The sequence below is a fragment of the Nonomuraea sp. NPDC050680 genome (assembly GCF_040654555.1).
Taxonomy (GTDB): Bacteria; Actinomycetota; Actinomycetes; order Streptosporangiales; family Streptosporangiaceae; genus Nonomuraea.
The window spans coordinates 1,199,705-1,256,702 of record NZ_JBFAIF010000001.1 but is presented as its reverse complement, the minus strand read 5'-3'; the positions used below and the strand labels follow the sequence as shown (position 1 = coordinate 1,256,702).

Sequence of the window (56,998 nt, the reverse complement as noted above, 5' to 3'; positions counted from 1 at the left end):
TCCGTCGTGGCTGGTGTCCCTGTGGGGGGCCGTCCCGGGGACCATTGCGGTCACCAGGCTAGACGGTCGCCTTCGCCTGCTCCAGCGTGGCGGGCACGTAGTCGTGACGCATGCCCAGGTCGCCCAGCCACTTCCGGAGCCCCGGAACGGCGGACGGGTTGGCCGCGACCTGGGCCGCGTACTCCGACAGCGCCACCTCCTCGCCGTCGTCGAACAGCAGCCGCGCCGGGCCCGCCCACGACAGCGTCCACCGCGCCTGGCCGTGCTGGATCAGCACCGCCTCCAGCGCCTGCCCGAGCACCCCGGCCAGCAGCGTCTCCGACGGGTTCCAGCCCAGCTCGCGCAGCTTCTCCTCCAGCTCCGGCCGCCGCCCCCTGGCGATCACCTCGAAGGCCGCGTCGAGGTAGGGCCGGGTGGCGCCCAGCACCCGCTGCCCGGCCAGCGCCAGGTCGTTGAGCGCCTCGGCGTTGCGGGCCGCGTACATGCCCTGGGACACCAGCTCCTCCCACGACACCGCCCGCAGCCCTGTGAGCGCCTCAGGCGTCCACATCGACTGCTCGACCGCCTGCACCGCCACGTTCGCATCACGCAGCAGCGTGAGGGCCGAGCGCGGGTCGGGTACGTGCTCCGGCTCGGGCAGCAGCTCGATGGCGGCCAGTCGCTCGGCCAGGCTCGGGTGGGAGTCGTAGAGGGAGGTCTCCCGCGGCTCCTCGCCGAGCTTGGCCACCTCGGCCTGCCTGGCCGGGTCGCTCATCAGCGCGTGGAATCCGCCGAACACCGCCGCGGGCCGGTTGCCGCCCGCACCGGTCATCGACAGGTAGTACTCGGCGTAGATGTCCCAGGCCGTCGCCGTGCCGTGGATCTTGCGCAGCGCCTCCGACATCGCCTGGCGACCGCCGATGGCCACCGCGAACCGGTCGGCCTCCAGCTCCTGCCCGCGCGACACGCTCTGGGAGACGAGCATGTAGAGCTTGGCGTAGTACGTGAACAGCCGCTGGATGAACGGGTGGTTGCCGAGCCCCTGGACGGTCGCGATCAGCGCCACCCGGCCCCGGTAGACCGGCGCGCCCAGGCGGGTGTGGGCGCCGCTGTAGTGGCCCAGCTCGTGGCCGAGCACCGCGCGCATCTCGTCGACCGTGAGGGTCTGCAGCAGCGGCAGGCCGATGTACATGCGCCGCCTGGTGGCCTTCATGCCGAGGAAGCGGGTGTCCTCCGACACGGCCGCGTTGACCTCGGGCACCAGGCGGATCTCGTCGGGCGGTGCCGTACGGACGCGCTGGGACAGGTCGTCGACCACCTGCCAGAGCGCGGGCTCGTGCTCGCGGGCGACCAGCACGCCCGGCTGCTCGCCGTCCTTGCGGCGGCTGACCATGATCAGGGCGCGCAGGAGCGCGGCCCCCGCCAGGGTCAGGATGACCGCGAACTTGAGGCCGTTGACGTGGAAGTCGACCAGCAGCAGCACATCGAAGAAGACGGCCGCGACCAGAATGAGGCCGACCAGCACGTAGAAGCCGGCAAGCAGGGCGAAGGCCAGCACGGCCCGGAACGCTGTGGTCATGGAGGAGGGGCTCCCGGGGAATGGGGTTCTCGCGAGGGTTGACACTAGCGGAGACCGGAAACTGGATAAAATCACAGCTCTTATGGCCCGTTATGACGAGCACGACCAGGCGCGGTGGGTGCCGGAACCTCCCGGCAACCCGGAGCGCAGCGCGTTCGAACGCGACCGCGCCAGGGTCCTGCACAGCTCCGCGCTGCGCAGGCTGGCCGCGAAGACGCAGGTCGTGGGGCCCGGCGAGACCCTGGGCGGCGGCCAGCACATCCCGCGCACCCGGCTCACCCACTCGCTCGAATGCGCCCAGGTCGGCCGGGAGATGGGCGCGACGCTCGGCGTCGACCCCGACCTGGTGGAGACCGCCTGCCTGGCACACGACCTGGGCCATCCGCCCTTCGGTCACAACGGCGAGGTGGCGCTCAACCAGCTGTCCACCTCGTGCGGCGGCTTCGAGGGCAACGCGCAGAGCCTGCGCCTGCTCACCAGACTGGAGGCCAAGGTCCTCACCGAGGACGGCCGCAGCGCCGGGCTCAACCTCACCAGGGCCGCGCTCGACGCCTCCATCAAATATCCGTGGACCTGCGACACATCACCGAAGTTCGGGGTATACGACGACGACCTGCCGGTCTTCGAGTGGATCAGGGACGGCGCGCCCGACGGCCAGGTGAGCTTCGAGGCGCAGATCATGGACTGGGCCGACGACGTCGCCTACTCCGTCCACGACCTGGAGGACGCGCTGCACTCCGGCCACGTCACGCCCGAGGCGCTCCTGTCGGCCGCCGAGCGCCGCGCGGTGTGTGAGACCGCCCGCACCTGGTACGCGCCCAGCGCCGACCTCGGCGAGCTCGAGGCCGTCTTCGCCGCACTGATCGCCACCCCGCTCTGGCCGCGCCGCTTCGAGGCCACCTTCGCCGACCTGGCCGGGCTCAAGGCGCTGACGAGCGGTCTCATCGGCCGCTTCTGCCGCTCCGCCCAGACCGCCACCAAGGACGCGTACGCCTCGCGGCACCGCGCGGAGCTCGTCGTCCCCCCGGCCACGCTGCTGGAGTGCGCGCTCCTCAAGGGCGTCACCGCCCACTACGTGATGACCACCGAGGACCACCACGCCAACCAGGCCAGGCAGCGCGACCTCATCACCGAGCTGGCCTCTTTGATCACGCTCGGCGCGCCCGCGACCCTGGAGCCCGCCTTCCGGCCCACCTACCTCGGCGCGCCCGACGACGCAGCCCGCGTCCGGGTGGTCATCGACCAGATCGCCTCTCTCACCGACACATCCGCCATCGCTTGGCACAAGCGTCTTTCCCGATGACCCTCGGCGGGCGGATACTGCGCCCATGGCTACATATGTGATCGTCGGCGCGGGACTGGCGGGGGCCAAGGCGGCGCAGACGTTGCGGGAAGAGGGCTCCGGCGACGAGATCGTGCTGATCGGCGCGGAGTCCGAACGCCCCTACGAGAGACCGCCCTTGTCGAAGGAATACCTGCAGGGCAAGAGCGACCGGGAGAAGATCTTCGTCCACGGCGCCGGCTGGTACGCCGACAACGGCGTGGACCTCAGGACCGGCCTGCGGGTCACGCGCCTCGAGCTCGACCAGCACGCGGTCAGGCTCTCCGACGGCTCGCGCCAGCCGTACCACAAGCTGCTGATCGCGACGGGAGCCAGGCCGCGGCGCCTGCCAGGACCCGCTCTCTACCTGCGTACGGTCGAGGACAGCGAGGCGCTCAAGGCGCGCTTCTCCGACGCCGAGCGGGTGATCGTGGTCGGCGCGGGCTGGATCGGGCTGGAGACCGCCGCGGCCGCCCGCAAGGCCGGCTGTGAGGTCACGATCGTCGAACCCGACCCCACGCCGCTGTACCGGCCGCTCGGGCCCGAACTCGGCGAGGTCTTCGCCGGGCTGCACCGGCGCAACGGCGTCGACCTGCGCACCGGCACCGGCGCCGCGGAGATCACCGAGACCGGCGTACGGCTCAGCTCCGGCGAGCGCCTGACCGCCGACCTCGTCATCGTCGGCATCGGCGCGGAGCCCGAGGTCGGGCTGGCCCGGGACGCCGGACTGGAGGTCGGCAGCGGCATCCTCACGGACGCCGCCCTGCGCACCTCGCACCCCGACGTGTTCGCCGCGGGCGACGTCGCCGAGGCCTTCCACCCCCTGTACGGCCGGCGCCTCCGGGTCGAGCACTGGGCCAACGCGCTCAACGGCGGCCCCGCCGCGGCCAGGTCCATGCTGGGCCAGGAGGTCTCCTACGACCGCGTACCGTACTTCTATACCGATCAGTACGACCTGGGCATGGAGTTCTCCGGCGACATCCAGGGCTACGACGAGGTCGTCTACCGGGGCTCGGTCCCCGACCAGGAGTTCGTCGCCTACTGGCTGCGGGAGGGCAAGGTCGTGGCCGGCATGAACGTCAACGTCTGGGACGTCGTCAGCAAGATCCAGCAGCTCATCCGCTCCGGTGTGACCGTGGACCCGAAGGAGCTCACAGCGGATCGATGATGAGACTCACGTCGGGTCGACGATGATCGGAGTAGGTGTCGGCTTGACGCGGGTCTTCTTCTTCTTGGGCTCCGTCACCGTCTTCGACGCGCACTGAACGGCGCAGCGCGGCGTCTCGCCCAGCCGGCTGCGCATCTTCAGCGTCTCCTCCTTCGGAGACAGCGTCTTGTTGCCGGACTGCCAGGCGTCGAGGTAGTCCCAGGGGTTCACCATGCCTCGGCGCACCCACCAGTAGGCGGGGCCGGTCTTCCAGGAGATCGCGAAGTACAGGTTGGTGCCGGTGTCGCGGGCGTTGCCGGAGTTGCCGACCCGGCCGAGCATCTGCCCGGCCTTCACCCGTACGCCCGGCTTGAGGCCGTCGGCGACGGCGTCGAGATGGCCACCCAGGTAGCGGACGCCGTCGTCGCCGATGATCGTGACGAAGCGGCCCTCGCGGTAGGCGCCCACGTCGGTGGTGGGCGTCCACTTGTTCAGGGTGTTGACCTCGTCGACCACGCCGTCCACCGGCGCCACGAAGGCACAGCCCTTGCCCGCCCAGATCGTCGTCTTCGGCAGCACGAGCAGCTGGCGCTGGTAGGTCGTCCGGCAGCCCTGGACGGGGAAGGCGTAGGTGTACTTCGACAGCTTCGGCGGCGGGATCTTGACCGGGTCCTCACCCTTGGGCGGCGTCTCGGCCGACTGGGGATCGGCGGTCGGTGTCTGCGAGGGGAGCGTCTGTGAGGGGAGCGTCTGTGAGGGGGGTGTCTGTGATGGGATGGTGGCGGTGACGGACGGGCTGGCGCTCGCCGTGGGCGTGGCCGGTGACTGCGCGCTGACGCCCGCCACTCCGGTGGCCTGCGAGCAGGCGCTCGCCAGCAGCGCGACGCCCGCTAAAGCCGCCCAACGTCCGAGATGCCCCGCTCGCATGATCTCCACCCGTGTCGACGTGTCCACCGCAAACATTTACCTTTGTAGCCGACCGGGGAAGTGCTCCCGACAGATTTCCCCCTTTCGCGACGCGACGGTGACATCCTCTTACCGCCAGGTCACCGTCACCTCACGGAGGGCAGTCATGAGCCCCGGGTGGGGCCGGTTGTCGTAGCTCAGGAATAGACTCACCGGCGTGGCTGGCAGGATCCGTGACGTCGATATCGCGCTCGTTCGTGAGCGATCGCCCATCGCCGATGTGATCGGCGAGCACATCCAGTTGCGCAACGCGGGCGGCGGCAACCTCAAGGGGTTGTGCCCGTTCCATGACGAGAAGAGCCCGTCCTTCAACGTCACGCCCGAGCGCGGCATGTATTTCTGCTTCGGCTGCACCGAGGGCGGCGACGTCATCACGTTCGTCGAGAAGATCGAGCACCTGACGTTCGGCGAGGCGGTCGAGCGGCTGGCCCAGCGCGCCGGGATCCAGCTCCAGTACGACCAGGGCGGCTACGTGCCGCGGCGCGACCACGGCGAGCGGGCCCGGCTGATCGAGGCGCACAAGGCCGCGGCCGAGTTCTACGCCGACAAGCTGCTCGGCCCGGACGCCGCGCCCGGCCGGCGGTTCCTGTCGGAGCGGGGGTTCGAGCGGGCCGACGCCGAGCTGTTCGGCGTGGGTTACGCGCCCAACGAGTGGGAGGCGCTGACGCGGCATCTCCTGGGGCGCGGCTTCACCGCCGACGAGATCGTCAAGGGCGGGCTGGCCAAGGAGGGTCGGCGCGGGCCGATGGACCGCTTCCGCGGGCGGCTGATCTGGCCGATCCGCGACGCGACGGGCGACGTGATCGGGTTCGGGGCCCGCAAGCTGCTCGACTCCGACGAGGGGCCGAAATACCTCAACACCCCCGACTCCCCGCTCTACAAGAAGAGCCAGGTGCTCTACGGCATCGACCTGGCCAAGCGGGAGATCTCCAAGCGGTCCCAGGCGGTCATCGTCGAGGGCTACACCGACGTCATGTCCTGCCACCTGGCGGGGGTGCCGACGGCGGTCGCCACCTGCGGCACGTCGTTCGGCGAGGAGCACATCAAGATCCTGCGGCGCTTCCTGCTCGACCAGGCGGAGTTTCGCGGCGAGGTGATCTTCACCTTCGACGGCGACGCGGCCGGGCAGAAAGCGGCGCTCCGGGCGTTCGCCGACGAGCAGAAGTTCGTCACCCAGACCTACGTGGCGATCCAGCCCGACGGGCTCGACCCGTGCGACCTGCGCGTCAAGCAGGGCGACGCGGCCGTGCGCGATCTGATCGCCAGCCGTGAGCCGCTGTTCCAGTTCGCCATCCGCAGCACGATCTCCCGCTACGACCTGCGCAGCAACGAAGGCAAGATCGCCGCGCTCGACGCGGCGGCGCCGATCGTGGCCGGGATCAAGGACGTCGGCCTGCGCAAGCGCTACGCGATCGACCTCGACCGGTGGCTCGGCTTCATGGACGAGCGGTTCGTCATGCAGCGCATCGCCGAGGTCGGCGGCGCGCAGCAGGGTCGCCCCCGGCGGGCGCCGAAGACCGCGCCCGTCGATCCCAACGTGCGGGTCGAGGGCGAGCTGCTCAAACTGGCCATCCAGCGGCCCGCGCTGCTCGGTCCCCGCTTCGACGCGCTCGACCCGCGGGCGTTCACCGCGCCCGACCACGTGCTGGTGCACCAGGTGATCACCGCGGCGGGCGGCGCCGCGTCGGCGGGCCACGGCGGCCGCGAGTGGGTGGACCGGCTGCTGGAGCAGTGCCACGACGACGTGACGCGGGCGCTGGTGACCCGGTTCGCGGTCGAGGCGATCCGGGCCGACTCCCACACCGAGGAGCGCTACGGTGCGGCCATGCTGGCGGCGATCGAGGCCATCGCGGTCGACCGGGCGATCGCTCAGGTCAAGTCGCGCATCCAGCGGCTCAACCCGGTGGACGAGCAGCAGGACTACAACCGGCTGTTCGGCGAGCTGGTGGCGCTGGAGCAGCAGCGCAGAGTGCTCCGGGACCGGGCCGCGGGCAGCTGAGGGGTTTCGGCGGGCCTGTGCGCAACCGCTTTGACACAGCCCACCGGCGGATGACGAGCCGCGAATGGCCCCTGTAACGGCTCGTTCGAGAGTTGCCGAGCAGAAGATGTCGGGAACTTGTTGAATCCAGATGGCTGTGGCGAAACCCTTCACCGGCCGCGCCGGACAGCGGTGTCAGAAGGCATCCGGGCAGGCTACGCCTGGTGTCCGGCGACAACCCCGGCCCGGACACTCCTTACTCGACCGCGTAATTGACTTTACTTTCCTGATCAAACTCCCGCTAAACCTTTAAGCGATCTCGTTTTGGTAAGGGCCGCGGCCTTACCTTCGGTTACAAAAATGGGTCTGCCATTTTACGGAACCAATACTGCAGACTGTGTCCCGTGGGTGCATCGGTACTGCCAAGTGGACCGCCATCCGTAGATCAAGTGGCGGACCTCGTCGCAAAGGGAAGAGAGCGCGGAAGCGTAACCGTCGATGACGTCGCAGCCGCGCTTGACCGCTCAGAGTTGCCGTCCGACGCGTTGGAACGCGTCGTGCGGATGCTCGCGGAGAACGGCGTGGAGGTTCTCGAACCCCAGGGAGAGGAAGAGACGCCCCGCGCCGACGAGGAAGACGTAGGCAAGCGGGCGCCGACCAGCGATCTTGTCCGTATCTACCTGCGGGAGATCGGCCGGGTGCCGCTGCTGACAGCCGAAGAGGAGGTGGAGCTCGCCAAGTCGATCGAAGCCGGTCTGTTCGCCGAGGACAAGCTGGCCAGCGGTGTCTCGCGTCTGGCCTTTCCCGAGTTCAGGGAGCTCGTCTGGCAGGGCACTCGGGCGAAACAGCGCCTCATCGAGGCGAATCTCAGGCTCGTCGTCTCGATCGCCAAACGTTATGTGGGCCGTGGAATGCTCTTCCTCGATCTCATCCAGGAAGGCAACCTCGGGCTCATCCGCGCGGTCGAGAAGTTCGACTACACCAAGGGATACAAGTTCTCCACTTATGCCACGTGGTGGATCCGGCAGGCGATCACCCGTGCGATAGCCGACCAGGCGCGCACCATTCGCATTCCGGTACACATGGTGGAGACGATCAACAAGCTCGTCAGAGTACAGCGGCAGCTCCACCAGGACCTCGGCCGTGAGCCCGCGCCCGAGGAGATCGCCAAGGAGATGGACCTCCCGGTCGATCGTGTGGTGGAGATCCAGCGCATCGCCCAGGAGCCGGTGTCCCTGCAGTCGCCGATCGGTGAGGAAGACTCCGACCTCGGCGATTTCATCGAGGACGCCGACGCGGTCGTGCCCATGGAGGCGGCGGCCTTCATCATGCTGCAGGACCAGCTCGACGACATCCTGGCGACGCTGTCGGATCGTGAGCAGCGCATCATCCAGCTCCGCTTCGGCCTGGCCGACGGGCATCCGCGCACGCTGGAGGAGGTGGGCAGGGAATTCGGCGTCACCAGGGAGCGCATCCGGCAGATCGAGTCGAAGACGCTGGCCAAGCTCCGCCACCCCACCAGGGCGCAGATGCTGCGTGACTATCTGGATTGAGCTGTTCAACCGATCGAGCTGGTGACCTGCCGATTCGGTAGGTCACCAGCTCGCTTTTCAGCCCCGCTCGACATCGTCGGAAGCGTCCACTCGCCCTTCTGGGATCCCTGTATCAAGCGGGAAACCCCCAGCAATATGCCGCTGGCCTGCGACAACTGGTGGCGCGCCTGCTGGCCGACGAAGCTCAGGGTGATGTCTCAGGCTCAGGGCCCTGGTCGCGCGGACAAGAGCGGGGGGACGGTGGGAAGCGTAGTACCCAGCGGCGTTGCCACGGGGTCTCGATGGCCCGGTGGTGGTGGTGCTCGCGCGTCCAGGCGACGGCTTCGGCCGGGTCGAGGCCGGCCAGGACGGCGAGGCAGGCGACGACCGTGCCGGTGCGCCCGACGCCGCCCCCGCAGGCGACCTCCACCGCGGCACCCGCCCGCGCCCGCTCATGCAGCGCGCGGATGTGCCGCACGGCCAGATCGTGGTCGCGAGGCAGCAGGAAGTCGGGCCACTGGATCCACGCGTGGGGCCACCGCAACTCGCTCTCGTGGCGACGGCGGAGCCGGTCGGACCCGAGGTACAGGCCGAAGTCGGGCACCGGCCCCTCTGGCAGTGGATGGCGCAGGCCGCGGCCGCGGATCCAAGTGCCGTCCGGGAGTTGTAGGGCGGCTGCGAGCGGTGGCTCACCGACCGGGCCGGCTGCTGCGCTGTCCCTAGGGTGTTGCATGGACTTCTCCTTATGTCGTCAGAGTGTCTCTCTCCCGGCAGCGCTGCCCAGCCGGTGCCGTGCGCGGTGATTGGCGACATTGAGCCGGTTGCCGCACAAGTCAGGCATGCAGTAAATGCGGCGCCCCCCACGGCTGGTGTCGACGAACACACCGCGGCAGCCCGGAGCGACGCAGGCGCGGAACCGGCCGTGGCCCAGGGCACGGACGGCTCCGAGCAGCCCGACACCGATGAGCGTGGCCAACTCCTCGGCCGGCGAGGCACCTGATGCGGTCGGGACATGCCACTGCCACCGCCCGCTGGGATCGCGGTCCAGCACCGGGCTGAGACCGGCCCGCCTGGCCAGCACGGCAGCGCCGGCGACGGCCTGGTCCTCCGTCTCGGTCTCCACGACGCCACGCGCTTCCCGGCGCAGCAGGTGAACCTCACGGACGTCGTCAGCGGTCGGCGGCCGCCCATCCGCCAGGGCGTCGAGTCGAAGCCCGTGCCCCGCGAGGAACCGCGTCAACGCTTCAGGGGTCGGCAAGGCCTCCCCGGCCGTGGTCTGCACGGTGGGTGAGGTATTGGCCAGATCGCCGGCCACAGCCGCCCCCAGGGCATAGTCGGTGATGGAGATCCGCATGCCTCACCCACTTCCTAGTAACCGATAAAACTGTACTATAACCCTTACGCCATGGAGAGGGTGGCCGGTCTTGATGAGGTCCTCAGCCGCGGCCCCGCAGAACTCAGCCCGCGGTCCCGCAGAACACCTTGACGGCGATGCCCATGACCTCCTGCGTGGACGGGTTTCGGGTAGAGGGGTTGAGTGACATGGTCAGCGACTTGCCCGAATCGGAGCGGAACGCGAATGTCAGGTATCCGATCAGCTCGCCGCTATGACCCCACACCGTGCCGCATGGCAGCGTGTACGCCTGCAGGCCGAGCCCATAGGCGAATCCGACCTTCGTGTCGACGGTCGTACGCATGGCCCGCAGCGACTCGGCGCTGGTCAGTTTGCCGCCCAGCAGGGCGGACATGAACCGCTCCAGGTCCGCCATGGTCGAAATCATCTCGCCCGCCGCCCAGTCGAGTGAGGGGTTCATCCGCGTCGCATCCACGAGTTCGGGCAGCGGTTCGTACCCCTTGGCGTGCGGCGATGGCACTCCCGCCCGGTCGCCCGGCACCACCGTGTGGCGCAGTCCCAGCGGCCGCAGGATGCGGCGCCTGACCTCCTCGCCGTAGGTCCTTCCGGTCAGCTTCTCCACCAGGAGCCCGAGTACCACGTAGTTGGTGTTGGAGTAGTGCCACTTCCCGTCATCGGGCAGTTTCTTGGCGAAAGCTACCTTCAGCAGCTCTCGCGGCTGGTAGGAGCGGAACCGCGCGTCGCCGCGCCATCGGTTGGTCGAGTATCCCGGCTCGCTCATGTAGTCGGACACATGGCTGGTGTGGTTGAGGAGCTGACGGACTGTGATGCGTTCTCCGCCCGGCACCAGGCCCGGCAAGTACTGATCAATGGGATCGTCGAGCCGCAGCTCGCCCTCGTCCACGAGCTGGAGCACCACGGTCGCGACGAACGTCTTGGTGACGCTGCCGATCCGGAAGTACCCGCTGGGCGAGGGCTGCCCGCCGCGCTTGATGTCGCGCATCCCTACGGCGCCGGACCAGGTCCGATCTCCGTCGGAGACCCGTGCCAAAGCGGCAGTGGCCCCCTTGCTGTCCACGATCTTCTCCAGCTCGGAACGTATCCCGGCGCCCTGACCACCCGTCGCGACGGTCACCGCCACCAGCACGTTCATCATCGTCTGCATCATGGGGCCCAACGCTATGGAAGGCCGACCCGCGGCAGAATGAGGTGCACCGCCTCCTTCTCCTGCGGAAAACCACAGCAAGAGGTTGCCGGCGCACGCGGTGAGCGCATCCGTGACAGGGTCGGCGGCCTCGGCGGCCTCGACCGGAGCGGTGTAGCACGGCGGGCCCCGGGATGCACCCGGGGCCCGCCGTGTTCATGAACGGCGGTCGGTCATGAGCAGCCCTCGAACTGCGGGACCGCGATGGTGCTGAGGTTCAGGCCGGCCTTGCCGAACCATTTGTGGAGCAGTTTCGAGGCCGTTCCGTCCTGGTACATCGTGGTGATCGCCCGGTTGACCGCCTCGCACCCCGCGACGTCGCCCTTGTGCATGCCGACCCCGGTCCGCTGCTCGTTGAACTGGGCGTTGACCAGGCGCAGCCCGCTGCCGTCCTCGACGGCCAGGCCGGCCAGGATGACGTCGTTGGTGGTGATCGCGTCCAACCGGCGGTCCTTGAGCGCCGCCAGGCAGGCCGCGTAGTCGTCCACCGGCACCACCTCCGCGGCCACCTTGCGCTCCTCCAGAACCCGCTGCGTCGCGTTCGAGCCCTTCACCTGGCAGATCTTGCGGCCCTTGAGGTCGCGGACGTTCTTGATCGACGGCTCGTCCGGCCGTACCAGGATGTCCTGGTAGGAGATGTGGTACGGCCCGGCGAACAGGACCTTCGCCTTGCGGTCCTGGCTGATCGTGTACGTCGCCAGCACGAGGTCGGCCTTGCCGTTGAGCAGGACCGTCTCCCGGTCGGACGCCAGCACCGGGATGAAGGTGTAGTCCTTGCCGAGCTTCTGGGCGATGTAGCGGGCCACGTCCACGTCGAAGCCCTCGAAGGTGCCGTTGGACTTGCGCACGCCGACCGACGGCAGGTCGGGACGGACCCCGATGACGATCGCGTCCTTGTCCACGATCGACTCCGGGCCGCCCATGCCACACGCCCCGGCCAGCAGCGCGGTCAGGACCAGCACCGCCGGTAGCAGCCGCTTCATCGGTACTCCTTGAGCCGTGGCCACACCCCGGCGATGACCAGCAGGCCGAGGCCGCCGATCGCGAACGGGAGCAGCCGCCACAGGTTGTCGAGCGCGCTCTCGCCGGCGTCCGTGGCCCGCTTGAACACGGCCTCATGCTGCTCGGCGAGCTTGAGCAGCGCTTGGTCGTAGGCGTCGAAGGACTCGCGCACCGTCCCCAGCCTGGCCGCCACGGCCTGGCTGGCCTGGCCGCCGGCCGCCAGCGAGCGGAGCTTGGCGTCGGCGTCCTGGAAGCGCGTGTACGCCTCCAGCGCCCGCTCGCCGTCGCTCCCGCCGAGCTCGGTGCCCAGCAGGCCGAGGAAGTGCTTGTCGCCCTGCGCCACCTTGGCCTGGTAGGTGCCGAGGTTCCCGGCCTCCAGGTAGATCACCGACTGGGACTTGTCGAGGAAGGTGTGCTCGTAGGTGTCGGCCCGCCCCTTGTCGAGCAGGAACCGGCTCTGGTCGCCGTGCAGGCTGTTGCTGATCGCGCGGGCCCTGGCCAGGGTGAGCACCGAGTCGAAGCCGTCGGCCTTGGCGGTGCGCAACTCCCGCATGTCCCGGCCGAGTACGTTCACCCCGGCGAGCAGCGCGACGACGGTCACGACCGTCGCGGCCAGCAGCGCCGGCCCGAACACCCGGCGGAAGCGCCGCGCCAGGAAGACCTGCAGCCAGATCAGGCAGCCCAGGGCCAGCAGCCCGGCCACGATCACCGCGAACCGTACGATAGGCACCATGACGCTCTTCTCGTCATAGGTGCTCCGCACGATCGTGCCGCTCTCCAGCGTCAGGTTGTACGCCTGGGGGAGCAGGACCAGCCGCATCAGGTCGGTGGCCTGCCGGTACACCTCGACCACCTTCTGCGGCGGCGGACCGGCCGCGTGGCCGGCCTGGGCGTCCAGCAGCAGCGCCTGCCCGGCCAGCCGCTCGTAACGGCCGAGGCCGTCGAGCACGGACTGGACGGTCTGCCGCTCGGCGGGGTTGTCGCCGGACAGCTCGAACGCCTTCAGCAGCGCCTGGTTGGCCTCGGAGCGCCGCCGCTCGTACTGGGCGATGGCGGCCTGGCGCTGCGGGGCGTACTCCTTGCCCATCAGGAGCGCGTCGGCGACCTGCGCGTCCATATCGCTCAGCCCGAGATACAGGCCGGCGGTGGCGACGACCTGGGGGCCCGCGTCGCGGCCGATCACCGTCAGCCCGTCGCGCGCGCTCACGCTCCCGGCCGCCAGCGCGGCGAAGAGCAGCGCCAGGGAGGCCACGGTGATGCCGGAGATGACCCGGATCCTCCCCGGCACGCTCCGGCGCGCCGGAGCCCCCGGCCCGGCCGGCCCGACCTGGCCGGGCGGCCTGGCCTGGACAATCGTCATGGTGCCCCCTCGCAGATCATGACAGCGCTCATGACGGCCCCCTCACCGGTCATGGCGTGCCTTCGCGGATCGTGATGACGGTCCACGCGCCGAGGTGGATGCGGTCGCCCGCGCCCACCCGGACCGGCACGTTGACCGCGACCGGCCTGCCGTTGACCTGGGTGCCGTTGGCGGAGCCCGGGTCGACGAGCGTCCACGAGCCGTCGTGCGCGGCGAGCAGCACGGCGTGCAGATGGGACACGCCGGGGTCCTCGGGCGGCCCGGTCAGGTCGATCTCCGGCCGCAGGTCGCGGCCCCGGCTGCGGCGGCCGATGCGTACCTGCTCGCCGGACAGCGCGAAGGACCGTTCGGGGCAGTACGGCGGGAAGGCGACGGCGTCGGCATCCGGGCCGCCCTCCGCGATCACCTTCTCGTAGTAGGCGCGGTCGGCGGCGGTGACCGCCTCCCAGCGCGCTCCGGACACCGGCGGCGCCATGGTGGGCGCGGCGCCGGAGTAGTCGTGGCCGCACACCTCGCAGAACTGCCCGGCACGCGGCGTCTGGCAGACGGGACAGCTCTCCACCGCGGCTCCGGCCCCGACGCCGGCGGGCGCGGCCGGTGCGGCGGACGACGTGACCGGTGGCGGGGAGGCGGCCAGCTGAAGGCCGCAGACGTCGCAGTATTCGTCGTCACCCGACGTGTGGCCCTGGGGGCAGGTCGCCATCAGCTGCCCTCCCCGTTCTTGCGCAGCTTGCTGGTACGCACCGAGCCGGTGTCGAGCTCGATCGCGTCGGCCTTGTCGACGTTCCTGCGCAGCCGGGCGGTGCCGGAGGCCGGATCCACCTCGACGACCTTGTCGAGCAGCCGGGCCGTGTCCTCGCGTCCCGAGTCGACGGCGATCTGTTTGGCCTTGGCCAGGCGGGCCGTCGCGGTGTCGACGTCACCGGCCGCGCGGGCGCTCAGCCCGTCCTGGATCAGCTCGTGCAGCTCGGCCTGGCCGGTGTAGTGGGCGACCTTCCCGTTGATCCGGGTGGACTGGGCCAGGTCGTCGGTCCACTGGGCGAGCACGTTGCCGCTGGCGAAGACCTCCTGGGTGTCGGGACGGAGCAGTTTCACCCATCCCGCGCGGATCTCGCTGCCCATCTGGCCGGGGGGCACCTCGACGCACAGGTGGTACTCGCGGTTCTCGGCGCCCCACGAGCCGGTCGGGTAGTCGCCGGTCAGCGGGTTGACGTCAGTGCGCTTGCCGGTCAGGTCGAGCAGCGTGGGGGAGACCTGCTTGACCCACTTGAGCGTCGCCGTCTGCGGCACCCACACCCGCATCACCAGCTCGGCCACGGTCTTGCTCATCGAGGTCTGGGTGAGATTGCGGAAGAAGTCGGCCAGGTCACCCTGGTTCCGGACGAAGTCAAACGTACCCAGCAGTGCCTCGGCGACCTTGCGCAGCTCGGCGGGCACCCAGTCGTCGCCGACGCCGAGGCTGTCACAGACGAACGCGCCCTCGCAGCGGGCCAGCGCGCCGGCGAACACGTCGGCGCGCTCGTTGTTCTGGCCGTCGGTCATCAAGATGGCGTGCCTGATCGCGTTCGGGTGGGCCGACAGCATCTGGGCCGCCAGTTGCAGCCACTGGCCGATCGAGGTGCCGCCGCCGGCGGAGAGCCGGCCGATGGCCCGCTGCGCCTCGGCCCGGGTGGCCGCACTGGCCCTGACCAGCTGGGGGCCGTTCGGGTAGACGACACGGGCCCGGTCGGTCCCGGCGATGACCGCGAAGTGCACACCGTCGCGCAGGGTCTGTACGGCCGTCGCGGCGGCGGCCCGGGCCTCCCTGATCTTGCCGCCGCTCATCGACCCGGACGTGTCGATGATGATCACTTCGGCGGCCTCGGCCGGGGTGGCGGACTCGGTGGTCACCGTGCCGGTCGAGTTGATGGTGAGGATGGCGTGCACCTCACGCCCGTCGATCGGGAGGTACTTGTTCTGGTCGATGTGCAGGGTGAAAGTGGGCTGGTCACCCATGTGCGTCTCCTAGAGGGATCAGGACGATGGTCACGTTGTCTTGCCCGCCGGAGTCGAGCGCGTGTCGCAGCATCGCGCGGGCCATGTCCAGAGGGCTGCCGGTGGAAGGGAAGGTGTAGCCGTCGAGGTAGCGCCACAGGCCGTCGCTGCACACGAGCAGCAGGCCCGGGGTCTCCGGCTCCAGTACGCGGACGTGCGGGCGCACGTCGCCGTAGTCGGCGCCGAGCCAGGCGGTGATCTCACCCGTCGGCGCGGCGTCGTCCTCGGTCAGCTGGGTGCCGACGACCTGACCGGTCACGGCGAGCCGGAGACCGGCGGCCGGAAGGACCCCGACCGGCCGGGTGTCGACGCGCGCCTCGGCCTCGCCCGGTCGGGCATCAGCGGGAAGACCGGCCTCGCCCGGTCGGGCATCGGCGGGAAGGCCGGTATCGACCGGTCGGGCATCCCTGGGAAGGCCGGTATCGACCGGTCGGGTGTCGGTGGGAAGGCCGGTATCGACCGGTCGGGTGTCGGTGGAAGGGTCGGTCGCGACTGGTTGGGTGTCGGCGGACGGGTTGGTCCTGGTGGGCCGGGTGCCGGTGGACAGCCAGTACGCGCGGGAGTCTCCCGCCCAGGCGAGCGTGATCCGGCCGCCTTCGACCACCGCCGAGACATAGGTGCAGGCGGGGGCGTCGTCCACCGAAGTGGCCAGCTTGCCCACGGCCCGGCTGGCCAGGCCGAACGCCTCCTCGGTGGAGACACCCCTGGCCAGGGCGGCCGAGGCCGTCTCCACCGCGGCCGCCGACGCCTCGTCCGCGCGCGGCGAGCTGCCCACGCCGTCGCAGACGACGACCACCGTCCGCGTGCCCGTGGACAGCAGCGCCATGGCGTCCTCGTTGCGGCTGCGGCGCAGGCCCCTGTCGGTCACGCCCGCCGTGCCGCCGTCGAGTTCGAGCTCCGCGTGGTCGCGGCTGGTGGGCTGGCGCAGGCCGCACCGCTCGCAGTAGCCGTCCGCGTCCACGGCGGGGGCGCCGCAGGACGTACAGGTGGGCGCTCCGAGTGGATGTCCGCACGCCTCGCAGAAGGAGTCGCCGGCGAGCACGGGGGCCTCGCAGACCGGGCACCGGACCTCGGCCCTCGGGGCGGCGGTGTCGTCCATCACACCCACGTCCGGGGCCGGACGGCGTTGGCCTGGTCGACGAGGGCCTGGCGCTCCTGGCGGGAGCTCGCGGCCACGGCCAGGCGGCGGAAGATGCCTTCCAGCCGCTTGCGTACGCCGGGCTCGGTGAACTCGGCTCCCGCCAGCTTCAGGCCGCCCGGTGGTTTGCCGGCGTCGAGCCAGGTCAGCGCGCTCTCCAGGAGCTCGGCGATGAGCAGCTCGCGGCGGCGCGGGTCGAGGTCGGTGAGGTCGTCGAGGCGGTCGGCCGCGGCCGAGAGCTCGTTCGGCTTCCCCGGATCGGCCGCCCCGGCCGCTCTGGCCACCGCGGCCACGACCGCGAGCTGCGCGGCCACCCGGTGGCTCGACGTGGTCGGCACCTCGTCGAGCACCGCGATCCGGCCCGCCCTGGCCAGCCCGAACGCGGCGCTCACGTAGGAGTGGTCGGTCCGCCACACGCTCTCGTACCAGCGGACGGGGTCGCCGTTCATGCACTCCAGCGCGAACGCCAGCCCCAGCTTGGGCGCGCACTCGCCGGGAAGCATCGAGAAGCACTCGTCGAAGATCTGCGCCGCCCGGTCGGCCTGCCCCGAGGCCAGCAGGTGGACCGCCCGGTACCAGGTCACCCGCCAGTCGCCGGGCAGCGTCCGCCCCGCCTCGTCCAGAGCGGGCGGCGCCTGGTCCGAGCCCTGCTCGGCGAGCAGCCGGGCCTTGGTCAGCAGCGTCTCGGGCGTCCGCGCCATGCCCTCGACCTGGCTGACCAGCACGTCCGGATCGCGGCCCACCAGACCGGCCAGCGCGCCCGCCGCCGGGTCGGCGGGGTCGGCCAGCGGCACCGGCAGCGCGGCCGCCGCCTCCAGCGGGTCGAGCCCGGCGAACACCCGCCCGCGGTCGGCGGCCAGCGCCGCCCCCGCCGCGAGCCGCTCGGGCCCGAACATCGCGGACTGCGCCGGGTACGGCCCCCCCTCAGCCAGCGCGCTGATCTCGCGCAGCACGCCGACGAGCTGTTCCTCCATCTCCTCCGCGCTCTGGAACCTGGCGGCGGGATCAGGCGCGGTCGCCCGGCGCAGCAGCCGCGCGAACGACTCGTTGCCGCAGTCCGCCGGCAGCGGGTTCTCCACGCCGCCCTTGGCCGGGCTGAACGATGGGATGGTCAGCACCGCCAGCGTCCTGGCCACCGTGTAGAGGTCGGAGGCGACGGAGGAGGGCTGGGTCTCCAGCTCGGGCGCGTGGTAGCCGACCGTGGCCCAGGACGTGCCCGGCGGCGAGCCGACGCGCTGGACCGCGCCCAGGTCGATGAGCTTGAGCCGCTTGCCGACCCTGATCACGTTGGCCGGCTTGAGGTCGCAGTAGACCAGGCCGTGCTCGTGCAGGTAGCTGAACGCGCGCAGGATCTCCCGCCCGTACATGAGCGTCTCGCGCAGCGGCAGCGGCCCCTGGCGGCGCAGCTCGTGCAGGGATTGGCCGCCGACGTACTCCATGACGATGTAGCCGAGGCCGGCGGAGCGCTGGAAGTTGATGATCTTGACGATGTTCGGGTGGTCGACCGTGGTGAGGAACTTCCGCTCGGCCTCCGCCGCCGCCAGCGCCTCGGCGTCGGCGGTGTTCAGCAGGCCCTTGAGCACCACCCAACGGCCGTCGAGGTTCTCGTCGGCGGCCAGGTAGATCCAGCCGAGGCCGCCGTGCGCCAGGCAGCCCAGCACCCGGTACTGGTTGGCCACCAGGTCGTCCTTGGCCAGCTTCGGAGTGAAGGAGAACGAGGTACGGCAGTGCGGGCAGAACCCGTCGGGCAGCCCGGCGCGCCCCTGCCTGGAGCGGCCGACCGGCTCGCCGCACGCCGGATTGGCGCAGAACCGCTTCTCCTCGGGCACCATGGGATTGGCCATGATCGCGCTGGCCGGGTCCCGGTAGGGCACCGACGGCAGGTCGGCGATCTCGCCCAGCACGCCCGCCCGCGACCGGCCACTGCTCAGCGGGCTGGTCATCGACCTGCTCACCGGCTGGGTCTCAGGGGAAGCCGAGGGACTCGACCCCGCCGGAGCCGAGGCGGGCGGTGCGGACGTCGCCGGGGCCGAGACGGGCGCGGCGGCCGTGGCCGCGTGCCCGCACAGGTCGCAGTAGCCATCTTCGATCGTGCCCGTACAGCCTGGCTGGGCGCATCGGGTCATCGGCCACCTCCGTGGATCGCACGCTGATACAGGTCGACGGCTTGTGCCGCCTTCGTCAGATCGCAGGGAGCGCTCCACAGCAGCAGCCGCGCCCGCTCGTACAGCTCAGTGATGGCCGGGTCCTCCGCCAGACCCTTGCGCACCGTCATCGCCTGGCACGCGCCGAGCAGCCCGCGTAGCTCGTCACGCCTGCCGATCAGCCCCAGCAGCGCCTTCGCCGTGGCCTGTGCCTGCTGGGCGGCCTGCTGGGCGCCCTGCTCCAGGGCCGTCAGCCGCCCGGCCCGGTCGAGCCAGGTGCCGGGTGCGGCGTCGAGCGCGTCCAGCTCATCGGCCAGCGCGTCCACCTTGCTCCGCGGCTGTGCCTGCGGCGGCAGGGCTATCTTCACCACGACCCTGCCGTGGGCCACCCTGGCCTCGCTCTCGGCCGCGCGTACCCGATCCAGCGCGGCCACCAGCTCCTCGCGTCGCCTGCCGTACTCCTGGCTGACCCGCAGCGCGCGTTCCAGGTCCGCGCGGGTGCTCGCCAGGAGGCGGGTGACGCGCTCCAGCTCATGGTCCGGCGGCGCCGAGCCGAGCGGGTCTTCGAGTACGGCGGCCCGCATCCGCTTGAGATCGGTCTCCGTCCGGGTCAGGTCAAGGGTCTCGCCGAGCTGCCTCCGCAGGTCGCCGACCGCGCGCAGTTCGGCGTCGGCGGCGTCGAGGCGGGGTAACGCCGCGGACCAGATCGTGTCGATCTCGGTCAGTACGTCCGTGGCCTGCTGGAAGGCCGCGTCCATCCGGGCGACGGTCTCGTCCAGGGTGAGCCGCTCGTCCGCCTGGGGGAGGAGAGACCGTTCCTCGACGGGCTTGGCGGCGGCCTTCAGCACCACCGAGCGGCCCGACAGCAGCTCCGTCAGAGTGGCGAGCTGCTCCGCGCCGAGGCGGCCGCGGGCACCCTTGACCTGCTCGGCCGCGTGTAACACCCCCCGGTAGGTGTCGTACAGCGCCCACAGCGCGGCGAGCGCTCCCTGCGCGGCGGCCCAGCGCGTCTGGGTCGGACCGCTCAAGGAGGCGCCCTTGAGTAACTGGTAGGTGGTGTGGGCTTCGAGATCGAGCAGGTCGCCGGAGATGCGGTCGCGCTCGTCGGCTCGGGCACGCAGCGCGTACTCCGCGCCCTCCCTGCTCATGGGTGGTCCGAGACTCATCACGCTCCCCGTGATACGGGCCCCCGCGCCCCGTTGTCTACCGGCTTAACGGCAAAACCGACCGGTTGGTTCCGGTGGTAGACCGGTTGGTTCCGAGAGTAGGGGAGACCCTGACTTGTCCCTGATTCAACCCTGTCTTACCTGCAATCCGCTTAAACGATCTCGTAACGTCAGAGGCATGGGACGCATACTTCTCGCAATCCTGGCGATCATCGCCGTGTTCATCCTCATCGGCCCCCTCGTGGGCTTCTTCTTCACGCTGCTCAAGTGGGGACTCATCATCGGAGCCGTGGCCTTCGGCGTCATGCTCGTCTCCAAGTGGGCCCGGACGTAGCTTCCTTCGCCATAGCTTCCTTCTGAATAGCGGCGCATAGTGGGTTGATGGAGGCGCGGCCCGCGGTCGACGACGCCGCGCTCGGGCGCGAGGCACTGTCCGTGCTCGAGGCGAACTGGACGGGAACCGCCACCGTTCCCGCTCCAGGTCTCTACCCGCACCAGTGGAGCTGGGACTCGGCGTTCGTGATGATCGGCCTGGCCAGGCACCTGCCTGACCGGGCTCGTGCCGAGCTGCTCAGCCTGCTGGCCGGGCAGTGGGCGACCGGCATGGTGCCGCACATCGTCTTCCACACTCCCGAGGCGTACTTTCCGGGCCCTTCGGTCTGGCGCTCGCAGGACCACGACGCCGCGCCGCGCGTGCTCACCTCGGGCCTCACCTCGCCGCCGCTGCACGCACTGGCCCTGTGGTGGCTCTACCGGCACACCGGCGACGCCGACTTCGTCAGGCGGGTGTTTCCGGCGCTGGCCGCCCAGCACGCCTACCTGGCCGCCGCGCGCGACCTCGGCGGCTCGGGGCTCGCCGCGATCGTGCACCCCTGGGAGTCGGGCATGGACGACAGCCCGGCCTGGGACCAGCCACTCGCCGCGCTGCCCGAGATCAGGTACGGCTACCGCACCGTCGAACTCGACGAGCGCCACCCCGACAGCGACCACGACCGCTACGTCTGGCTGGCGCTTCGTTACCGCAACGCCGGCTACCGCGCCGAATACCTGCGCGACGAGCACCCGTTCGCCATCGAGGACCCGATGTTCAACGGGATCTGGCTCGCCTCCTGCCAGGCCATGGCCGAGCTGGCGCCGCTGGCCCGCGCCGACCCGGTGCCCCACGCCGAACAGGCCCAGCGCATCAGGCAGGCGCTCCTCGAGCGCCTGTGGGACGGCTGCTTCTACGCCCGCGACCTACGGGCCGACCGGTTGATCCGGGTCTGTACGGTCGGCGGCTTCGGCCCGCTGCTGGACCCCGAGCTGCCCAGCGACCGCGTCTACGCGGCCATCGAGATGCTCGAATCGGCCAGGTTCATGGGCGCCACGGGCTATCCGGTGCCCAGCTGCGAGATCCGCGCCGCCCAGTTCGACCGCACCCGCTACTGGCGCGGCCCGTCCTGGGTGAACACCAACTGGCTGCTGCGCCGGGCGGCCGAGGTGCACGCGCTCGGCTCGCTCGGCCAGCAACTCGCCAACGGCACGCTCCGCCTGGTCAGGCAGGCGGGGTTCCGCGAGTGCTTCGACCCGTTCGACGGCAGCGGCCGGGGGTGCCGGGACTTCTCCTGGAGTGCCGCGCTCACCCTCGACCTGCTCGCCGATAGCGTGAAGGAATGAGTTTCCTTCGCCGCCTGCCCGCCGACGTCCGCAAGGCCCTGGTCACCGAGCCGGGGGAGCGGGTGCTGACCTTCGCCGCCACCGGCGACGGGCACGTGGTGGCCACCAATCTGGCGCTGCACCTGCCCGGCGGGATCCGCGTGCCGTACGAGACGATCGACCGGGCCGCCTGGGACGAGGAGGGGCTGAGCGTCCTCACCACGTCGAGCGAGAGGCACCGCGTGGAGCTGCCGGAGCCGCGGCTGCTGCCCGAGACGGTCCGGGAGCGGGTCAACGCCACCATCGTGGTGAACAAGCACGTGGACCTGCCCGGCCGTGGCGGGGTGCGGCTGGTGGCCAGGCGCCCGCCTGGCGGTGAGGTGCTGGGGTGGACCCTCGTCTTCGACGACGGCCTCGATCCGGACGACCCGGGCGTACGCGCGCAGGCCGAACAGGCCCTTGAGGGCGTACGGCGCAGCATGGGGGTCTGAGGAGCCGGTTCACGCGTTCAGGCGCCCGGCAGACGGACGGTGGCACGCGAGCGCCCCGGGATGGGCGGTGGTTCGTCCTGCGCTCATGCCCGGGGCCCGGCCTTGTCCGCGTCAGTAAGGAATGCCGGTCTGGTCGGTCTTCTTCTGACTGGCCTGTTGCTCGCCCTCTTCGCCGGGCCAGCCGGTGCCGGTGTCGTGGTGGTCGTGGCCGTTGAGGAACGGGATCCGATGCTGGAGCGTGTCCCCCACCTTCGACCTGGCCACCCCGGCCGCCTTCGACAGCTGGGCGCCCATCACGCCCGCGGTCTCCTGGAACCTCGGGCTGTCGGCAACGCGCTGGGCTGCCCGTTTGATCTGCTCATAGCGTTCGCGGCCGGCCCGGCTGCCCAGGACATAGCCGACGGCAAGACCAATGACGAATGTCATCCGATAACGCATATTGCACCTCCGCTGTCTCCGGCCTACCCGAATGACGATGCGACACGCACTCCTCGAGTGCGCTAATCTATTCCTGCGCCCAGGGGAGCGGCCCGCAAGGCCCGCCGATCAGCGCGAACGTTCGATCCCGCGTAGCTCAACGGCAGAGCAGCCGGCTGTTAACCGGCAGGTTATAGGTTCGAGTCCTATCGCGGGAGCAACACCGAACCCCCTTCCCGGACTTGCGGGAAGGGGGTTTCGCGTTGCGGCTAGACCGTGGAGTCCCTCTTGCCGGTCAGCACTCCGTAGAGCGCCCAGCCGAGGCCGAGGAGGACGCCGCCGATCCCCGCGACCAGGCCGATGGCGCCGCTGCCGAGGAGGGCCAGAATGGCGATCAGCGCGGCGAAGACGAGCGACAGGGCGAGCATGACCGTGCGGTAGATGTGCTTGTTCATGACCATGACGATCACGGGTCCGGCGTCGCCGGGGTATCCACCGATCGGTGGACATCTAGCTAAAAGAGGGTAAAACTGCAGATCATGGGGAGTCCCGTGGCGGCGCGGGCCGAGAATGCCTGGCTACGTTCCTATCCGTTCTGGGACGCGTACTTCGTGGTGGTGCTCATCACCACCGTCATCGCGATGGTGGCGGACGGCGGCCCGCCCATCGCCGTCGGACTGGTGCTCCTGCTGGCCCTCTGCTACGTCCTGTTCGGCCGCACGGCCGTCCGCGCGGACGCCATCCCGGTGCGGGAGAGCTGGTGGTACGCGGCGAGCATGCTCGTCCTGGTCACCGGAGCCGGACTGCTGGAGTCGGCGGCGGCGATAGCGCTGTCCGCGCTGGTGCCGATGGCGTTCATGTCGCTGCGGGTCACGCATGCCGTGGTGCTGACGGCGGCGTTCTTCGCCGCGCCGGTACTCAACGGACTGACGGCGGCCGGGGCGGACCCGCTGCTGATCCTCCTCGCCCTGGCCGTCGGACTGTCGGCGAGCGCGCTGCTCGGCACGTTCATCAGCCGGCTGTACCAGCAGAACCGCGAACGCGCCGAGCTGATCGAAGAGCTCGACCGCACTCGGGAGGAGCTGGCGGAGGTCAGCAGGGAGGCCGGGGTCCTGGCGGAGCGCGAGCGGCTGGCGGGCGACATCCACGACACCCTGGCCCAGGGGTTCACGAGCATCATCATGCTCCTCCAGGCCGCCGAGGCCGCTCAGGGGGTCGAGCGGCATGTGGCGCTGGCCGTACGGACGGCGAAGGAGAACCTGGCCGAGACGAGGGCGCTCATCGCGGCGCTCGCCCCGCCCGCGCTCGACGGCACGTCACTGGGGCAGGCGCTGTGCCGGTTGGCCGAGGGGTTCGAGGTGCCGGTGGAGGTGGCCGTCAAGGGCGCGCCCTTCGCGTTGCCCGCCACGGCCGAGGCGGTGCTGGTGCGGGTCGCGCAGGAAGGGCTCGCCAACGTGCGCAAGCACGCTGGCGCCCGGTCCGTGCGGCTGGCGCTGGACTACGGGGACGCGGCAGTGCGGTTGTCGGTGAGCGACGACGGCGATGGCTTCGAGCCGTCCACCACCCGCGATGGGTACGGCCTGCGGACCATGCGGGTCCGGGTGTCGCGGCTCGGCGGGACCGTCACCGTCGCGGCCGCTCCCGGGGCGGGCACGACGGTCACGGTGGAGCTGCCATGCTCGCCGTGATGATCGTCGACGACCACCCGATGGTCCGCGAGGGCCTGCGCGGGATGCTCGTCGCCGAACCGGACATCGAGGTGGTCGGCGAGGCCGGATCGGGTGAAGAGGTGGTCGCGGTCGCGCCACGGCTGCGGCCCGACGTGATCCTCATGGACCTGCGCATGCCGGGCTGCGACGGCGTGACCGCGATCCGGCGGCTGGGCGCGGGCTACCGGATCATCGTGCTGACCACGTACGAGAACGACGCCGACATCGAGCGCGCCATGTCGGCCGGAGCCGCCGGGTACCTGCTGAAGGACGTGTCACGAGCCGACCTGGTGGTCGCGGTACGGGCGGTGGCGGGCGGCGAGACCGTCCTGTCGCCGTCGGTGTCCGCTCGCCTGGCGACCTGGCGCAAGACCGGCCCCGAAGGGTGGCGCCTGTCGGCGCGGGAGCGGCAGGTGCTGGAGCTGGTCGCGGAGGGGCTGACCAATGGGGAGATCGGCCGGCGGCTGTTCATCGGGGAGGCCACGGTCAAGACGCATCTGCTGCGGGCGTACGGCAAGCTGGGCGTCTCCGACCGGACCTCGGCGGTGGTGGTGGCGATGCGGCTCGACCTGGTGCGGCGGCCCGGCGGCTAGCGTCTTTCACGCTTTGTAGCCGTAAGGTCACCGGATTTTCCATTTGCCGGGACAAACGGCTGCCAGACGGTGAAGGATGGCAGGAGCTGCGGGCACGTTGTGAAGGCGGTGTGGAGAGGGCGCCGCCTGTCAGGAGGTGCCGCCGACCCGGAATCGGCGGGGCGCTCCGTTGATGGAAAAGTGCTGGTTACTGCGTGCGTACCTGGATCAGGTCCCTACGTCCCTTCGATGCCATCGCCGTACAGACGCTCATCGAGCGAACGATCGACATCCGCGAGGCGGAGCGCTTCATCAGGCTCTTCCACGCCGAGAATCCCGGCGCGGGTGACGTGCACGCGCGTCTGCGTGAAGTCGCCAAGGAGATCGCCCGTCATGGGACTTACACCCATACCTTCGAGGAGCTGCAGTTCGGTGCCAGGGTGGCCTGGCGCAACAGCGGCCGCTGCATCGGACGGCTCTACTGGCGCTCGTTGCGGGTGCGCGACCGCAGGGAGGTGACCAGCGCCGAGGGGGTGGCCCTCGAGTGCGTGGCTCATCTGCGCGAAGCGACGGGTGAGGGCAAGATCCGGCCGACGATCACCGTGTTCCCGCCGGACACGCCTGAGCGGCGCGGACCCCGGGTGCTGAACGAGCAGCTCATCCGGTACGCCGGATATCGCATGCGCGACGGGTCGATCGTGGGGGACCCCCGCTACGTCGACTTCACCGAGCGGGTCAGGCGGCTCGGCTGGCGGGGCGGGCAGGGCGGCAGGTTCGACGTGCTGCCTCTGGTCATCCAGCCGGGGCGCGGGCAGCGGCTGCTGTGCAATCTGCCGGGCGACGCGGTGCTGGAGGTGCCCTTCACACATCCGGATTATCCGTGGTTCGCCGACCTGGGGCTGCGCTGGCATGCCGTGCCGGCCATTTCCGGCATGTGCCTGGAGATCGGGGGGCTGTGCTATCCGTGCGCGCCCTTCAACGGCTGGTACATGGGGGCGGAGATCGGCGCCCGCAACCTCGCCGACACCGACCGCTACGACCAGCTGCCCGTGGTCGCCGCACGGCTCGGGCTGAACACCGCCACCGACCGGTCACTGTGGCGGGACCACGCGCTGGTCCAGCTGAACGTGGCCGTGTTGCACTCGTTCGAGCAGGCGGGGGTCACGATGACCGACCACCACACGGAGGCGAACCGGTTCCTCACCCACCTGGGCCGGGAGGAGAAGGCGGGGCGGGTGTGCCCGGCCGACTGGTCGTGGATCGTGCCGCCCATCTCCGGTGGCGCCACCCGCGTCTTCCACCGCTACTACGACAACCCCACCCTGACCCCTGCCTTCGTCCACCACACCGGCTGACCGGACAGCCATTTCATGCTCCATCGCCACGCCGGCGGGCGGACGGCCGTTTGCGTTCCATCACCACGCCGGCTGGCCGGGGGGCTGCCTTGCGTTCCGCTTCCCCCACTTCAGCAACCCCGCGCTGACGTCTGCCTTTATCCGCCACGCCCGCCGGCCGGGGGTTGTCTTGCGTTTCATGACTAGAATCTGATTCTGTTGGCCTATGGCGGAACTCGTTCTCTCCTCGGCCGATCAAGGCGTGCTCACCCTGACCTTCAACCGTCCAGACCGGCTCAACGCCTGGACGGACGCGATGGGCCGGTGTTACTTCGACCTTCTCCAGGAGGCCGAGAAGGACCCGAACGTGCGGGCCATCGTGGTGACCGGCGCGGGCAAGGGATTCTGCTCGGGCGCCGACTTCCAGACGCTCAGCGCCATCCAGACCGGAGACTACGACGAGACGCCGGACCCGCGCCCCAACACCTTCCCGACGACCATCGCCAAGCCGATCATCGCCGCCGTCAACGGCGCCTGCGCGGGTCTGGGCGTGGTCCACGCGCTGGCCTGCGACCTGATCTTCACGGCCGAGGACGCCAAGTGGACCACGGCCTTCCCGCGCCGCGGCCTGATCGCCGAATACGGTCTGTCGTGGATCCTGCCCCGCCTCATGGGCCAGCAGAGAGCCATGGACATCCTCCTGTCGGGGCGGGTCTTCACCGGCGCGGAGGCCTACGAGCTCGGCCTGGCCAACCGCTCGGTCCCGGGAGACGCGCTGCTCGCCACCGCCCAGGAGTACGCCCTGGAGCTCGCGACCCACAGCTCCCCGGCCTCCATGGCCGTCATCAAGCGTCAGGTCTGGAACGACTGGAACGTCACCCTGGACGAAGCGGCCAAGACGGCGACCCAGGAGATGCTCGCCTCCTTCGACCGCCCGGACTTCACCGAGGGCGTCGCGAGCTTCCTGGAGCGCCGCCTGCCGAACTTCCCGCCCCTGTAGGTCAGGAGATCCGTCGTGCGCCTGGGGAGGGGGTGGCGGGCAGGAAACGGGGGGCCTGCCAGCCGCGCTCGGCGTAAGCCGCGCTCACCGACTCCTTCACGGCCTCCAGGCGCTCGTCGGGCACCAGCGCGATCGCCGAGCCGCCGAAGCCGCCCCCCGTCATGCGGGCGCCCCGGGCGCCGCCACGCACGGATGCCTCCACGGCCAGGTCCAGCTCCGGCGACGACACCTCGTACTGGTCGCGCAGCGACAGGTGGGAGGCGTTCAGCAGCGCCCCGATCTCCGTGATCGCCCCGGCCCGGAGCAGGCCGATGAGCGCCTCGACACGGTGGTTCTCCGTGACGACGTGCATCGTGCGCTTGCGTTCGGCGCCCTGCAACTGGTCGAGCGCCCCGGCCAGGTCCGTGACGTCGCGCAGCGCCGCGACCCCCAGCTTGCGGGCCGCCGACTCGCACTCCGCGCGGCGCTTGGCGTACTCGCCGCCCGCGTGCTCGTGGTGCACCTGCGTGTCGATGATGAGGATGGTCAGCCCGTGCGCGGCCAGGTCGAGCGGGATGTTGCGGGAGCCGAGCGAGCGGCAGTCGAGGAACAGCGCGTGCCCCTCGGCGCTCAGCGCGGACGCCGCCTGGTCCATGATGCCGCACGGCATGCCGACGAAGTCGTTCTCCGCCCGCTGGCTGAGCTGGGCGAGCTCCATGGGAGTCATGCCCAGGTCGTACAGGTCGTTGAGAGCTGAGGCGACGGCCACCTCCAGCGCGGCGCTCGAACTGAGCCCGGCGCCCCGTGGCACGTCGCCGTCGATGGCGATGTCGGCGCCGCGTATCCGCTCGCCCAGCATCGCCAGGACGCCGACCACGTAGCGGCTCCAGCCCTGCGACTCCTCGTGATGGGAGATCACCAGCGGGTCGCCGGGCGACTGCAGGGACAGCAGCCGGATCGTGGCGTCGTCGCGCGGGCTGACGGCCGCCGTGACGCCCCACGGCACCGCGAAGGGCAGGACGAAGCCGTCGTTGTAGTCGGTGTGCTCGCCGATCAGGTTGACACGGCCGGGCGCGTGCCAGACCGTACGCGGGTCGCCGCCGAAGGCGGCCCGGAAAGCATCGACAACGCGCATAATCCAACACTCCTCAACAAAGGTCCGACCGTAGACTAGCGCCATGGAGGAGTTGGTGGATCCGGCGCTCGACCCGATCCGGGTCTTCCTCGTCCGCGACGACAACAAGGCGCGCAAGCTCAAGTACAACCTGGGCCATCCCCGTGTGCTCACGTTCGGCGGCGCCTACTCCGGTCACATCAGGGCTGTCGCGGCGGCCGGGCGCCGGGACGGGTTCGCGACGATCGGGGTGATCCGCGGTGAGGAGACGTTGCCGCTCAACCCGTCGCTGGCGTACGCGGAGTCCTGCGGCATGCGGCTCACCTATCTCGACCGGGGGACATATCGCCGCAAGCACACACCAGAGGTGCAGGCCGCGCTGCGCGAGCAGTGGGGCGAGGTGGCGATCCTGCCGGAGGGGGGCAGCAACGCGGCGGCCGTACGCGGGTGCGCCGAGCTGCCCGGTGAGATCGGCGGCGACTACGACGTGATCTGCTGCGCGGTCGGCACCGGCGGCACCCTGGCCGGGATCGCCGCCGGGTTGCCGGAGGGCCGGCGGGCGATCGGGTTCGCGGTGCTCAAGGGGGCCGGGTTCCTCGACGACGAGGTGGCGCGCCTGCAGCGCGAGGCTTATGGGCGCGTGTGGCCGAACTGGTCGGTCAACCTGGACTACCACTTCGGGGGCTACGCCCGCTCGACCCCGGTCCTTGACGACTTCATCGCGAAATATCGGGTCGAGGGGGTGTATGTCGGGAAGATGCTCTACGGCGTCTTCGACCTGGTCCGGCAGGGCGCCTTCCAGCCGGGCACCCGCATCGTCGCGGTCGTCACCGGTGAGCCATGGAGCGCGGCGACCGGCGAGCCGTGGAGCCCAGTGACCGATCGGCCGTGGAGCCCGGTGACCGATCGGCCGTGCAGCCCGGTGACCGATCGGCCGTGGAGCGCGGCGGCCGATCGGCCGTGGAGCGCGGCGGCCGATCGGCCGTGGAGCCCGGCGGCCGATCAGCCCTCGACCCCGGTCCAGGAGTGTGGCGCGCCCACCGGCTTGGACTCCGGCGACCCGCGCTGCCGCAGGTAGATCGACAGCGCGACCATCGACAGGACGGCGAGCAGCTCCGACTGCCAGTTCTGAAGGCTCCGGTTCCAGAACTCCGGCGAGGTGAAATAGGCGCCCCACGAGACCGGATCCCGCAGGTCGAGCAGCCGCTGCGAGTTGTACGCCGCCACCCCGGCCACCGACTGCGCCAGCCATGACAGCACGAAGACGATCCCCATCACCAGCCCGAGCGAGTTGCTGTACAGCTGGAGCCGAAACCCCCCGGCCTTCGCCCAGGCCGGGGAGTCGGGCCGCGCGTAGCGGCCGACGAGCTGCTTCTCGTCCGACTCGGTGCCCACCTCCTTGGGCTCCTTGGACTCCGGCGAACCCTTCTGCACCAGCCAGATCGTCATCGTGATGAACAGGAAGAACTGCAGGTATTCGGACTGCCAGTTCTCGGCCACGTCCACGGCGAAGTCCGAGGATGTCACGTACGTGAAGATAGAGACCGGCTCCCCGCCGTTGACCAGCTGCTGGTCGTTGAACTGGCCCGTCCCCGCGATGGCCTGCCCGGCCAGCGTCAGCAGGAACATCACCAGGAACGCCAGCGACAGCCCGTTCTCCTTGATCTTCTGCTTCATAGGCGGATCAGTCCCGTCGTGAAGAACCAGATCAGCCCCGCCGCGATGACGACGAGGGTGATTGTGAACATCGTCCGCATCAGTTCTCCACCTCGCAGTCATAGGGTCGGTCGCCCTGCGGACGGCAGCTCGCGGCCGTGACCCGCCACCCGTTCTGGTAGTGGTGGAGGAAGAGCGTGTCGCCCGCCAGCCGTACCTGGGCGTCGTCGCCCCAGACCTGCGCCGAGGTGACCGGCCCGGCGGTGCCCAGCTTGAGCTCGCGCAGCGCGTCGGCGCACGTCTGGCCGGGGTCGGGCAGCTTCTCCGCGGTCTGCTGGGAGAGCAGCGCGCAGGCGGCGTCCTCCTGGTGCGCGGCGAGGGCGGCGTGGAAGCGCTCGGCCGTGCGGACCGGGGCGGTCGCGTCCACGGCGCATCCGGCGATCAGTGCCATCGACAGCACGGCGAGCAGCATCCTCATGCGCCCCCCGCTACCCAGTTATGGGGCGGGCATGCTGTCAGCCGAGCTGATCGAGGATGGGGCTGACCAGCTGGTTCAGCTCGCGTACCAGCACCACCAGGACCCGCGCCGCGCTCTGCTCGACCTCGTCATGCGGGCCTTCGGGCTCCGGCGGCAGGTCGTCGAGCGGCACCGGGACCTCCACCAGCAGCGTCGCCCGCAGGAACGGGATCCTGGCCAGGTCCTGCTGCGTCGGCTCGACGTACTGGCCGAACGTCTCCTGCCAGCCCAGCCAGCCGCGGTCGCGCCACCAGGCCCGTGAGCGGGTGAGCTCCTCGGGCAGCGGCGAGACCAGCTTGATCCGCGCGTTGAGCGTGCCGTCCCACGTGTTGCGGTGGCAGGTCGCCTCAAGGATGCGGCGGTCCCAGCGCACGTAGCCGGGGTTCAGTGACGGCGGCGTGGCCAGCCGCCAGGCCGCGCAGGCGAACCTGACCGGCGCGATGTCGCCCCACTCGAACTCTTCGAGGTTCTTGCGCACGTGTACGGCATAGCGCCCGTCACGATCCCTGTCGAACTCCTGGTCGATCCAGAACGCTTTAGCCATGGCCCCTACGCTACGGCGCTCCGAACCGGGATGGCCGGAAGGTCCCGAGATCGGGGAACGTGCTGTGACCAGAGCGACACATGTGTAGCTTTTTCACAGTATTAAATGACTGGGGAGTGCAATATGGAGTCAGAGCAGCTGGCCGCGGCGATGAAGTGCTGGGAAGCGGGGGATCCCGATGCGGCGGCCGTGCTGTTCAGGGAGATCGCCGCCACCGGCGATCCCGAGGCGTCGCACCTGCTGGCCTGCCTGCTGGAGGAGCAGGGCGATCTCGACGGCGCGGAGGCCGCGCACCGGTCGGTGATCCTTTCCGGCGACCCGGTCTTCGGGCAGCGCTCCGCCATCGCCATGGGCATGATGCTGGTCGCCGCCCGCGAATGGCCCGCCGCGCACCGGGTGCTGATGATCGCCTGCGACGGCGCCGACTTCGAGGTGGCCGCGCTCGCCGAGACGGCGCTGGTGCTCGTCCTGACCGAGCTGGGCGATGTCGAGGGCGCCAAGGAGGCGCTGGAGCGGGCGCGGCGGTGCGACAGTCCCGCCGTCGCTGAGATGGCCGCCCAGCTGGAGCTGCCCGACTTCGCCCCCCAGGATCCGGGTACGGCGCGTGACCTGTTCGAGCTGGCGGACAGCGAGGACGACTACCGTGAGCTGCTGACCTGCGGCGATCCCGATGTGGTGTCGCTGTCGGCGTTCCGGCTGTACCGGATCCACGCCGACGAGGGGGATCTCGCGGCCGCCCGCGAGGTGTGCGAGCACGCGATCGCCGTGGGACACCCCGACCACCTGGCCACCGCCCACCGGCTGCTCGGCGCGGTCCTCGTCGATCTCGGCGAGTACGCCGAGGCGGCCGCCTCCTACGCCGAGGCCGCCGAGGACCCCAGGCCCGAGGAGCGGCTGCCCGCGCTCATCGAGCAGGCCAAGGTGACCGCGCAGCTCGGCGACGTGACGGCGACGAAGGCGATCTTCCACCGGGTGGTCGCCAGCGGGCAGCGGGACTACGCCGTCGAGGCCCAGGCGTGCCTGGCGCAGATGCACACCGAGGCCGGGGAGGTGGCCGAGGCGCTCGCGGCGCTGCGGGCCGTACTGGCGGCGGGGGAGTCTGACTGGTCGTCGATCTCCGTCACGCTGCTCGGCCTGCTGCTCGACCAGCACCCGGACGAGCGGGAGAGCATCATGGCGCTCGTGGCCGAGGCGGCCGAGCACGAAGACCCCGACGCGGCGTTCAAGGCCGCGCTGCTGCTCGACCACGCGGCGCGGCAGCAGCCGCTCGCCGACCCGGTGGAGGAACAGGCGCTCCTGGACGTCGACGAGGCGCTGCGCCACCTTCAGGCGGGCGATCTGGACGGGGCGCGACGGCTGCTGCGCGGCGCCATCGACTCCGGCGCGGCCACGCAGTCGGTCCGGGCCATGATGACGCTGGCCGAGCTGGAGCTGGGCGAGGGTGACCGGGAGCAGGCCGACGAGCTGCTGTCCTACGTCGCCGAGGGCGACGACCTGCTGCAGGGCTTCAGCGCCGAGTTCTTCCTGCACCTGCTGCGCGAATCGGGCGACGAACCGCACCCGGTGCTGCGGGCGGTCATCGACCACCAGCGCCTGGGCAGGGAGGAGGGGCTGGTCCGCTACCGCGAGGCCATGGAGCACCCCGCGACGGCCGCCATCGGCACCGCGGTGTTCGCGCAGGTGCTGGCCTCCATCGGGTACGACCTGTCGGACGCGGCCCGGTTGTTCCACACGGCGGCCGACTCGGGCGACCCGCTCGCGCTCTCCTATACGGCCACCATCTTCAAGGACGTCCTGGTGAACCAGGGCCAGAGCGAGGAGGCGGTCGCGCTGCTGCGCCGGGCGCGGGCCGACGGGCATCCGGTGCTGGCGGCGTGGGTGGCGTACGGACTGGGTGAGCTGCTCGGTGAACGCGCGAGCGACTCCGGCGAGGACGGCGGAGAGGGCGAGGACGCGGGTACGCGTGAGCGTGATCTGGCGGAGGCGCGGGCCGCGCTGACCGCCGCGATGGAGACCGGGCACCGGGGGCTCCGTCTGGAGGCGGTGGGCGCGCTGCTCGGGCTGTTCGAGCGCCAGGGTGACCTGCTGGCCGCGTGTCGCCTGCACGAGCGGCTTGTCGCCGAGGGCGACCCGGTCCAGGCGCCGCGCCACGCTTGGTTGCTCGGGCTCACCCGGGTGCGGCTCGACGACCTCGACGGCGCTCGGGCCGCGTTCGGCCGCGTTCCGGAGGCCCACTCGGAAGAGGGGGAGACGGGACGCTACGCGCGGTTCCTGCTCGACCGTGACTTCCGTGCGGCGGGTGCGGCCTTTGAGGCGATCGCTGATGACGGCAGGTCGTGGATGGCCTCCGTGCTCGCCCTGCAGACCGCGCATGCCTGGCGGCGTCAGGGCGAGACGGCCGCGGCCGACGGGTCGCTGTCTCTGCTGCTCGGCGTCGGTCACCCGGACTTCCGGCAGGAGGCGGCCAGCTACCTCGGCGCCCTGCGCCACGACGCCGGCGACCCGCACGGTGCGATCGCCGCCTGGCAACAGGCCGTGACCGGTCCGGACGAGCACCTCGCCGCCATCGCGCGCCGCGACCTCGGCCGGGCCTGGCACGCGCTCGGCGACCTCGACGCGGCGGCGCGGACGTACCGAGAAGTACTCGCCGGGGACGGCGCGGCGCACGTGGCCGAGGCCGCGTTGCGGCTGGGGGAGATCCTGATCGCGACCGGCCTGCCCGATGAGGCCCGTGAGGTGCTGCGGGAGGTGTTCGGCGAGGTGGCGGCGGCTCCGCGGCTGGCCCGGCTGCTGCGTGACGGCGGCGACCTGGACGGAGCGCTCGTGGAGGCGGCCACCGCGGTGCGGACCGCGCAGGCCGAAGGGGCGGCGGAGGCGGGATGCCTGCTGGGCGGGCTCCTCGCGCGGACCGGCGACCTCGCGGGCGCGCGGGCGGCGTTCGAGCGGGCCGTGGCGGTCGATTCTGAGGCGGCGGGGGCCACGCTGCTGGAGGCTGGGCACCACTGGGAGGAGGCGGGTGACCCGGAGGGCGCCCGCTCGGCCTACGAGCGCGCGGCGGCCCAGGACACCGACCGGCGGGCCGCGGCCACGGCCCGGGTCCGGCTCGGCACGGCCTCGCCGGAGGAACGGCCATGGGTGCTGGCCGCCGAGGGCGACCGGCCGGGCGCCCTGGCGGCGCTGACCGAGCTGACCGGGTCGGCGGCGATGGCGGGGCTGCTGCTCGCGCTGGACGCCGGCGACATAGCCGAGGTACGCCGTCTGCTGACGGAATCCCACGCGGCCGGGACACCGGCCGCGACAGCCGGGCTCTCTGGGGAAGGAGCGCTCGCCGGAACGGGCGGGTTCCCTGCGGAACGGGCGGAGACGAGCGGGTTCCCCACCGACGAGGCGTTCGCCGAGACGCTGGAGATGGCCAGGGCGAGCCGGGACGAGGACTTCGCCAGGGCGCTCTACCTGCTGGTCGTCGAGGTGGGCGGGCCCGAGTGGGCCGGGCGCGCCGGTCTCGGACTCGGCGCCGAGCTGGCCCGCGACGGTCAGTACAGCCAGGCCGAGCTGTGCTTCCTGCCCGCGACCGAGAGCGGAGACGAGGAGATCGCCCTCATGGCGTGGCGCAACGTCTCCGTCGTCCGACGCCGGCGCGGCGACCTGGACGGAGCCGTCGAGGCGCTGCGGGCCGCCCTGCCGGCGACCGCCGTCGAGCTGGCCGCCCTGCTGGAGGAGCTCGGAGACCTGACGGGTGCCGGTGACGTGCTCGAACGTGGCGCCGCGGCCGGCGATCTCGTCTGCCTGTGTCACCTGCTCGTCAACCTGCTCCAGCGGCAGGAGTACGCGGCCGTCGCCGCCCATGCCGAGCTGGCCGTCGGCACCGGCGATCCCGAGACGGTGACCATGGGTTACTGGGTGTGGGGCGACGCGCTCAAGGCGACGGGTGACCTGGCGGGCGCGGTCGACATGTACCGCAAGGGGATCGACACCGGTCAGCCGATCGCCGGCCTGCGCGCCGATCTCGCGGAGGCTCTGCACGCTCTGGGCGACAAAGCGGCGGCCGTCGGGCAGGCGCGGCTGGCCGTCGCGTCGGGCGAGGCCGACGCCGTGGCCAGGGGCGGCATCCAGCTCGGCTGCTGGCTGCACGAGGACGGTGACCCGCTCGGGGCGGCCGAGGCGTTCGGCCTCGCCGCGGGGACCGGGTCCGAGCTGGCCCAGACCGCCGCGGACAACGTGAACACCCTGGCCTACCAGGCGTACGAGCGGGGCGAGCACGCACTGGCCGTACAGGTGCTGTCGCATTTGGGGCCGCACGCCGGCGCCAAGGCCAGGGAGCTCGCGGAGCTCTGCGACGACCCCGAGGCAGTCCACCTCTACTACGAGCTGGTCGGCTCCGACGCCTTCACCGAGCTGGGAGTGGCCGAGCGACTCGCCGAGCTCGGTGAGACGGAGCGGGCGCGGGCCGTCTACGAGCGGCTGAACGAGCACGAGGATCCCGATGTGCGGTTCGTCGCGGGCGGCAGGCTGCTGGCGCTCCTCGACGCCGAGGACGACTCCGCCGCCTTCTACAGCCTGGCCGAACGGCAGGCGGGTGACGCCGACAGCCCGGTGCGGTCGGTGTTCGGCAGCCTGCTCGGCATGCTCCAGGGCCGCCAGGGCGACACCGAGGCGTCGCTGCGCACGCTGCGGGAGGCGGCCGAGAGCGGTGAGGCCACCTCCCTGAGCGTGCTGGCCCAGGCCCTGGTGGGGACCGGAGAGGTGGCCGAGGGCAGGCAGGTGTACCAGCGGGTGCTGGGCGCGGGCGACGAGGAACTGGCGGCCAGGGCGATGGTCGCGCTCGGCCACAGCTACCACGACGAGGACGAGGACGAGGCCCGCAAGTGGTACATCCGGGCGGTGAACTCGGGCACGGGGCACGTCAGCGCGCTCGGGGCGATGTACCTGGGGGCGCTGGCCAAGCGGGAGCGGGACTTCCCCGAGGCGCTCGGCTGGTACCAGCGGGTCATCGACTCAGGAGACACCGAGTCGGGCATGGCCGCCGCGCATCTGGGGGAGCTCTGCTACTGGCTGAACGACCGCGACGGGGCCGTGCGCTACTACGAGCTCACGCTGGGGCTGACCGAGCAGCCCGAGCTGGTCGCCGAGGCCGCCTTCCGCCTGGGGGAGATCCGGTACGCCCACGGTGACCTCACGGTGGCCAGGCGGATGCTCCTGCTCGCCGTCGGCACCGACGACGCGACCTTCGCGGCCGACGCCGAACAGCTCCTGGCGAAGCTGGGGTGAACTTGCGGTTAATTGAATGACTGCATAGTCTCATCTAGTCAAACATTTGAGGTGAGACGAGATGGCCAGGGTGGGACGGCCCCCGCAGGATCCCGCGCGCCAGCTGGAGCGGGCGCACCGGATCCTCGACGCCGCCGCCGAGCTGTGTCTGCGCTGGGGCTACGACAAGACGACCATCGACGACGTGGCCCGGCAGGCCGACGTCGCCAAGGGCACGATCTACCTGCACTGGAAGACCCGCGAGATGCTCTTCGCGGCGCTGATCCGCCGTGAGCGGGTCCTTCTGGTGCGTGAGGTCCGCGAGCGCGCGCCCGCGGACCTGCGTGAGCTGCTCCGGGAGCTGGTCGGCGGGCTTTTGCGCCGGCCGCTGATGAGGGCGCTGATCCTGGACGACTCGGAGGTGTTCGGCAAGCTCAGCAGGCAGAAGAAGAGCAGCCAGAGCACGCTCGATCTGGGCGCCGCGTTCGGGACCTACCTCCACGATCTGGCCGGGCGGGGCGTGCTCCGCTCGGACCTGACTCCCGCCGAGCACCTCGCGACCCTCGCCTCGGTCATCTACGGGTTCCTGTTCACGCAGAACATGATGCCCGAGCAGATGCGGATACCGGAGGACCGGCTCGTCGAGCTGGTCGCCGACAGCGGCGTCCGCGCGATGGGCACCGGCGCCACGCTGTCGGACGACGACGCGCGGGCCGTCAGGCTGGCCACCCTCGGCTATCTCGACACCATGGAGGAGATCGCGCAGCGCAAACTCGCGCTCTCCCTGGGCGCTAAGGAGCGTGTCACGTGAGGGTGCTACTCCCTCTCGACGATGCCGCCGCGGACCTCGCGACAGCGGGCGGAAAGGGCGCTTCCCTGGCCAGGCTGACCAGGGCGGGACTGCCCGTTCCCGACGGTTTCCACATCACCACCGAGGCCTACCGGGCCTTCGCCGCGGACTTCCGCGACCGGATACTCGACGCGGCCGCCGCCGGCGACGCCGCCGGGATCGCCGCCCTGTTCGCCGGGCACGACATGCCCGCCGCCGTCGCCGCGCAGATCCGCGCGGCATACGAGGCGATGGGCGACGACGTGCCGGTGGCCGTCCGCTCGTCCGCCACGGCGGAGGACCTGCCCGGCATGTCGTTCGCCGGGCAGCAGGACACCTACCTCAACATCAGGGGCGACGCGCTGCTCGACGCCGTCAAGCGCTGCTGGGCCTCGCTCTGGAACGCCCGCGCCATCGCCTACCGCGAGCAGAACGGCGTGCCGCACGACGACGTGGCCCTGGCCGTCGTGGTGCAGGAGCTCGTGGACGCCGACGCGGCCGGCGTCATGTTCACCGCGAACCCGGTCAACGGCGCCCGCGACGAGATCGTCATCAACGCCTCCTGGGGCCTGGGCGAGGCGGTCGTCGGCGGCCAGGTCACCCCCGACACCGTCGTGGTCCGCCACGGCGCCGTCGCCGAGTCGCGGATCGGCGACAAGAGCGTCATGACCGTACGCACGCCGTCCGGCACGCACGAGGAGCCCGTCCCCGAGGAGCTGCGGCGGCGGGCCGTCCTCGACCCGGCGCAGGCCGCCGAGCTGGCCGGGGTCGGCTCGCGCATCCAGGAGCTGTACGGGACGCCGATGGACGTCGAATGGGCCAGGCACGACGGCTCGTTCTTCATCGTCCAGGCCCGTCCGATCACCGGCCTCAAACAGCCGGTCGAGGAGTGGAACGACAGCCTCAAGGGCGACTACCTGTGGACCGGCGGCAACCTCGGCGAGGCCATCCCCGACGTGATGACGCCCGTGACCTGGTCGTTCGTCCGCATGTTCATCCATGAGGCGATGGCCGCCTCGGCGCTGCCCGGATTCGACCTCGTCGGCAACATCGGCGGCCGCTTCTACATGAACCTGAGCGTCATGTACACGATGGCCATCTCCCTCGGCATGCGGAGCCGGCTGAGCGCCGTCGAGCAGATCTTCGGCAAGCTGCCGCCCGGCCTCGACGTGCCGCTGCTGAAGGTCTCCCGCTGGGAGATCGTCAAGAAGGTCGTGCCGCTGGGGATCAACATCCAGCGGCGCGTCCGTACGAACCTCAAGGTCATGCCCGCCTTCCTCGCCACCGCGCAGCGGCGCGCGGAGGAACTGCGCGCCCGCGTCGCCACCACGCGGACCGGCGCCGAGCTGGCCGCCCTGTGGGAGCGCGAGATCGAGCCGTACGTCATCACCAGCTGCCGCACGCTGGAGGCCGCCGGCCGGCAGGGCGGGGCCACGCTCGTCTACACCCGCGACAAACTGCGCAAGATGATGGGCGACGTCGACGCCGAAGCCATGCTCACCGGTGCCAGCACCGACGGCGAGCTGGCCAGCCTCGGCCCGGTCATCGGGCTGGGCAAGCTGGCCAGGGGAGAGATCGACCGGGACACCTTCGCCCACCTGTACGGGCATCGGGGGCCCCACGAGTTCGAGGTCTCCCTGCCGCGCCCCGGCGAGGATCCGGCGTGGATCGACGCCCAGCTGGCCGGGCTGCGTGACGTGAGCGCCGACACCCAGGCCCTCCTCGCTCGTCAGAAGAAGGCACGCGAGGAGGCGTGGGCGCGGTTCGCCCAGCGTTACCCCCGCCAGGAAGCCAAGATGCGGGACCGGGTCACCCGGTGGAGCAAGGTCGTCCGCGACCGCGAGAACGCCCGGTCGGAGAACATGCGGGCGTTCTGGGTGCTGCGTGCCTTCGTGCTGCGGGCCGGAGAGCTCACGGGGCACGGCGACGACCTGTTCTTCCTCTATCTGGAGGAGATCCTCGGCCTTCTGCGCGGCGACGCCTCCGCGCTGGAGCGCGTCCCGGCCCGGCGGGCGACCTATGAGATGTACGCGGCGCTGCCGCCGTACCCGGCGCTGATCGTCGGGCACTTCGACCCGGTGCGCTGGGCCGCCGACCCCGACCGGCGCGGCGACATCTACGACGCGCGCGGCGGGAGCGCGCCGGTCAGCGACACGGTCACCGGCTTCCCGGGCGCGCCGGGCATCGTCGAGGGCGTCGCCCGGGTGATCTCCTCGCCTGAGGACGGCGACCGGCTCAAGCCCGGCGAGATCCTCGTGACGACGCTGACCAACATCGGCTGGACCCCGATGTTCCCGCGCGCCGCCGCCGTGGTGACGGACATGGGGGCGCCGCTGTCGCACGCCTCGATAGTGGCCCGCGAGCTGGGCATACCGGCGGTGGTCGGCACGGGGAACGCGACGATGCGGCTGCGCGACGGCGACCGCGTCCGGGTGGACGGCGAGGCGGGCACGGTCGAGTTGCTGGGCTGAGGGGTGAGGCCGGCTATGCCTTGCCGAGGAAGCCCGAGGTGCTGAGCCAGTCGGCGGAGACCTTGTCCGGCTCCTCGCCGTCGACGTCGACCTGGGCGTTGAGCTTGCGCATGGTCGTGTCGTCCAGCTTGGCGATCACCGGCTTGAGCACCTTCTCCAGCGCCGGGTACTTCTGGTAGGTCTCGTCCCGTACGTTGACGGCGGCGTTGTAGATCGGGAAGAAGTGCTTGTCGTCCTGCAGCACGGTCAGGCCGAGCGCGGCGATGCGTCCGTCGGTGGTGTACACCTCGCCGAAGTTGCAGGTCTGGCCCTTGTCGGTCTCGGTGTAGACGACGCCGGTGTCCAGCTGGCTGATCTTGTCCTTGGGGATGTTCAGGTCGTACGCCTTGGACAGCCCCGGCAGCCCGTCGTCACGGGTCGAGAACTCCGACTCGACGCACAACGACGCCTCATTCGGGTTGGTCTTGGCGAGTTTCGCCACGTCGGAGACCGTCTTGACGCCCAGCTGCTGGGCCTTCTCGGAGCGGATCGCCAGCGCGTAGGTGTTGTTCAGCGGCGTCGGCCCGATCCAGCGGATCTTGTTCTTCGCCAGGTCCTCCTCCGCGGTGGCCTTGAACTGCTTGGCCGAGTCCGGGATGGGAGTGGCGTTCTTCAGGTGCTCGATCCAGCCGGTGCCCGAGTAGTCCCAGTACATGTCGATCGCCTTGGACGTCAGCGCCTGGCGGTTCGGCACGGTGCCGCCGAGGTTGGTCTTGTCCACGACCTCCGCCCCGTGCGCCTTGAGCAGTTGCACGGCGATCTGCCCGAGCACGATGTTCTCGGTGAAGTCCTTGGAGCCGACGATGAACTTGGCGCCGGACAGCTCGTCGCCCGCGCTGGCGGCCTCGACCCCGCCGCCGGAGCCGCAGGCGCTCGTGGCGGTCAGGGTCAGGGCGGCGGCGGTGAGCAGGGTGAACGTCTTGCGGACACGCATACGAAAAACACCTCTTGAAGCTGGGCTTACGGTACTTGCGGTAGGAGAGGGGGAGTCAGATGCCGCGCGGCTTGAGCAGGTTCTCGGCGAGCCCGCCGAGCCAGTCGATGAAGAGGGCGATGCTCGCCGTCAGCACGGCGCCCGCGATGGTCACGGGCATGCGGTTCAGCTTGAGCCCGTTGATGATCAGCTCGCCGAAGCCGCCCGCGGCGACGAACGCGCCGAGCGTGGCGACGCCGACGGTCAGCACGAGTGCGGTCCGCAGCCCGGCGAGGATCGCCGGCACGGCCAGCTTGAGCTCCACGCGGCGCAGCACCTGTCCCTTGGTCATTCCCATGCCGCGCGCGGCCTCGATGAGCGCCGGGTCGACCTGCTGCACGCCGACCATCGTGTTGCGCAGTACGGGCAGCACCGCGTAGGCGACCAGGCCGACCAGGGCGGTCTGGAAGCCGACCCCCAGCAGGAACGTGCACAGCACGAGCAGCCCGATGCACGGTATCGCCTGGCCCAGGTTGGCCAGGGTGAGGATGATGGGGGTGATCAGCCGGTTGCGGGCCCGGGAGGCGACGATGCCCAGGGGGATCGCGATGACCACCACGAGCGCGGTCGCCGCGAGCGTCATCTGGATGTGCTCGACGGCCTTGGCCAGGATGACCTCACGGGTGAGGCTGCGGCTCTCGATCGAGTCCAGCTCCTGCGCGCCGAGCCAGGCGTACAGGGCGATCAGTACGCCGCAGAGGGCGATGGGGGTGATGACGTACCGCAGACCTGACACGCGCCCGAGTGAGCGGGTCCGGCCTGCGCTGAGTGTCGCGGCGGTCACCTGCCGACCACCTCCTCTCGGGAGGTGTCCGGCGGGGGTACGGCGCTCACCGGCTTCGGTCCGGATCCCACCGACGTCAGTCGAGGGGCAGACGCCGGCTCGGTTCCCACGGCCTCGCACAGCGCGCCGTAGGTGAGGACGCCGGACGGCGAACCGCAGCGGTCGGTGCCGTGCGCGAGCATGACGTCCAGGGCCTCGCGCAGGCTGGCGTCCGCGGTGATCTGCGGCAGGTCCGCGCTACCCGGCTGCTGCCTGCACTCCACGTCCCCCACACGCAGCAGCGCGAGGCGCTTGAGCGTGGCGTCCTGGCCGATGAAGCCGGCCACGTAGTCGTCCGCCGGGTTGGCCAGGATGTTGGCGGGCGTGTCGTACTGGGCGATGTGCGATCGCTCCTTGAGCACGGCGATGCGGTCGCCGAGCTTGATGGCCTCCTCGAAGTCGTGCGTGACGAAGATGATCGTCTTACGCAGCTGCTTCTGGAGCTTGACGAACTCGTTCTGCAGGTGCTCGCGAGTGATGGGGTCGGTCGCGCCGAAGGGCTCGTCCATCAGCATCACGGGGGGATCGGCGGCCAGCGCCCTGGCGACGCCCACGCGCTGCTGCTGCCCGCCGGACAGCTCGCGGGGGTAGCGGTCGTGGTAGGCCGACGGCTCCAGGTTGACCAGGGAGAGCAGTTCCTCCACCCGGTCGGCGGTCTTGGCGGCGGTCCAGCCGAGCAGCTTCGGCACCAGGCCGATGTTCTGGCCGATGGTCAGATGCGGGAACAGTCCCACCTGTTGGATGGCATAGCCGATGTGCCTGCGGAGCTCGTCGGGCTGCAGGCTCAGCACGTCCTCGCCGCCGATGCGGATCTCGCCCGACGTGGGCTCGACCAGGCGGTTGATCATCTTCATCGTGGTCGTCTTGCCGCACCCGGACGGGCCGACGAAGACCACGAGCTCGCCGGCGGGGATGTCGAGGTCGACGTGGTCCACCGCGGGCGCGGGCTGTCCCGGGTAGTGCTTGGTCAGCGCGCGCAGCTCGATGCTCGCGCCTCCGGTGTCACGATCGAACACGAAGCCCCCTGGGAATGGTCAGTTGACGTACGGCGAAGAAGAACAGGTCGAACAGCACGGCGATGACCACGATGCCGAGCGTGCCGGCGAGCGTCGCGTTGAGCGCGTTCACCGAGCCCAGCCGGGACAGGCCTTCGAAGATCTGCGTGCCGAGGCCGGGGCCGTCGACGTAGGCGGCGATGGCCGCGATGCCGATGAGCATCTGCGTGGCCACGCGCACGCCGGTGAGGATCAGCGGCCAGGCCAGCGGCAGCCGCACTTTCAGCAGGACGCGGGTCCGGCTCATGCCCATCCCGCGGCCCGCCTCCACCATGGCGGCGTCGACGCCGCGCAGCCCGGTCATCGTGTTCCTGATGATCGGCAGGAACGCGTACGCGGTCAGCGCGACCAGCGTGGATCCCCAGCCGAGTCCGGTGATCGGGATGAGCAGGGTGAGCAGGGCGAGGGAGGGGATCGTCAGGATAGCGGCGGAGATCGCCAGCGAGATTCCCCGGGCTTTTGGAATGTCATGGGCGAGGAGCCCGATGCCGACGCCGACTGCCGTGGAGACGCCGATGGCGACGCCGACGACGAGGGCGTGTTCCCCGGCGGCCAGCGAGAGGGTGTCCCAGCGTGAGACGACGTACTCGCTGAAATTCATAGAGTGACCGCCTTTACTTACGCTTGCATGAGTCTGTAAACGTATGTGACTAATGGCCGTCAGCGCAAAGTCAGTCGAGGTCAGGGGCTTGCAATAGCGCTCGTGAGGCCCCGTCCATTGCGGAAATGCGTCCGTTTTGTCATGTTTGACGGTGGTGTGCCCCCTCACTCTGGCCGGCCACCCCGTACCCGAAACGCTGGACCGCCAGACCACCAAACTGGCCAGGTAGCTGGTGCGGAGCTTCGCCGAGGAGATCCCGATCTACCGGCGCTTGCCCAGGGAAGGGCTTAGCCGGGCGATGGGGAGCAGCATCGCGGCGGTCAGCCCGCCGAGCAGGCCGAAGGCCAGGTGGAAGTCTCCTGTGACGTCACGTAGTGCTCCTACCAGCAGGGGCGCCAGCGCGGCGCAGGCGTAGCCGACGAAGAACGCCATCGCGCTGATCCGCCCGGCCTCGGCGGCGTCGCGGCTCACCACCACGGGCAGCGTCAGGACGAGCGTGAACAGCCCGCCGTGACCGACGCCCAGGGCGGCGATCCACACCCAGGTGGCCGTCGCCGGCGCCGCCGCCAGTCCCGCGAACCCGATCGCTGTCAACGCCGTCGTCAGGACCAGCCCCGCGCGCCTGTCCCGCCCTTCACCCAGCAGCGCCGGTACGGCCAGCATGGCGACGACCTGGATGGAGATCAGCACGGTCAGCAGCACGCCCGCACCGGTGGCGTCACGGTGCCCGTCCTCGTGGAGCAGGGGGACGATCCAGGCGAGTTCGCAGTAGTACAGGGCGGAGTTGACGGCGGACAGCACGGTGATGCGCCAGGCCGAACCGCTCCGCCAGGGCAGCCCTTTGGTGACAGGCCCCGCCGGAGTCGCCGTCTGGCGCGCCCCGGTTTGGGCCGCCCCGGTTTGGGCCGCGCCGGTTTGGCTCGTACCCGCGAGGGCTGGGGTGCTGTCGAGGTCCAGGGAGGTGCGGGAGGCCGACCAGATCGCCATGCCCGCCACCGCGAGCACCGACCAGGAGGCCAGCGCGCCCGGCCAGGAGCCGATGGCCTCGGCCAGGGGCGCGGTCACCCCGGCCGCGACCGCGCCGCCCAGGCCGAGCCCGGCGGTGTAGATGCCGGTGACCAGGCCCGCGCGGCCGGCGAAGCGCGTCTTGACCACGGCCGGCAGCAGCGTCTGCGCGATCGCGATCCCGGCGCCGACGGCCGCCGCGCAGGTCAGCTGCAGCCAGGCGGAGCCGCCGAAGACGCGGGCCGCCGTCGCCACGGCGATGACGACCAGCCCGAGCAGCACGCCGCGCCGCAGCCCGAACCTGCGGCCGACCACGGCGGCCAGGGGAGCGCAGACTCCCATGGCCAGCGTCGGGATGGTCGTCAGCAGCGCCACTCCCGTGGCGGACAGGTCGAGGTCGGTGCGGATGCGGTCCACCAGAGGGGACACGGCGGCAATCGCCGGTCGCAGGTTCGCCGCGGCGACGAACAGCGCGACGGTGGCCGCTCCGAGAGCGGTACGTGTCATGGGTGCTCCAAGTTGATCTCGGATATTTTCCATCCGAGTTCTATCACGGACATTGCTTGTCCGGAATGGGTAGGGTGTCTGACATGAAGATGTCCAACGGGGTGGAGTGGGCACTGCACAGCTGCGTCACGCTCAGCCAGAGCCGGGATCCGGTGCCGGCGGCGCGGCTCGCGGAGCTGCACGGCACCCCGCCGGCGTACCTGGCCAAGCATCTCCAGGCGCTCTCCCGAGCGGGCATCGTACGGTCTACGGCCGGGCAGGTCGGCGGCTACCTCCTCACCCGGCCGGCCGCGGCGATCACCGTGCTGGAGGTGGTCCAGGCCGTCGACGGTGACTCACCCGCCTACCGGTGCACGGAGATCCGGCAGCAGGGGCCGCTGGCCGTACCGGCCGAACGGTGTGAGCGGCCGTGCGCGATCGCCCGCGCGATGGCCTCGGCGCAGGAGGCCTGGTCCGGCGCGCTGGCGGGCATCACGATCGGGGACCTCGCGGCGGGCATCGACGCCGACAGCGACGGTACGGCCATGGCCGACGTACGCCGCTGGCTGGCCGCCCCGGCATGATCTCGCGTGTGACCGTATCCAGTATGGTCGGGCCGATCGGCCGGTTGCCTGGCGCGAGAGGGATGGCGTGAATGAAACATCGAATGTTGGGGGTGCGCTGATGACGTTCCCCGGAGGCACGTCGGTCACCCGGTTGTCGGTCTACTCGGGCGCGTGTTCCGACGGTCTGGAGGGCGGTACGCCGCATATGCACACCGCCTCCACCGAGGCGTACGTCGTCATAGGCGGCAGTGGCGCGTTGCAGACCCTCGACCTGCGCGGTTTCCGGGAGACGGAGCTGAGCGGCGGTTCGACGGTGTGGTTCACGCCGGGCACGATCCACCGGGCGATCAACCGGGGCGGGCTGGAAGTGGTCGTGGTGATGCAGAACGCCGGGCTGCCCGAGGCGGGCGACGCGGTGATGACGTTCCCGCCGGAGATCTTGGCGGACGCGGCCCGCTATCGGGAGGCGGCCACGCTGCCTTCCGGCGAGGGAGCTGAGGAGGCCGTGCGGCGTCGCCGTGATCTGGCGGTGGAGGGGTTCCTGCGGCTGTCCGAGAGCCTGGCCGACGGGGATCCTGGACCGTTGCGGGAGTTCTATGACAGCGCGGTGGCACTGGTACGTCCCAGGGTCGCGGGCTGGCGGCGTACCTGGGAGGACACCGTCGCCCGGCAGACCCGCCACACCGCCGAGGTGCTCGACGCGCTGGAACGCGGCGACGGGACGCACCTAGGCGAGGCCACGCTGCTCGAATCCCCGCCCGAGGCCCGCTGGGGCATGTGCGGCCGCCTGCACACCCACGACGTCGCCCACCCGCAGGTCCACTCGGCCCCCAGCTGATCGAGACGCGGGTGATCCTTCGCGGCAGCACCCCTCCCCGGTCTCGTTGATCGCGAGCCGTATTATCCGCTTATGTCATCGCTGCGCCTCCCACCTGCCGATACCGACTTGTCCGCCTACACCGGCTGGACCCGGGCGCACTGGGAGGCCGTGGCGGATCACCTGTTGGCAGCCGTGGTGCCGTACGCCACCGATGACTTCGCGCAGTACCGCATGCCGGGCAGGGAGAGCCGGTCGGGGCCGGTGAGTGACGGCTTGGAGGGGTACGCCCGCACGTTCCTGCTGGCCGCGTTCCGGATCGCCGGGGCGGGCGGCGCGGTGCCGCCCGCTCTCCTGGAGCGGTACGCCCGGGGGCTGGTGGCGGGGACCGACCCGGCGCACCCGTACGCCTGGCCGCCGCTGACCGACATGTCCCAGCCGCTGGTCGAGGCGGCCTCGATCGCGCTGGCGCTGCACGAGACCCGGCCCTGGCTGTACGACCGGCTGTCCCCGGCCGAGCAGGAGCGGGTGGTGCTTTGGCTGGCGGGCTTCGTCGGCAGGCGGACGCCGGACAACAACTGGGTGCTGTTCCGGGTGGTCGTCGAGCAGTTCCTGGCCGAGGTGGGCGGGCCGTACAAGCTTGACGAGATCACCGGCGGTTTGGAGCGGATCGAGGAGTGGTACGTCGGAGACGGCTGGTACTCCGACGGCGCGGGCAAGAACTTCGACTACTACGCGGGCTGGGCCCTGCACCTCTACCCGCTGCTGTGGGCCAGGATGGCCGGGGACGACGCCCGCCTGGAGCGTTACGGTGAGCGGTTGCGGGCCTTCCTGGGCCAGTACCAGCACCTGTTCGCCGCCGACGGCGGGCCCGTGCACCAGGGGCGGTCGCTGACCTACCGGTTCGCCACGGTCGCGCCGCTCTGGCTGGGCGCGCTGACCGGCTCCTCGCCGCTCCCGCCCGGCCGGACCCGGCGGATCGCCAGTGGGGTCCTGCGCCACTTCGTCGAGCGGGGCGTGCCGGACGAGCGGGGGCTGCTGACGCTCGGCTGGTACGACACCTTCCTGCCGGTCACGCAGAGCTACTCGGGGCCGGGCTCGCCCTACTGGGCCAGCAAGGCGTTCCTCGGCCTGCTGCTGCCCCCCGAACACCCGGTATGGACGGACGCCGAGGCCCCGGCGCCGATCGACCTCGCGGACCAGGCGGTGGCGATGCGCCCGCCGGGGTGGCTGCTGCACGCCACCCGCGAGGACGGCGTGGTCCGGCTGATCAACCACGGCAGCGACCGGGACCGGATCCAGGACCCGTCGGGGGTGCCGGACCCGCACTACCTCAAGCTCGCCTACACCAGCCACACCGGCCCCGACCTGGGGGAGACGCTCGGCATCGACGGGGAGGTGGTCGTCGTCGCGCCGGACGGGGCCGTCTCCCGCAGGCGCCGCATCGAGCCGCTCGCGACGCAGGACCGGTTCGCCGCCTCCGCCTACCGCGACGACCTGCCGGCCGGGCCGGTCCACGTGGTGACGGCCTCGGTGGTGGACGGAGCGGCCGAGGTACGGATCCACCGGGTCACCGCCCCCGCCGGACACCAGGTCAGGGACGGTGGCCACGCCATCGCGGGGGAGGAGCCGCCCACGGCCCGCAGCGGCGAGCTCTGGGCGTCGGCGCGGCGCGCGGACGGGCTGGTCAGCGTGGTGCGCGGGCTGCACGGCTACACGAGGGCCGGGGTGGCGGCCGCGGCGGGCGCGAACGCCTTCGGGCGGCACTCGGCCACCCCGTACGTACTCGCGGACGCGCACCCGGGCGGAACCGCCGTGTACGTCAGCCTCATCCTGCTCACCGGCGCGGACGAGGCGCGGCCCCCGGAGGTACGGGTCGACGGCGACCAGGTCACCCTCGACCTGCCGAGCGGCGACTCGGCAACGGTCCGCCTCACCGAGACCCCCACCTGCGTCCGGGTCAATTTCGCGGCGGCTCGGTGAGTACGCGATCATCAACCTTGAACCCTTCACGCGGGGGCGCCCGATGCGGGGCCGGGTGACGGCCGGGCAGCTCGCCCGCCTGGCCTGACGACCTGCCGAAAGCCGAAAGCAGCCGAAAACCTTTTCGCAACGTACGCCAAGGCAGTCCGCCGCGCCGATTGACAGGGCCCTTATATCGGTCTACGTTTCCGAAAACCTTTTATTTAGCCGATTCAACAGAAAGGATTGTTAGCGCTACCACAACCAAGCGCTAGGTTCGATCACTCCCCCCAAGCGTTCGATCGGATCGGATCACTCTGCATGAGAAGAATCATCACGGCCCTCCTGCTCATCGCGGGAACACTCGTCGTAGGCGCTCCCGCGCAGGCTGCCCAGACCATCGGATACCCCACCTTCGGCGGCCAGGCGATCCCGGCCGCGCCCGGTACGTACACGACCGGCAACATGATGCAGGCCATCTACGACGCGGAGAGCTCGGGCACGGACTTCTGGATGGACCGGCTGCTGGCCCGCCCCGGCAACGACCCGGCCGGAACCTGGCTCATGTCACGGGGACGCGCCCTGTTCATGAAGACCCATGACCCGGGCACCCTCGGTTTCGGCGGCCAGGTGGCGTACTGGGAGAGCATCAGCAACAACAACGCCTACACCGTCGCCATCACGCCGGGCACCTTCACCGAGCAGGTCAACTCCCGCTGGCAGGCGCCGAGCTACTGGAAGAGCGTGCACACCAGCGGCTCCGTCACGGTGAACCAGACGAAGTTCATCACCAACAACAACGTCGCCGTGACGAACCTGTCGATCACGAACGGCGGCTCCAGCTCGACCACCCTGCAGCTGCGGGCGACCTCCCCGTACGCCACCTCGGGGAGCGGCAGCGAGCTGACCGGGCAGGTCAACGCCTACAACAACCTCACCACGATCTATCCCCGGCTGACCGGTGACGGCTTCACCGTCTCCAGCGGCGGTCTGAACAGGTCCGTGACGATCCCGGCCGGAGGGACCGTGACCGCCAAGGTGGTCATGGGCTTCGTCACCAACGAGATCCCCGAGTCGCGGACCGAGTACGACGCCTACGCGGGATACACCAACGCCACCGCCTTCGCCACCCACGTACGGGCCTACAACCTGTGGTGGGCGCAGAACGTGCCCTACATCGACGTGCCCGAGCCGGCCATCAAGAAGAACATCTACTACCGCTGGTGGCTGATGCGCTTCAACAACCTCGACGCCGACATTCCCGGGCAGACGTTCCAGTTCCCCACCTCGACCGAAGGCGTGCTGGGCTACAACAACGCCATCGCGCTCACCCAGCCCATGCACATCGACGACCTGAAGTACCTGCGCAACCCGATCTACTCCTACGGCGACTGGCTGAGCGTCGGGCAGATCTCCAAGAACGGCCGCTTCCTCGACAACCCGGGCGATCCCGAGAACTGGTCCAACAGCTACACCCAGTACATCGCCGAGGCGGCGTGGAAGAGCTACCAGATCCACGGCGGCCAGCCGGCGATCGCCGCCAACCTGGCGCGCTACGCCGAGGGGGACGTCAAGGGCCAGCTCTCCTACTACGACCACGACAACAACAAGCTCATCGAGTATGACTGGGGCGCCCTGACCGGCAACGACGCCGACGCCGTCTCCTTCCACTGGAAGCCCGGCAACATGGACCGCGCCGAGTCGGCCTACCAGTACAGCGGCGCGCTGGCCGCCGCGCAGGCCTATGAGGCGGTCGGCAACACCGCCAAGGCCACCGAGATGCGCACGCTCGCCACACAGATCCAGAACGCCATCGTCAACGTGCTGTGGAACCCCAACCGGCAGCTGTTCGAGCACCGGCTGAAGTCCACCAACGAGTGGGTGCCATGGAAGGAGATCAACAACTACTACCCGTTCGCCGTCGGCGCCGTCCCCAACACCGCGACGTACAAGCAGGCGCTGCGCCTGTTCGACGATCCGGCGCAGTATCCGATCTTCCCCTTCTACACCGCCAACCAGGCCGACAAGGCGGCCTCGGGCACCGGCAGCAACAACTTCTCCACGATCAACTCCACCGTGCAGTTCCGCCTGCTCTCCTCGGTGCTGCGGAACTACTCCAACTCGTGGATCGACGCGAGCTGGTACAAGAAACTGCTGTACTGGAACGCCTGGGCCCAGTACATCAACGGCAACACCCAGTACCCCGACGCCAACGAGTTCTGGGCCGACTGGAACGGCTCCTCGATCACCTACCGCTCCTGGATCCACCACAACATCCTGGGCAGCAGCAACTGGACCGTGATCGAGGACGTGGCGGGGCTGCGCCCGCGCAACGACGCGAAGGTGGAGCTCTCGCCGATCAACATCGGCTGGCCCAACTTCACCGTCAACAACCTGCGCTATCGCAACGCCGACCTGACCATCGTCTGGGACGACCCGTCGGACGGCGTGGTCCGTTACCCGGGCGTGCCCGAGGGCTACTCCATCTTCATCAACGGCAGCAGGGTCGCCACGGTCAACTCGCTGGTGCCCTTCACCTGGGACCCGGCCACCGGTGACGTCACCACGAGCGGCACGGTCACCTATCACGTGTCCTCGCCGGGACTGCAGGCGCCCGCGCAGGTGACGCAGAGCAGCGCCCGGATGGTGGACCTGCTGGCCAAGGCCGGGGTCGACCTGACCGCCAACCTGACCAACCTGGCCTCCGGAGCCAGCGTCTCGACCTCCTCCACCGCCTCGGGCAGCACCGCCGCGGGCGCCGTCGACGGCTTCCCGATCAACGAGCCGTTCTGGGGCGGCACCGGCGCCTCTCAGGACTGGTACGAGGTGAACTTCGGAGCCGCCCGCACGCTCAACGAGGTCCGGCTCTACTTCAAGGACAGCCGCCCGGCCAGCGCCACCTACCGGGCGCCCGCCTCGTACGACATCCAGTACTACAACGGCAGCGCCTGGGTCAGCGTGCCCAGCCAGGCCAAGAGCCCGTCGGCGCCACGGGCGAACTACAACGTGGTGCAGTTCCCGGCGATCAGCGCCCAGCGGGTACGGGTGCTGGCCACCAACGCCTCCGGGGCCAAGACCGGGCTCACCGAGGTCAAGATGTACAACCGTGGCGGCACCCAGCAGCCGCCGAGCGGCAACCTGGCCGCCTCGGCGACCCCGTCCGCGTCGAACACCTCCTCCTGGGAGAGCGTCGCCGCCGTCAACGACGGGATCGACCCGCCCTCCTCCAACGACACCGTGAACCCGCGCTGGGGCTGCTGGCCGGAGACCGGGCAGCAGTGGGTGGACCTGACCTGGTCCGCGGCTCAGAACCTGAACAAGGCGGAGGTGTACTTCTTCGACGATGACGACGGCATCGACATGCCCGCGTCCTGGAAGCTCCAGTACTGGAACGGCAGCGCCTATGTCGACGTGCCCGGCGCGAGCGCGTACGGGCTGGCCAAGAACCAGTACAACACCGTGAACTTCACGGCGACCAACACCACCCGCCTGCGGGTGCTGATGACCGGCAACGGCACCAACTCCGTCGGCCTCCTGGAGGTCAAGGCGTACGGACCGTGACCGGCGGGGGCGTGCCTCTCGGGGCACGCCCCCAACCACGGTGATCCGTATGCTGTCAGCGGGGTGGGATGGTCCATGACACCGTGCGCGTCAGTTGCCCGCGGGTGGTGTAAGACCTGGCCCAGCCGAGCTGCTCGAAACGGCCGTTCTCCTGGTTGATCCACCCGGTCTTGGCGCCGTTGTCGTACTTGTTGAAGTTGTACCGGTCGTGGGCGTGGACGGTGATCTCCATCGTCGCCTGGTTCCCGTCGATGCGGACGTTCCCGCTGCCCCAGATCGAGTGGCTGCCCAGGGCGCCGTTCCAGTTGTCCGTCTCGGTCTTGGCCTTGAGCGGCTGGCCGGTCATCTGGAACTCCGACCTGCCGCTCTCCCGGTAGAGCCGCTCGGCCTGCTCCTGCGCCTGGCGGACCGCTCCATCGACCGACTGGCGGACGCTCTTGTCCTCGTCGTACGCCTTCTGGTAGTCGACCTCGAAGTCGCTGCCTGAACCGTCCAGATAGTGCTTGACCGTGGCGGCGGCGTCGTCCCAGCCCGGCATCGCCTCCTCGCCGTGCATGAGGCCCCGCCACTTGTACCAGTTCGCGTAGTCCTCGGCCGTGGGCTTGGCGTCGGGGTCGTACGGCCAGGGATCGTCGAAGCGGATGCCGGGGTCCTGGGGCGGGCCGATGCGGTATCTCCCGGTGAACGGGGCGCCCTTCGGTGAGTCCGGCGGGTCGTGCGGGTGGCGCTGCGGCCGTTCCTCGTCCAGGAACAGGGCGCCTCCGGCAGCCGCCAGCATTCCGGCGGGCCCCAGCGCCTTCTTGAGCCGCGAGGCCGTGGCCACGGCCGGAAACCTGGGCGGCTTGGCGCCGAGCAGGCGGCGCAGGCGGGTCTCCAGCGCCCGGATCAGCGTCCGGCCGAAGTAGCGCTCCAGCTTGCGGCGCAGGGTGGCCACGGCCTGCCTGGCGAAGGTGCGCAGCATCCCGACAGTGGCCCGCGCGCGCAGCGCGGCGAGCCCGCCGGAGATCACCGCCGAGGCCAGCGCCCAGGTCAGAGCTATGAGCACGTACATCGCGAGCAGCTTCAGCAGCAGCTTGAGTATCTCGATGAGCCGGGCGAGCAGGTCATGGGCGTCCGCCATGGCGTGCAGCGAGGCCGCGAGACTGTCCAGGTGGCCGGAGCCGGGCTCGCTGTAGTCGGCCCAGTAGGTGTTGACCGCGTCGATGTGGTCGCCGGCGTTGTTCGTCCCGGCGTGCGCCACGGCCCCGTGTGCGGCGGGGTTGACCTCGCGCTGCAGGGACGTGGCGCACGTACGGTACGCCGTCGCGCACGTACGGATGCCGTCCTCGTCCTCTTTCGGCCATTCCACCCCGAGCAGCCGGAACCCCGGCTCCAGCTCGGGCGTGAGGGTCACCGGCATGGAACTCGCCTCACGAACCCGTCGCCCGGACGGCCTCCTCCGCGGCGGCCACGCCCTTGCGCAGGTCGTCGGCCATCACCTCGATGCCCGTGCCGGTGGCGTGCAGGTTGTGGTGCGTCTGCCCGCAGGCCTGGTGGAGCAGCTCGTTGAGCTGGCCCACGGCCGCGCCCAGCAGGGTGCCGCCGAACGCCGACCCGCCGCTGCCGCCCACGGACAGGAGCAGGTTGTCGGCATGGCGCCGGAACAGGGCGGCGGAGTCCTTCATGTGCCGCCCGGCGCCGCTCAATGCTGCGTGGTCGAAGAGAAACTCCTGGCCCACCGGTCACCCTCATGCAGACATAGGGGCACCTTTAGCCCCTTTCGTCCCATGCTAGACCAGGCGGGCGCATGGCCGTTTCCTGCAAGACCGGGGCACGGTGACCGGGTCATGATGAACGCATGAACATTGATCTTTCCGCGGCCGCCGACTTCATGGCCACCCACGCACGGGTCCTGGACCGCCGCCGCTTCCAGCTCCTGACGGGCGAGCGCGATCCGGCCGCCGCGCTGGCCGCGCTGGACGGCTACCGCAATCCGGACGGCGGCTACGGCTGGGGCCTGGAGCCCGACCTGCGCTCGCCCGAGAGCCAGCCGGGGGCCGCGCTGCACGCCTTCGAGGTGTTCGAGGACGTCGCACCGGCCGCCTGCCCGCGGGCGGCCGAGTTGTGCGACTGGCTAGAGTCGGTCTCGCTGCCCGACGGCGGGCTGCCCTTCGCGCTGCCGTGCGCCTCGAACGCCGGCAACGCCCCCTGGTGGGCGGGTGCCGACAGTACGGTGTCCTCGCTGCAGATCACCTCCGCCACCGCGGCCGTCGCGCACCGCGTCGCCGCCCACCTGCCCGAGGTGGCCGCGCATCCGTGGCTGGAGCGGGCCACCCGTTACTGCCTGGACGCGATCGCGGCCCTCGACCGGCAGCCGCACGCGTACATACTCGCCTTCGCGCTGCGCTTCCTGGACGCCGTGCACGACACCCACCCGGAGGCCGCCGGACTCCTCGACCGGCTGGGCGCGTACCTGCCGGCCGGCGGCCGGCTGCACGTCGAAGGCGGCACCGAGCACGAGATGCTGCGCCCGCTGGACTTCGCGCCGTTCCCGGACCGTCCGGTGCGGGCCCTGTTCGCCCCGGAGGCGGTCGAGGCCGACCTCGACCGCCTGGCCGGGACGCAGAAGGACGACGGCGGGTGGACCGTCGACTACGCCCAGATCTCACCGGCGGGCGTCCTGGACTGGCGCGGCTACACGACCGTCGGCGCGCTCGCCATTCTGCTCCGCAACGGGCGGATCTGACGGCAGGTCCGAGTGGGCTGATCGCCCGGTCGCGGCTTCCTCGCACCAGGAGGCTGCTCTGCCCTGCGGTGTTCCTATCCTCTGTGCAATGCTGCGCTTAATGAGCCTGAAGTGAGCATCTCCGGACTCTTGACAGGAGCGTTCGTGCTCGATTTACTCCGATGAACGCCGGAATCGAGCACCGGCACCAGAGGTACGCCTAGCCGGTAAGTGGCCACCGCCACAAGCCCGGACTAAGTCGCCAGGATCGCTGTCAGCGTCCGAGGCGGGGACGTACCCCCTATCGTCTGGAGATGCCGACGATGAGCCCCACCCGTAGATGCTTAGGCGCTGCCGTGGCCCTTTCGGCCGCGTTGCTCGCCGTCCCCTCGACCGCCTCGGCGGCCGCGGTCACCCTGCCCCCGGTACATGCCGGGTTCGACTACCAGATCGGCGGCGCGTACACACCGCCGGCCGGGGTCACCGTGGTCAGCAGGGACCGGGGCGCCGCGCCCGCCGCGGGGCTGTACAACATCTGCTACGTCAACGCCTTCCAGGTCCAGCCGGGCGAGGAGAACGACTGGGACTCCGACCTGCTGCTGCGTGACGCCAACGGCAAGGTCGTCATCGACGAGGACTGGGGCGAGGCGCTGCTGGACCTGCGGACCGATGCCAAGCGCAAGCGGGTCGCCGCGAAGGTGAACGGCTGGATCGACGGCTGCAAGGCCAAGGGCTACCAGGCCATCGAGCCCGACAACTACGACAGCTACACCCGCTCGAAGAAGCTGCTGACGGCCTCGAACGCCCAGGCGTACATCCGGCTGCTCAGCAGCCACGCCCACGCCCAGGGCGTGGCCATCGCCCAGAAGAACACCTCGGAACTGGCCGGATCGCGCGTCGCGAACGGGCTGGACTTCGCGGTCGCCGAAGAGTGCGGCACCTGGGACGAGTGCGGGGACTACACGGCGGCGTTCGGCAACAACGTGATCGTGATCGAGTACACCGCGTCGGGCCTGAAGAAGGCCTGCTCTGGCTGGGGCACCAAGCTGAGCATCGTCCAGCGCGACGTGGACGTCTCGCCCAAGGGCGCCAGCGGATACGTCCGCAAGACCTGCTGAACGGTCTTCTGGCTGGACGGCCCTCTGGCTGGACGGTCTTCTGCCTGGACGGTCTTCTGCCTGGACGGTCTTCTGCCTGGACGGTCTTCTGCCTGGACGGTCTTTTCCCTGGACGGTCTTCTGACCCACGGTTTTTGGAGGTAAAGATGGAGCGCGTTGCCCCACCGCCCTCCCGTCGGGACGTGCTGCGCGGCGGGTACGCCCTGGCGCTCACGGCGGTGGCGGGAACGGCGCTGGCCGGGTGCGCGAGCGGCGCCGGCAATGGTGTCGGCGCCGACGGGCGGGTCACGATCGAGCTCTGGCACGGGCAGACCGACACCGCCAAAGAGGCCATGGCGCGGCTGGTGGCCGACTTCGAGCGCGCCCACCCCGACATCCGGGTGGACATGGGCGGGGGAGTGCTGGCCGACGCGATGCTGCAGAAGGTCACCGCCGCGCTCGCGTCCGGCTCCTATCCTGACATCGCCTACATCTTCGGGTCGGACCTGGCGAACGTCGCGCGCAGCCCGCAGGTGGTCGATCTGACCAGCATGGTCGAGTCCGGCCCCACGCCGTGGAACGACTTCTGGGCGCCGGCCCGGGCCGCCGTCACGGTCAACGGCCGGGTCCGCGCGGCTCCCGCGCTGCTCGACTCGCTGGCCGTGGTCTGCAACAAGAAGGTGTTCCGCGACGCCGGGGTGCCGCTGCCCCAGCCGGGCTGGAAATGGCCGGAGTTCATCGAGACGGCCAAGCGGCTGACCGACGCGGGACGCGGCCGGTTCGGCACGGGCTGGCCGGGCGCGGCCGATGAGGACACGGTCTGGCGGCTGTGGCCGCTGATCTGGGATCTGGGCGGCGACGTGGTTGCCAAGGACGGGCGCGGCATCGGGTTCGCCGACGCGGGTGTGCAGGCTTTGCAGGTGGTGGAGTCGCTCGCCAAGGACAAGAGCGTCTACATCGACCCCAAGCCCGGCAGCGAGCAGATGTACCAGGTGTTCCTGTCCGGCCTGATGGGGATGTCGATCACCGGTCCGTGGCAGCTGCCCGACATCCAGACCGCCAAGATCGACTACCAGGTGGTGCCCCTGCCCACCTTCAGCGGGCGGCCGATCACGATCTCGGGCCCCGACACCTGGACCATGTTCGACAACGGCGAGGCGCGCGTGAAGGCCAGCCGTACCTTCCTGACCTGGCTGACGCAACCCGCGCAGGACGTGCGCTGGGACGTGGAGGCGGGCAGCCTGCCGCTGAGCCGCCCCACCCAGCAGCTGCCCGCCTGGCGCGAGCAGGAGGCGGACACCGAGGGCCTGCCGGTGTTCGTCAAGACGCTGGAGACGGCCCGCGTACGCCCCACGCACCCCGCCTACCCGCAGATCTCCCAGGCGCTCGGGCAGGCCGTCGTCGCCGTGCTGCTCGGCAGGAGCACCCCCGCCGAAGCGCTGCGCACCTGTGCCGATGAGGCCAACGCCGCCCTGCTCATCCCGCGTTGAGGAGCCTCGCATGTCGTCTCATCCCTCCCCCATCACCATCTCCGGCCACGAGCTGCGGCAACGGGCCCGGCGCCAGGCCCGCCGCCAGGAGTCGGCGACCGCCTGGACGTTCATCACCCCCGCCGTCCTGATCATCCTCGGGCTCAGCATCGTGCCCACGGTCTGGTCGTTCCTGCTGTCCTTCCAGGCCGACGACCTGGTCACGCCCAGCCGCTGGGTGGGGCTGGACAACTACTACGCGCTGACCCAGGACCCGCACTTCGGCCAGGCGGTCCGCAACACGTTGCTCTACACGGTGCTGTACGTCCCGCTCAGCATCGTGCTGGGACTGGCGCTGGCCCTCGCCCTGAACCGGCGGATCAGGTTCGTCGGCCTCTACCGCACGCTGTTCGTGGTGCCG

General features: G+C 70.5%; 48 protein-coding genes and 1 tRNA gene (1 of these 49 only partly in view). 24 read left to right on the top strand and 25 right to left on the bottom strand.

What is annotated here, in order from left to right; genetic code table 11:
- Window positions 1-58: 58 nt before the first annotated feature.
- Entirely contained in the window at window positions 59-1,558 is a 1,500-nt protein-coding gene (locus AB0H88_RS05730; RefSeq protein WP_357641641.1) for a M48 family metallopeptidase, read from the bottom strand.
- Between the two features lie 82 nt (window positions 1,559-1,640).
- On the opposite strand from AB0H88_RS05730, the gene AB0H88_RS05725 reads away from it, so the two are divergent.
- Both AB0H88_RS05725 and AB0H88_RS05720 read left to right on the top strand, forming a co-directional pair.
- Window positions 1,641-2,861: a deoxyguanosinetriphosphate triphosphohydrolase gene (locus AB0H88_RS05725; protein WP_357641640.1), complete on the top strand. Its 1,221-nt coding sequence runs from the start codon at window positions 1,641-1,643 to the stop codon at window positions 2,859-2,861.
- 25 nt (window positions 2,862-2,886) lie between these two features.
- Entirely contained in the window at window positions 2,887-4,047 is a 1,161-nt protein-coding gene (locus AB0H88_RS05720) for an FAD-dependent oxidoreductase (RefSeq protein WP_357641639.1), read from the top strand.
- 6 nt (window positions 4,048-4,053) lie between these two features.
- Here AB0H88_RS05720 and AB0H88_RS05715 read toward each other — a convergent pair whose 3' ends face one another.
- Complete coding sequence (locus AB0H88_RS05715) at window positions 4,054-4,980, bottom strand: peptidoglycan DD-metalloendopeptidase family protein (RefSeq protein ID WP_357641637.1); 927 nt, start codon at window positions 4,978-4,980, stop codon at window positions 4,054-4,056.
- A 169-nt stretch (window positions 4,981-5,149) separates the two neighbouring features.
- Here AB0H88_RS05715 and dnaG point away from each other — a divergent pair, with 169 nt between their 5' ends.
- Both dnaG and rpoD read left to right on the top strand, forming a co-directional pair.
- The gene (gene dnaG / locus AB0H88_RS05710) at window positions 5,150-6,991 is read left to right on the top strand and encodes a DNA primase (RefSeq protein WP_357641635.1); all 1,842 of its coding nucleotides are present in this window, start codon (window positions 5,150-5,152) and stop codon (window positions 6,989-6,991) included.
- Between the two features lie 428 nt (window positions 6,992-7,419).
- Window positions 7,420-8,523: an RNA polymerase sigma factor RpoD gene (gene rpoD, locus AB0H88_RS05705; protein WP_357641633.1), complete on the top strand. Its 1,104-nt coding sequence runs from the start codon at window positions 7,420-7,422 to the stop codon at window positions 8,521-8,523.
- Window positions 8,524-8,707: 184 nt separating this feature from the next.
- Here the strand turns inward: rpoD and AB0H88_RS05700 are convergent, their stop codons facing one another.
- The 10 genes from AB0H88_RS05700 to AB0H88_RS05655 form a co-directional block, all read right to left on the bottom strand.
- Window positions 8,708-9,235, bottom strand: coding sequence for a protein-tyrosine phosphatase family protein (locus tag AB0H88_RS05700; RefSeq protein ID WP_357641631.1), 528 nt, complete (start codon window positions 9,233-9,235; stop codon window positions 8,708-8,710).
- An 18-nt stretch (window positions 9,236-9,253) separates the two neighbouring features.
- On the bottom strand, window positions 9,254-9,856 hold the full coding sequence (locus tag AB0H88_RS05695) for a CGNR zinc finger domain-containing protein (RefSeq protein WP_357641629.1): 603 nt from the start codon (window positions 9,854-9,856) through the stop codon (window positions 9,254-9,256).
- A 103-nt stretch (window positions 9,857-9,959) separates the two neighbouring features.
- A complete protein-coding gene (locus tag AB0H88_RS05690; protein WP_357641627.1) occupies window positions 9,960-11,024 on the bottom strand; it encodes a serine hydrolase domain-containing protein in 1,065 nt (354 codons plus the stop codon).
- A 209-nt stretch (window positions 11,025-11,233) separates the two neighbouring features.
- Window positions 11,234-12,043 carry a transporter substrate-binding domain-containing protein gene (locus AB0H88_RS05685; protein WP_357641625.1) on the bottom strand — a complete coding sequence of 270 codons (810 nt, stop codon included), beginning with the start codon at window positions 12,041-12,043 and terminating at the stop codon, window positions 11,234-11,236.
- Window positions 12,040-13,422, bottom strand: a complete 1,383-nt coding sequence (locus AB0H88_RS05680; RefSeq protein WP_357641623.1) for a hypothetical protein — start codon at window positions 13,420-13,422, stop codon at window positions 12,040-12,042. The genes AB0H88_RS05685 and AB0H88_RS05680 overlap by 4 nt, the downstream gene beginning before the upstream one ends.
- 49 nt (window positions 13,423-13,471) lie before the next feature.
- Window positions 13,472-14,125: an FHA domain-containing protein gene (locus tag AB0H88_RS05675; RefSeq protein ID WP_357641621.1), complete on the bottom strand. Its 654-nt coding sequence runs from the start codon at window positions 14,123-14,125 to the stop codon at window positions 13,472-13,474.
- Entirely contained in the window at window positions 14,125-15,417 is a 1,293-nt protein-coding gene (locus tag AB0H88_RS05670) for a VWA domain-containing protein (RefSeq protein WP_357641619.1), read from the bottom strand. Before AB0H88_RS05670 ends, AB0H88_RS05675 begins: the two co-directional genes overlap by 1 nt.
- Window positions 15,410-16,555 carry a protein phosphatase 2C domain-containing protein gene (locus AB0H88_RS05665; RefSeq protein WP_357641617.1) on the bottom strand — a complete coding sequence of 382 codons (1,146 nt, stop codon included), beginning with the start codon at window positions 16,553-16,555 and terminating at the stop codon, window positions 15,410-15,412. Before AB0H88_RS05665 ends, AB0H88_RS05670 begins: the two co-directional genes overlap by 8 nt.
- Window positions 16,555-18,720 (bottom strand): tetratricopeptide repeat protein, encoded by a 2,166-nt coding sequence (locus AB0H88_RS05660; RefSeq protein ID WP_357641615.1) that lies wholly within the window; start codon window positions 18,718-18,720, stop codon window positions 16,555-16,557. Before AB0H88_RS05660 ends, AB0H88_RS05665 begins: the two co-directional genes overlap by 1 nt.
- Window positions 18,717-19,904 (bottom strand): hypothetical protein, encoded by a 1,188-nt coding sequence (locus AB0H88_RS05655; RefSeq protein WP_357641613.1) that lies wholly within the window; start codon window positions 19,902-19,904, stop codon window positions 18,717-18,719. Before AB0H88_RS05655 ends, AB0H88_RS05660 begins: the two co-directional genes overlap by 4 nt.
- A gap of 178 nt (window positions 19,905-20,082) precedes the next feature.
- On the opposite strand from AB0H88_RS05655, the gene AB0H88_RS05650 reads away from it, so the two are divergent.
- The 3 genes from AB0H88_RS05650 to AB0H88_RS05640 are packed head-to-tail and all read left to right on the top strand — an operon-like array spanning window position 20,083 to window position 22,030.
- Complete coding sequence (locus tag AB0H88_RS05650; protein WP_357641611.1) at window positions 20,083-20,238, top strand: hypothetical protein; 156 nt, start codon at window positions 20,083-20,085, stop codon at window positions 20,236-20,238.
- A gap of 47 nt (window positions 20,239-20,285) precedes the next feature.
- Entirely contained in the window at window positions 20,286-21,560 is a 1,275-nt protein-coding gene (locus AB0H88_RS05645; RefSeq protein WP_357641609.1) for a hypothetical protein, read from the top strand.
- On the top strand, window positions 21,557-22,030 hold the full coding sequence (locus AB0H88_RS05640; RefSeq protein ID WP_357641607.1) for a hypothetical protein: 474 nt from the start codon (window positions 21,557-21,559) through the stop codon (window positions 22,028-22,030). The genes AB0H88_RS05645 and AB0H88_RS05640 overlap by 4 nt, the downstream gene beginning before the upstream one ends.
- Window positions 22,031-22,141: 111 nt before the next feature.
- Here AB0H88_RS05640 and AB0H88_RS05635 read toward each other — a convergent pair whose 3' ends face one another.
- A complete protein-coding gene (locus AB0H88_RS05635) occupies window positions 22,142-22,468 on the bottom strand; it encodes a YtxH domain-containing protein (RefSeq protein WP_357641605.1) in 327 nt (108 codons plus the stop codon).
- Window positions 22,469-22,593: 125 nt separating this feature from the next.
- Between AB0H88_RS05635 and AB0H88_RS05630 the strand changes: the two genes are divergently transcribed.
- A tRNA-Asn gene (locus AB0H88_RS05630) sits at window positions 22,594-22,665 on the top strand.
- 51 nt (window positions 22,666-22,716) lie between these two features.
- On the opposite strand, the gene AB0H88_RS05625 is transcribed toward AB0H88_RS05630, so the two are convergent.
- Complete coding sequence (locus AB0H88_RS05625; RefSeq protein ID WP_357641603.1) at window positions 22,717-22,902, bottom strand: hypothetical protein; 186 nt, start codon at window positions 22,900-22,902, stop codon at window positions 22,717-22,719.
- An 84-nt stretch (window positions 22,903-22,986) separates the two neighbouring features.
- Between AB0H88_RS05625 and AB0H88_RS05620 the strand changes: the two genes are divergently transcribed.
- The 4 genes from AB0H88_RS05620 (at window position 22,987) to AB0H88_RS05605 (ending at window position 27,062) form a co-directional block, all read left to right on the top strand.
- The gene (locus AB0H88_RS05620; protein ID WP_357641601.1) at window positions 22,987-24,135 is read left to right on the top strand and encodes a sensor histidine kinase; all 1,149 of its coding nucleotides are present in this window, start codon (window positions 22,987-22,989) and stop codon (window positions 24,133-24,135) included.
- Complete coding sequence (locus tag AB0H88_RS05615; protein ID WP_357641599.1) at window positions 24,123-24,749, top strand: response regulator transcription factor; 627 nt, start codon at window positions 24,123-24,125, stop codon at window positions 24,747-24,749. The genes AB0H88_RS05620 and AB0H88_RS05615 overlap by 13 nt, the downstream gene beginning before the upstream one ends.
- Window positions 24,750-24,943: 194 nt before the next feature.
- The gene (locus AB0H88_RS05610; RefSeq protein ID WP_357641598.1) at window positions 24,944-26,083 is read left to right on the top strand and encodes a nitric oxide synthase oxygenase; all 1,140 of its coding nucleotides are present in this window, start codon (window positions 24,944-24,946) and stop codon (window positions 26,081-26,083) included.
- A 205-nt stretch (window positions 26,084-26,288) separates the two neighbouring features.
- Window positions 26,289-27,062, top strand: a complete 774-nt coding sequence (locus AB0H88_RS05605; protein ID WP_357641596.1) for an enoyl-CoA hydratase-related protein — start codon at window positions 26,289-26,291, stop codon at window positions 27,060-27,062.
- A 1-nt stretch (window position 27,063) separates the two neighbouring features.
- On the opposite strand, the gene galK is transcribed toward AB0H88_RS05605, so the two are convergent.
- The gene (gene galK, locus AB0H88_RS05600; protein ID WP_357641594.1) at window positions 27,064-28,176 is read right to left on the bottom strand and encodes a galactokinase; all 1,113 of its coding nucleotides are present in this window, start codon (window positions 28,174-28,176) and stop codon (window positions 27,064-27,066) included.
- A gap of 43 nt (window positions 28,177-28,219) precedes the next feature.
- Between galK and AB0H88_RS05595 the strand changes: the two genes are divergently transcribed.
- Window positions 28,220-29,233, top strand: coding sequence for a 1-aminocyclopropane-1-carboxylate deaminase/D-cysteine desulfhydrase (locus AB0H88_RS05595; RefSeq protein ID WP_357641592.1), 1,014 nt, complete (start codon window positions 28,220-28,222; stop codon window positions 29,231-29,233).
- Here AB0H88_RS05595 and AB0H88_RS05590 read toward each other — a convergent pair.
- The 3 genes from AB0H88_RS05590 to AB0H88_RS05580 form a co-directional block, all read right to left on the bottom strand.
- Window positions 29,158-29,832 carry a DUF6766 family protein gene (locus tag AB0H88_RS05590; protein ID WP_357641590.1) on the bottom strand — a complete coding sequence of 225 codons (675 nt, stop codon included), beginning with the start codon at window positions 29,830-29,832 and terminating at the stop codon, window positions 29,158-29,160. The genes AB0H88_RS05595 and AB0H88_RS05590 overlap by 76 nt on opposite strands.
- 79 nt (window positions 29,833-29,911) lie before the next feature.
- Window positions 29,912-30,289, bottom strand: coding sequence for a hypothetical protein (locus AB0H88_RS05585; RefSeq protein WP_357641588.1), 378 nt, complete (start codon window positions 30,287-30,289; stop codon window positions 29,912-29,914).
- Window positions 30,290-30,326: 37 nt separating this feature from the next.
- Window positions 30,327-30,872: a hypothetical protein gene (locus AB0H88_RS05580; RefSeq protein WP_357641586.1), complete on the bottom strand. Its 546-nt coding sequence runs from the start codon at window positions 30,870-30,872 to the stop codon at window positions 30,327-30,329.
- A gap of 123 nt (window positions 30,873-30,995) precedes the next feature.
- Between AB0H88_RS05580 and AB0H88_RS05575 the strand changes: the two genes are divergently transcribed.
- The 3 genes from AB0H88_RS05575 (at window position 30,996) to AB0H88_RS05565 (ending at window position 39,419) form a co-directional block, all read left to right on the top strand.
- Window positions 30,996-36,140 (top strand): tetratricopeptide repeat protein, encoded by a 5,145-nt coding sequence (locus tag AB0H88_RS05575; RefSeq protein ID WP_357641584.1) that lies wholly within the window; start codon window positions 30,996-30,998, stop codon window positions 36,138-36,140.
- Window positions 36,141-36,201: 61 nt separating this feature from the next.
- Entirely contained in the window at window positions 36,202-36,930 is a 729-nt protein-coding gene (locus tag AB0H88_RS05570; protein WP_357641582.1) for a helix-turn-helix domain-containing protein, read from the top strand.
- A complete protein-coding gene (locus AB0H88_RS05565; protein ID WP_357641580.1) occupies window positions 36,927-39,419 on the top strand; it encodes a PEP/pyruvate-binding domain-containing protein in 2,493 nt (830 codons plus the stop codon). Before AB0H88_RS05570 ends, AB0H88_RS05565 begins: the two co-directional genes overlap by 4 nt.
- 13 nt (window positions 39,420-39,432) lie before the next feature.
- On the opposite strand, the gene AB0H88_RS05560 is transcribed toward AB0H88_RS05565, so the two are convergent.
- The 5 genes from AB0H88_RS05560 to AB0H88_RS05540 form a co-directional block, all read right to left on the bottom strand.
- A complete protein-coding gene (locus AB0H88_RS05560; RefSeq protein WP_357641578.1) occupies window positions 39,433-40,392 on the bottom strand; it encodes a glycine betaine ABC transporter substrate-binding protein in 960 nt (319 codons plus the stop codon).
- Window positions 40,393-40,447: 55 nt separating this feature from the next.
- Entirely contained in the window at window positions 40,448-41,167 is a 720-nt protein-coding gene (locus AB0H88_RS05555; RefSeq protein WP_357641576.1) for an ABC transporter permease, read from the bottom strand.
- Window positions 41,168-41,211: 44 nt separating this feature from the next.
- Entirely contained in the window at window positions 41,212-42,270 is a 1,059-nt protein-coding gene (locus tag AB0H88_RS05550; RefSeq protein WP_357641575.1) for an ABC transporter ATP-binding protein, read from the bottom strand.
- Window positions 42,257-42,910 (bottom strand): ABC transporter permease, encoded by a 654-nt coding sequence (locus tag AB0H88_RS05545; protein WP_357641573.1) that lies wholly within the window; start codon window positions 42,908-42,910, stop codon window positions 42,257-42,259. Before AB0H88_RS05545 ends, AB0H88_RS05550 begins: the two co-directional genes overlap by 14 nt.
- Window positions 42,911-43,171: 261 nt before the next feature.
- Window positions 43,172-44,422: an MFS transporter gene (locus AB0H88_RS05540; protein WP_357641571.1), complete on the bottom strand. Its 1,251-nt coding sequence runs from the start codon at window positions 44,420-44,422 to the stop codon at window positions 43,172-43,174.
- Window positions 44,423-44,505: 83 nt separating this feature from the next.
- On the opposite strand from AB0H88_RS05540, the gene AB0H88_RS05535 reads away from it, so the two are divergent.
- The 4 genes from AB0H88_RS05535 (at window position 44,506) to AB0H88_RS05520 (ending at window position 51,307) form a co-directional block, all read left to right on the top strand.
- Entirely contained in the window at window positions 44,506-44,985 is a 480-nt protein-coding gene (locus tag AB0H88_RS05535; protein WP_357641569.1) for an Rrf2 family transcriptional regulator, read from the top strand.
- 100 nt (window positions 44,986-45,085) lie between these two features.
- Window positions 45,086-45,805, top strand: a complete 720-nt coding sequence (locus tag AB0H88_RS05530; RefSeq protein WP_357641567.1) for a cupin domain-containing protein — start codon at window positions 45,086-45,088, stop codon at window positions 45,803-45,805.
- 72 nt (window positions 45,806-45,877) lie between these two features.
- Complete coding sequence (locus AB0H88_RS05525) at window positions 45,878-47,767, top strand: DUF2264 domain-containing protein (RefSeq protein ID WP_357641565.1); 1,890 nt, start codon at window positions 45,878-45,880, stop codon at window positions 47,765-47,767.
- Between the two features lie 300 nt (window positions 47,768-48,067).
- The gene (locus tag AB0H88_RS05520; RefSeq protein WP_357641563.1) at window positions 48,068-51,307 is read left to right on the top strand and encodes a hypothetical protein; all 3,240 of its coding nucleotides are present in this window, start codon (window positions 48,068-48,070) and stop codon (window positions 51,305-51,307) included.
- 55 nt (window positions 51,308-51,362) lie between these two features.
- Here the strand turns inward: AB0H88_RS05520 and AB0H88_RS05515 are convergent, their stop codons facing one another.
- Window positions 51,363-52,706, bottom strand: a complete 1,344-nt coding sequence (locus tag AB0H88_RS05515; RefSeq protein ID WP_357641561.1) for a hypothetical protein — start codon at window positions 52,704-52,706, stop codon at window positions 51,363-51,365.
- 10 nt (window positions 52,707-52,716) lie between these two features.
- Complete coding sequence (locus tag AB0H88_RS05510) at window positions 52,717-53,025, bottom strand: hypothetical protein (protein ID WP_357641559.1); 309 nt, start codon at window positions 53,023-53,025, stop codon at window positions 52,717-52,719.
- A 119-nt stretch (window positions 53,026-53,144) separates the two neighbouring features.
- On the opposite strand from AB0H88_RS05510, the gene AB0H88_RS05505 reads away from it, so the two are divergent.
- The 4 genes from AB0H88_RS05505 to AB0H88_RS05490 all read left to right on the top strand — a co-directional run.
- Window positions 53,145-54,032 carry a hypothetical protein gene (locus tag AB0H88_RS05505; protein ID WP_357641557.1) on the top strand — a complete coding sequence of 296 codons (888 nt, stop codon included), beginning with the start codon at window positions 53,145-53,147 and terminating at the stop codon, window positions 54,030-54,032.
- A gap of 335 nt (window positions 54,033-54,367) precedes the next feature.
- Complete coding sequence (locus AB0H88_RS05500) at window positions 54,368-55,129, top strand: endo alpha-1,4 polygalactosaminidase (protein ID WP_357641555.1); 762 nt, start codon at window positions 54,368-54,370, stop codon at window positions 55,127-55,129.
- 146 nt (window positions 55,130-55,275) lie between these two features.
- Window positions 55,276-56,598: an ABC transporter substrate-binding protein gene (locus AB0H88_RS05495; RefSeq protein ID WP_357641553.1), complete on the top strand. Its 1,323-nt coding sequence runs from the start codon at window positions 55,276-55,278 to the stop codon at window positions 56,596-56,598.
- Window positions 56,599-56,608: 10 nt separating this feature from the next.
- Window positions 56,609-56,998: the beginning of a sugar ABC transporter permease gene (locus AB0H88_RS05490; RefSeq protein WP_357641551.1), read on the top strand. The gene runs 561 nt beyond the window's last position; the window shows 390 of its 951 coding nt (coding positions 1-390); it begins with the start codon at window positions 56,609-56,611; the stop codon falls past the right edge of the window.

Bases quoted from the DNA above. Each gene is read 5' to 3' on its own strand.
- AB0H88_RS05730 (WP_357641641.1), bottom strand. From the start codon at position 1,558: ATGACCACAGCGTTCCGGGCCGTGCTGGCCTTCGCCCTGCTTGCCGGC.
- AB0H88_RS05725 (WP_357641640.1), top strand. From the start codon at position 1,641: ATGGCCCGTTATGACGAGCACGACCAGGCGCGGTGGGTGCCGGAACCT.
- AB0H88_RS05720 (WP_357641639.1), top strand. From the start codon at position 2,887: ATGGCTACATATGTGATCGTCGGCGCGGGACTGGCGGGGGCCAAGGCG.
- AB0H88_RS05700 (WP_357641631.1), bottom strand. From the start codon at position 9,235: ATGCAACACCCTAGGGACAGCGCAGCAGCCGGCCCGGTCGGTGAGCCA.
- AB0H88_RS05695 (WP_357641629.1), bottom strand. From the start codon at position 9,856: ATGCGGATCTCCATCACCGACTATGCCCTGGGGGCGGCTGTGGCCGGC.
- AB0H88_RS05690 (WP_357641627.1), bottom strand. From the start codon at position 11,024: ATGATGCAGACGATGATGAACGTGCTGGTGGCGGTGACCGTCGCGACG.
- AB0H88_RS05685 (WP_357641625.1), bottom strand. From the start codon at position 12,043: ATGAAGCGGCTGCTACCGGCGGTGCTGGTCCTGACCGCGCTGCTGGCC.
- AB0H88_RS05680 (WP_357641623.1), bottom strand. From the start codon at position 13,422: ATGACGATTGTCCAGGCCAGGCCGCCCGGCCAGGTCGGGCCGGCCGGG.
- AB0H88_RS05675 (WP_357641621.1), bottom strand. From the start codon at position 14,125: ATGGCGACCTGCCCCCAGGGCCACACGTCGGGTGACGACGAATACTGC.
- AB0H88_RS05670 (WP_357641619.1), bottom strand. From the start codon at position 15,417: ATGGGTGACCAGCCCACTTTCACCCTGCACATCGACCAGAACAAGTAC.
- AB0H88_RS05665 (WP_357641617.1), bottom strand. From the start codon at position 16,555: ATGGACGACACCGCCGCCCCGAGGGCCGAGGTCCGGTGCCCGGTCTGC.
- AB0H88_RS05660 (WP_357641615.1), bottom strand. From the start codon at position 18,720: ATGACCCGATGCGCCCAGCCAGGCTGTACGGGCACGATCGAAGATGGC.
- AB0H88_RS05655 (WP_357641613.1), bottom strand. From the start codon at position 19,904: ATGAGTCTCGGACCACCCATGAGCAGGGAGGGCGCGGAGTACGCGCTG.
- AB0H88_RS05650 (WP_357641611.1), top strand. From the start codon at position 20,083: ATGGGACGCATACTTCTCGCAATCCTGGCGATCATCGCCGTGTTCATC.
- AB0H88_RS05645 (WP_357641609.1), top strand. From the start codon at position 20,286: ATGGAGGCGCGGCCCGCGGTCGACGACGCCGCGCTCGGGCGCGAGGCA.
- AB0H88_RS05640 (WP_357641607.1), top strand. From the start codon at position 21,557: ATGAGTTTCCTTCGCCGCCTGCCCGCCGACGTCCGCAAGGCCCTGGTC.
- AB0H88_RS05635 (WP_357641605.1), bottom strand. From the start codon at position 22,468: ATGCGTTATCGGATGACATTCGTCATTGGTCTTGCCGTCGGCTATGTC.
- AB0H88_RS05625 (WP_357641603.1), bottom strand. From the start codon at position 22,902: ATGAACAAGCACATCTACCGCACGGTCATGCTCGCCCTGTCGCTCGTC.
- AB0H88_RS05620 (WP_357641601.1), top strand. From the start codon at position 22,987: ATGGGGAGTCCCGTGGCGGCGCGGGCCGAGAATGCCTGGCTACGTTCC.
- AB0H88_RS05615 (WP_357641599.1), top strand. From the start codon at position 24,123: ATGCTCGCCGTGATGATCGTCGACGACCACCCGATGGTCCGCGAGGGC.
- AB0H88_RS05605 (WP_357641596.1), top strand. From the start codon at position 26,289: ATGGCGGAACTCGTTCTCTCCTCGGCCGATCAAGGCGTGCTCACCCTG.
- galK (WP_357641594.1), bottom strand. From the start codon at position 28,176: ATGCGCGTTGTCGATGCTTTCCGGGCCGCCTTCGGCGGCGACCCGCGT.
- AB0H88_RS05595 (WP_357641592.1), top strand. From the start codon at position 28,220: ATGGAGGAGTTGGTGGATCCGGCGCTCGACCCGATCCGGGTCTTCCTC.
- AB0H88_RS05590 (WP_357641590.1), bottom strand. From the start codon at position 29,832: ATGAAGCAGAAGATCAAGGAGAACGGGCTGTCGCTGGCGTTCCTGGTG.
- AB0H88_RS05585 (WP_357641588.1), bottom strand. From the start codon at position 30,289: ATGAGGATGCTGCTCGCCGTGCTGTCGATGGCACTGATCGCCGGATGC.
- AB0H88_RS05580 (WP_357641586.1), bottom strand. From the start codon at position 30,872: ATGGCTAAAGCGTTCTGGATCGACCAGGAGTTCGACAGGGATCGTGAC.
- AB0H88_RS05575 (WP_357641584.1), top strand. From the start codon at position 30,996: ATGGAGTCAGAGCAGCTGGCCGCGGCGATGAAGTGCTGGGAAGCGGGG.
- AB0H88_RS05570 (WP_357641582.1), top strand. From the start codon at position 36,202: ATGGCCAGGGTGGGACGGCCCCCGCAGGATCCCGCGCGCCAGCTGGAG.
- AB0H88_RS05560 (WP_357641578.1), bottom strand. From the start codon at position 40,392: ATGCGTGTCCGCAAGACGTTCACCCTGCTCACCGCCGCCGCCCTGACC.
- AB0H88_RS05545 (WP_357641573.1), bottom strand. From the start codon at position 42,910: ATGAATTTCAGCGAGTACGTCGTCTCACGCTGGGACACCCTCTCGCTG.
- AB0H88_RS05540 (WP_357641571.1), bottom strand. From the start codon at position 44,422: ATGACACGTACCGCTCTCGGAGCGGCCACCGTCGCGCTGTTCGTCGCC.
- AB0H88_RS05535 (WP_357641569.1), top strand. From the start codon at position 44,506: ATGAAGATGTCCAACGGGGTGGAGTGGGCACTGCACAGCTGCGTCACG.
- AB0H88_RS05530 (WP_357641567.1), top strand. From the start codon at position 45,086: ATGACGTTCCCCGGAGGCACGTCGGTCACCCGGTTGTCGGTCTACTCG.
- AB0H88_RS05525 (WP_357641565.1), top strand. From the start codon at position 45,878: ATGTCATCGCTGCGCCTCCCACCTGCCGATACCGACTTGTCCGCCTAC.
- AB0H88_RS05520 (WP_357641563.1), top strand. From the start codon at position 48,068: ATGAGAAGAATCATCACGGCCCTCCTGCTCATCGCGGGAACACTCGTC.
- AB0H88_RS05515 (WP_357641561.1), bottom strand. From the start codon at position 52,706: ATGCCGGTGACCCTCACGCCCGAGCTGGAGCCGGGGTTCCGGCTGCTC.
- AB0H88_RS05505 (WP_357641557.1), top strand. From the start codon at position 53,145: ATGAACATTGATCTTTCCGCGGCCGCCGACTTCATGGCCACCCACGCA.
- AB0H88_RS05495 (WP_357641553.1), top strand. From the start codon at position 55,276: ATGGAGCGCGTTGCCCCACCGCCCTCCCGTCGGGACGTGCTGCGCGGC.